Source organism: Delftia sp. WSY_10 (assembly GCF_043104705.1).
Lineage (GTDB): Bacteria > Pseudomonadota > Gammaproteobacteria > Burkholderiales > Burkholderiaceae_C > Comamonas > Comamonas tsuruhatensis.
Window position 1 is genome coordinate 54240 of the sequence record NZ_JBICKY010000029.1, and the last position, 56285, is coordinate 110524.

A 56285-nucleotide genomic window follows, 5' to 3' on the forward strand; every position below is an offset into this window, starting at 1 on the left:
TGGATTCGAGCCGGTCCAGCGCCCGCGTGATGGAGGCCGGATCCAGCCCCAGGTCACGCGCCATGCCGGCATTCGTGGCGTCGCTGCACAGCAGCAGCTTGTACAGCGGCAGCCACTGCACATAGGTCAGCTCATGCTCGGCCAACTGCGCATCGGCCTGCTGGAGGATGGAGCTGAGCACCTTGCGCATGAGGAACCCCACGCTCTCGAAGGGCGTGTAGCTGCCAGGGCTGTAGAAGTCCGAGGGCTGCAGGCCGTTGGGCAGGGGAGGCTGGGTCATGGTGTCTGCGGGTGAAATAATTGACTGCGCAATGATTGTTGCGGCAATTATTGCAGAAACACCGGTTGACCGTGTGACGCGAGGGTGCCGGGGACAAGGGAAGGGTTATCGGGGGCATGCAGTCGTTATAGCGGTGGAGACCTTGTTGCGGAGCACGGGGGACAGGCTCTCTCATTGCGGAGCGTGGCTATCGGAGCGATGCACTCCTTCCACGGGAAGACGGCAGTAGTTCTCTTTAAAGTGAAGTTTCGGGAACTCTGTCGCTGTTGGTGTGGTGATGGAGTGCAGATGCTCTGTAAGATGAGCGCGAACCAGAGCATTCGCTCAACTTCCGGCTGGCGCGGCATAGGAAAATCACAGTGCTTGATTGGATCGCGTTGATCCCGATTTATTGACTTTGTTTATTGTTTTTGGGGGATTAGTGAAAATTTCGTCGTTCGTCAAGATTTCCGTGTTTTTTCTGTGTTTTCTGACATTTATTCACTCGGTGTCTGCAGCAGTTCCTCGTAGCTTCTTTTATAGAGGATGGTTGAATAATCTGGGCGCTGCAAAAGACTATTCGACCCCTGAGGGTTACTGCGCCGACTATGCGGCAATGCGAGCCGGAGATCCACTGGATGACTACAACTTCATAAATCATAAAGTGATCGAGGTTGGTGATACGGCTGAGTGCTGGGGCTGGGTTCGTTCAAAAAGGGGGAGTGATATATATAATCAATATAATTATGTGGGAATGAGTATTATTAGATTTTGTCCTGAAAATTCCAAAAGTAATATTTATGGAACCTGCGATTGTAACTACGGAAGCATTGAGCTGAATAACCGTTGTGAAGCTGCTTCGGTTGATATGGGGCGCATGTGTCGCATCAGTGGATACAGAACCCCGTATCCTGTTATTTTGCCGATTGCTCAAAAGTACATGAACGAGGTTGATTACTTTGATGCAGGGGTGAATCCGCTATCCATCGAGAGGACCTACCTGCATCGCCGGCGGCAGAATGAATCGCTGATGGGGGCGGGATGGTCTCATTCCTACGCGGTAAGACTTGAGCATGTAAAGAATTCGCAAGGCATTTCGAAAAAGGCCCAAATTAACTTTGGTGATGGCAGCTATCTTTGGTTTGATTGGGTCAATGGGGCGTGGGTGGCAAGAAATGGATCAAGTAGTCTGACGCAGGTGGGTCATGGCTGGATTTTGAATGATTTGCAGAATGGAGATATAAGAAATTTTGATGAATCAGGAAAGCTTCTAAGGCATGAGCGGCGAAATGGCTGGTTTATTGAGTATGAGTATGATGCAGGCGATAGAATCGCCGAAGTACGCAATGGCTTTGGTAGAAGGCTCAACTTTGTTTATGGCTCACAGGGCAAGCTCCAGGATATCGACGTCGATGGCGTGCGCGAAGTTGGATTTGAGTATGATGCCATGGGTAATTTGCAGAAGGTAATTTACAAAGATGGATCAACGATAGGCTATAAATATGAGGACCTTAGATATCCTCATTTTTTGACCGGTGTTACTGACGAAAATAATAATAGATTGTCCACATTTAAATACAATGCAGATGGGCAAGTGATAGACACTGAGCGTGCGAATGGGGTGGCTAAATATCAAATTGGATATCCTTCGCAAGATTATGGGGAAACTCAGGTGATAGATCCGTTGGGGCGTCAACGTTTCTATAGGTATAAAAATGCTTTTGGTGTTCTGGAAGTCACTTCCAGTAGTGCGCCGGGTGTGAGTGGGGAACTAGATGCTGCCAGTCGTATTCAAGGCTCTTCTGGATTGCGTGAATCGGAGACTGATTTCAAGGGTGCCAAGAAAACATTTGGCTGGGATCATGGGCGACGCCTGCTGACGAGTGTGACAGAGGCGGTAGGAACGCCTCAGGAACGTACTGCCAACATGGAATGGCATCCTCAATGGAGCTTGCCTTCGAGAATAGTTGAGTCGGGGCGCCAGGCCAGCTACACCTACGACGCGAAGGGACGTCTATTGAGTTTGGCCGTCGGAGATGTGGGTGCAGCCGACAACTCTGCTCCAGGCTGGCAGTGGTCTTATGCTGCGTCTGGCCTGGTGGCCTCGGAAACCGCCCCTAACGGTGCCACCTCCAGCTTTGCCTACGATGGTTTTGGGAATCTTTCGAGCACGAAAAATGCTTTAGGGCATTTGGATCATTTTATTCATGGGGCTGGAGGTCGACTGCAATCGCATACTGCCACTACGGGGCTGGCTAGCAGTTTTGAGTATGATTTGCGCGGGCGCCTCATTCGTCTGCAACGTGATGGTGAAGTATCGCTGTATAGGTATCTTCCGTCCGGACAAATGCAAGGTTTGACCGCTTCCAATGGGCATCAGGTCAGCTATATATATGACAATGCCCAACGCTTGATTGGCTGGAATGATAATCGCGGTAACTCTGCTTCATACATCCTGGATAATATGGGAAATCGCTTGGATGAAATTGTTCGAGATGCCGGAAATCAACCAGCGTGGGTGGTGAAACGCACCATCAATAGTCTCAACCGTATTCAACGCCTCACTATCGGCGAAGTGGCGACAGAATTTGGCTATGACGCCAATGGCGACCTGATCAGCAGTGTACGGCCGGCCAACGGGTCAAGCCGTGGCACCAGCATAGGTCTTGACCCCTTGCGGCGAGTCGGCGCTATCACCAACGAAGACAACGCCAGCGCATCGCTGTCATACAACGCCCTGGACGCAGTCACATCCGCCCAGGACTTCAAAGGCGTCACCACCACCTACACCCGAGACGCCCTGGGCAACGCCAAGGCCGAAGCCACCCCCGACGCCGGCAACATCACCGCTACCTATGACGCCCTGGGCCTGATCGCGACCGCCAAGGACGCCGCAGGCCGCACCCTGACCGTGCAGCGCGACGCCCTGGGCCGTCCCACCCAGCTCCAGTACGGCAGCACCACAACCTCCACGCTGCGCTATGACCTGGCCGGCACCACCTACAACGGCCCCGGCGCCCCCAAGGCCAGCACGGGCCACCTCAGCGAAATCCAGGACCCCGGCGTCACCACCCAGTACCAGCGCGACATCCTGGGCCGGGTGCTGCGCAAGAGCCAGATCCTTGCCAATGGCGACACCAAGTCGCTGATCCACTCCTATGTACCTGCCGGGCAGGGCGGAGGCGGAGAACTGCAAAGCATCACCTACCCCAGCGGCAGGCAGGCCACCTACCTGTATGACAGCACAGGCCAGATCACGGGCCTGCAGTGGAACGGCCAGCCCCTGGTCACCGGCCTGGCCTGGAGCCCGCTGGGGCAGCCCACGGCCTGGCGATGGACGGGCTTTGCGCAGCAGCCCGGCGCCACGGCCACCCTGGCCGAGCAGCGCAGCTACAACACGGCAGGCCAACTGGCCAGCAGCCAACTGCTGAACCTGACCTGGGATGCTGCGGGCCGCATCAGCCTGATCCAGCAGCAGCACATGCTGCCGGGTACGGCCGCAGCCCAGCAGGCCAAGCTGTCCAGCGCCTTCAGCTATGACGCCGTGGGACGCCTGACGGCCAGCGCGCACAGCGCCCCTGCGGGCCTGGCACTGCCCACTGGCTGGAGCCTGGCCGACACCATCGAGCTCAGCGCCTCCGGCTATGCCTGGGATGGCAATGGCAATCGCACGGAGGTGCACTACACCAACGCCTTGGCATCGGGCACCTCCACGCTCAAGCGCAACTACCAGACTGCGGCGGGCACTAACCGCCTGCAAAGCTATGCCCAGACGCTGCAGCGCCCGGGCAGCGTGGCGCAGAACAGCAACGTGACCTTCAGCTACGACGCTGCGGGCGCCCTGGTCAAGAAGGGAGACAACCACCTGCACTACGGCGCAGATGGCCGCATCGCCAAGGCCGGCGAATACGCGGACGCTGCCGACGCAAGAGCCGTCAGCTACGTCTACAACGCCCTGGGCCAGCGCGTGTTCAAAAGCGATGCGCGCGGCGCAGGTCAACCGACCACGCTGCAGACCCTGTACGCCGAAGACGGCATAGGCAGCACCGTGCTGGGCCAGTACGCCAACCAACGCAGCGCCAACAGCGCAGCTCCGGCAGGCCAGAGCGACAGCACGGAAATCATCTACCTGCCCACGGCCAGCGGCCCCATGCCCATTGCGGCAGAAATCAACGGCCGCCTGTACGCCATCCACACGGACCACCTGAACACCCCCAGGCGGCTGACCAACCAGCAGGGACAGGTGGCCTGGCAATGGCTGATCTCGGGGTTCGGGGAAGTGCGTCCCACCACGGGCGACCGTGGCTACGGCCAGACGGTCAGCGGCCCCAGCTATGCGCAGGCGGTGAAGTTCGACCTGCGGTATCCGGGGCAGGTGTTTGATGAAGAGACGGGGCTGTCGTACAACCTGCACAGGTACTACGATGCGGCGACGGGTCGGTATATGCAGGCGGACCCGATCGGGTTGGAGGGTGGGTGGAATCGGTTTGGGTATGTGGGTGGAAATCCATTGAATTTCATTGACCCTAAGGGGCTTGAGGCTCAAATATGTACTTATCCTGGGTTTAATAACGACTGGCCTCATGTATTTACTTGTGTTAATGGTAATTGCGCTGGGTGGTATCCATCGGGGTATAGCGGGGCAAAACCAAAAGGGCCATGGGCAGCAATGATGAATAGCAATGGTGCGTATGTTGATGACAGCGATATTGTGGATAAAAGTTACTGTGGTAAAGTTGCTGGCTGTGATGAAAAATATATTGACCAATGTGTTCTGGATTGTAGGTCTGGTGGGAATAAGCCGAGTAAATATAATCTATTTAATGAAAATTGCATGAGCACTGCGCAGCAGTGTGTGCAGAAGTGCGTTGTTAATTCTTGTAAGGCGAAAATATGGAATTTTTTAAGATAATGAAATTACTGAATAAAAAATTCTATATGATTTTGTTGTTTTTTGTGGGGTTGATTTTCTCTGGTGCGATATTTATCTCTACGTACCCCTCTCCTAGAGATATTTTGGATAAAATCGAAGAATTTATTTCCAATCCGGAGCAATGTGCTTCAAGTAATTCAGATTTCTCAAAAGCCGCAAAATCTATTGCTTGGGATAGTGAAGCAATGATCATTGTCGAAGAGGTAAATGCAATGCCAAAAAAGATGGTTTATTCGATGCGTTATCGTAAAAGTGGCGTGAAAATAGCGGACTTGATGTATAGATTAGATGCAGGATGTGCAGGTATTACCTTGGTACCTGCGGCTCGAGTGGATTAGTCACACGCAGCATCTGAACATGCCCCTGCAGCAGGGTAGCCGGCTGATCTCGGGATTTGACGAAGTGCGGCCCACCACGGGCGCCCGTGGCTACGGCCGAACCGTCAGGGCCCCAGCTATGCGCAGGCGGTGAAGTTCGACCTGCGGTATCCGGGGCAGGTGTTTGATGAAGAGACGGGGCTGTCGTACAACCTGCACAGGTACTACGATGCGGCGACGGGTCGGTATATGCAGGCGGACCCGATCGGGTTGGAGGGTGGGTGGAATCGGTTTGGGTATGTGAGTGGAAATCCATTGAATTTCATTGATCCCGAAGGATTGGTATTTCTTGACCTAACGACGTTTGAAGGTGCAAAGCACAAAACCACTCTCGATCAAGCTGTGCAGGCAGGTGCGTGGACTAGGCTTGTCACCATGCCGGCAATAGCAGCTGCACTTTCACCTTCGACAGTAGGTTTGGCTGGTTCTGCCTTAACTCCCTCGTGTTCCTCTGCTGCGAACTGGTACATGCTAGGAGCTGACGCTGATGTTGCGTGGCTTAATCTCAGTCTTCGGGAGAAATTGCTTTATGAAATAGGTCAAAAAACCACGGCATCCTACGCGAAATACTCATCACTAGACCCAGTTGCTCGTGGTGCATCATTAGTTGCAGATATTGGATGGCGGCGGGCATTAACCCCTGAAATTGGAGGAATTGGTTTGAGACTTGGATCAACATTTGGTACGGGACCTACGCCTTTATTTAGATGGTTATTTCCAAGAATTATTGGTGGTGCAGGCTTGTCTTCGACGTTGACAAGTGATGGAGAGCAGTGCAGCTGCCGGAGGTGATTAGATGACGGGATTTACTATTTTCTATGGCTGTTTATATTTGTTTTTTGGAATTTGGATTTATAGAATATTTTCGCCTGCTTGGCCTTGGTGGGGTGCGAGTCTGATGGGGCTGATTTGTGTTGTTGCCTTGCATTTCTCTTTGGCTCTATTTGGGCATCTTTCGATGCTGCATCATCAATCAAAAAAGCGGAAAAAATTGGAGAAAGAAGAAAAATCATCAATTAACCCTGATTGAATCTTTCAAAAAAATCTGTAGCCTACGTCAGCTGCGATAGCCGTGGAGTACTCGAGTTGAATCTCCAACTTGGATACCGCCGCCCTTCGGGAACACGGCCGCTCCTCACCAACCAAGCCCTGTATGCCGAAGACGGCATAGGCAGCACCGTGCTGGGCCAGTACGCCAACCAGCGCAGCGCCAATAGCGCAGCGCCAGCAGGCCAGAGCGACAGCACGGAAATCATCTACCTGCCCACGGCCAGCGGCCCCATGCCTATTGCGGCAGAGATCAACGGGCGCCTGTACGCCATTCACACGGACCACCTGAACACCCCCAGGCGCGTGACCAACCAGCAGGGGCAGGTGGCCTGGCAATGGCTGATCTCAGGGTTTGGCGAAGTGCGGCCCACCACGGGCGACCGTGGCTACGGCCAGACCGTCAGCGGCCCCAGCTATGCGCAGGCGGTGAAGTTCGACCTGCGGTATCCGGGGCAGGTGTTTGATGAAGAGACGGGGCTGTCGTACAACCTGCATCGGTACTACGATGCGACGACGGGAAGATACATCCAGGCGGACCCGATCGGGCTGGAGGGTGGGTGGAATCGGTTTGGGTATGTAGCTAACAACCCGCTAAACGACGTGGACCCGCAAGGCCTGCACCCCGTGCTGGCAAGAATGCAAGGCCTGTACTACCGGTACGGTCCGGCGATCACGGAGTTCATTGCCGGGGCGTCGGGGGTCAACGGGGCGTTGGCATCGCCTGCGGCGATCAGCCCGCTGGTGGCGCAGATTCCGACGGGTGTTTCTAGGATGCTGCCGATTGCGCGGGGGATCTCTGGGGGTGTGGAGTCGGGGGCGTTTTGTGCAGCAAAAGGTGGAATACAAGAAACTGCCAAGATTGGAGACTTATTCGCAACTCATGGACAGACAATGAGTAATAGGCAGTTAGATAGATTGATTAAAGATATTCGGGTTAATGGAATATCTAATCCGTTGGTGGTGACTGCGCATGATGGGCGGTTGTATATTCTGGATGGTCATCATCGAGCGTTGGCGGCTCCTAGGGCTGGAGTTTTAGATGTTCCGATAAAAAGGGTGGATTTGCCATACGGTGCTTACAGAGGACCCGCAGATCTTGAATTCACATGGGGAGGTTATTAAAAATGGAACTAAGAAAAATCAATGAAATCATCATTTCTAGTAGAAATATTTTATTTAATAATAGGGTGAATGATACAGTTATTTCTTCATTGGAAGAGGTGTTGAGCTGCTGGCGAGAAATTGAGGTGGATAGTTCGCGTAATATATTGAAATACTGCATTGGTGAGGCTTTGCAGCAGATTAAACAATCTAAATTAACTAGTGCTGGGCGTGTGTTGAATTTAATTCATAACTTGCCTTTGTCATTGGAGGGTTTAAATAATTGGGATTTGGACTATTTTATCTCTATGGAACTGCCGAATTTTCTAGAGCATTTTGAAGAAATACATAATTCCAGAGATATCTCTCTTTATGTGTTTCAACAAATTTCCAATCAGTATTTCAACAGTGCTTTATTGAATAGATAGAATTCTTCTCTGAAAATCGATTGGATTTTAATGCTTGGCCAAGCCGCAGGAGCAGGAGCAGGAGCAGGTGCAGGTGGCTTGGCAATGGCTGATCTCAGGCTTTGGTGAAGTGCGGCCCACCACGGGCGCCTGGGGCTAAGGCCAGACGGTCAGCGGCTTCAGCTATGCGCAGACGACTAGGTTCGACCTGCGGTATCCGAGCTTTGACCGTTACAACAACTATCGTGCCTTGCCAAAAACGACCAGCACAACCGCTGCCCTCGTTTCGACTTGGGCAATGGTGTTCTTCATGATGCGGATGGCAGTGTCTTCATTGAAGCCTCCAGATCCGCAACCGATGAGGGGAAAGGCTACGGATTTGAAGCCGTGATCGTTGACAAGTTGCAGGGCCGAGTGGATGGACCTCTCAATGGAGAGTTCTGACGCCCTCCAAAGAAGATTGATGCCCGCCACGTGGATGATGCCTTTGAAAGGCAGTCTGCCGGCAGATGTCAGTACGGCATCGCCCAGAGGAATGGGGCCGGCCCGCGCAACCTCCAGGAATGGCTGCAGTCCCCCCTTGCGCTTGATTGCGCTGGACACGCCTTGGGGGATCAACAGCCACCAGGGAATGATGTTTCTATTCCATGAGTTGACGATGACTTCAACGTCCTGGTCCAGAAGGTCGCCGTTGACTATGCGGATATTCATTGAGTGAGGGGCGATGCTCGCAGGTGCGGAAACTGCACAGTATCTCGCGCCTCGCGTCACCCCAACGCTCACTTGTCTTGAGCCACCGCATGCCCTTTCTCCAGTCTGGTCACGGCCTCGCGGTAAGCCGGACTGGCACGCAGCTGCTGGTAACGCTCCAGGCCGCGCTGGTATTCGGTGGAGCGGACATCGATCTCGCGGTCCGAGACATAGGTGAGTCCGGCGCGGTGCCACATTTCCAGGTCGGCCAGCACCTGGGCGCGGCTGAGGTCGGTAGGGGCAGCAGTGGAGGAGGGCGTGGCGTCCTGGGCGAGGGCGGTGCCGGCCAGGCCCAGGCTGAGGGCGGTCAGGGCGATGAAGCGGGTGAAGTCGGAAGTGCGCATGGGGAACCTTTCAGGTGAAGCGAAGTGATGAGGGCTTCATGGTCCCGCCGCCGCCCTGGCTGGCACAGCCGTTTGCGACGCACTGCAGCATGGCGGGAGCCAATGGCTGTTGGGTTTCGTGAAATGTCAGGAGGGCAGGCGCGGCCATCCGAGGAGCGCCGCCAGCCATGGAAATGCTTTGATCAGCCTGTGTGCGGCAGATTATTTCCACTTGCTCCAATAAATCGGCATAAACATCTGTCAAATGGCTGGTGGAAGCATGAATCGGCAGCAAATTCCAGCGGCACAGGCCGACAATCGCCGCTCTCCATGTCTTCATCCATTCCACTTTCCCCCGCTGCCGTTTCGGCAGATTCCGTCTCCCGCAGTTCCGAGGCCTTTCGCGGCTTCAGGGATGCGATTCCCGTGATGCTGGGCTTCGTGCCCTTTGCCCTGGTGCTGGGCGCGCAGGCCGTGCAAAAGGGGCTGGCACCGCTGGAAGTTCCTCTCATGACCGGGATGAACTTCGGCGGCGGCTCGGAGTTCACGGCCATACGGCTGTGGACCTCGCCGCCGCATGTGCTGCTGATCGTCGCCATGTCGTTCCTGGTCAATTGCCGGCACATCCTGATGGGTGCGGCGCTGGCGCCCTATCTGCGCCATCTGCCCAGGCGCCGTGCCTTGCCTGCCCTGTTCTTCATGTGCGACGAAAGCTGGGCGTTGGCCCTGGCAGACGCCCAGCGCAGTGCCTCGCGGCGCGTGAGCCTGCCTTACTACATGGGCGTGTCGGCAGGCCTGTACATGGCCTGGGTGTCGTGCACGGCGGCCGGTGCCTTTCTGGGGCCGCGCATTGGCGACCTGGAGCAGTACGGCTTCGACATGGCGTTCACCGCCGTGTTTCTGGTGCTGCTGCGCGGCATGTGGAAGGGCGTCAGACCTTGCCGGCCCTGGCTGGTGAGCCTGCTGACGGCGGCTGTGGTCTACAAGCTGGTGCCTGGCGCCTGGTATGTGGCGGCCGGCGCTGTTTCGGGCCTGATCTGCGCGGCCTTGCTGGCGCCCAGGAGCTGAGCGATGGAAGCCACAACCGTGCTGACGCTGGTGCTCATGGCGTGCAGCACGTATTTCACGCGGGTGATCGGCTACCTGCTGCTGCGCGGGCGCACGCTGAGCCCGCGCATGCAGTACGTGATGGAAAGCCTGCCGGGCTGCGTGCTGATCTCGGTGATTGCCCCGGCGTTTGTGTCCGAGCGTCCGGCCGATCTGCTGGCCCTGGTGGTGACGCTGGTGGCGGCCAGCCGGCTGCCCATTCTGCCGACGGTGCTGATCGGCATTGCGTCGGCGGGTGCGCTGCGGCACTGGCTGGGGTGATGGCGGCCGGGGGTGGGGTGTTTTGGGCCTTCAGTTCGCCCGCCAGTGGTCGATGTAGGGGGCATGCAAGTCTCATCCTCCACCTCGGCTTCCGCCTCGGGAGCCGCTTCATCCTCCGGCGGCAATGACATCGCTGCGTTGCAGCGCAAGCTCAAGGAGCTGCAGCAGGCGCTCAAGGAAGTGGCCTCCGAGAACATCGACGCCAAGGCCAAGCAACAGAAGTCCAAGCTGCTGCAGACGCAGATCATGATGGTGCAAAACCAGATCGAGGCGCTGATGCGCGCCAGGCAGCAGGCCCAGCTCGACAAGCAGCGCGAGCAGCAGCAGGCGGCCGCCGAGGCGTCATCGCAATCCCCATCGAAGGGCGGCAAGGCGCCCGGGCTGGGCGGCGTGGTCGACGTCTACGTCTGATCCAGTGAGATGGCCCGTGTTTTCACGGGCCGTTTTTCAAGGTATTAAATGTAACTTACATGAGAATGCTGTTCGGACTTTGAGAGGGTTGGCTCTGCAACACGGATGGGGAAGGGGGCTTGCCTGCGGGGCGGTAGCCGCGAGCGTCGCAACTCCTATGGAACTTATTGATTTTTGACTCTCAAGAAACCGGCGGTTGCTACCGATAAGGCAAGCAATGTGACTGCCGGGATGCGATAGCGATGGCCTATACCGATGGCGTCACGGGGACAGAGGGATCTGCGATGAAAAAACTCGGCGATGTGCGTATCGGTACCCGGCTTACCGGTGTTTTTCTTGTTCTGCTGATCTGCCTGATGGCCGTGGGCGCCGTCGGCGCAAGGGCGCTGGGCCATGTGTTCTCGGGCACGCAGACCATGTACCAGGACCGCGTGGTTCCGCTCAAGCAGCTCAAGCAGATTGCGGACGCCTACGCCGTCAACGTCATAGATACGGTCAACAAGGCGAATGCCGGCCTGATCACGGCGCAGGAGGCAGCGGCGAGCATTTCCGGCACGCTGCCCGCGATCGACGCGGCCTGGCGCAGCTATTCGTCCACACAGCTGACCTCGCAGGAGGCCGTGCTGGCCAGCCAGGCGCAGGCGCTGTTCGCACCTGCCAACCAGAGCATCGACCGGCTGCTGCAGCGGCTCAAGACGCTGGATGGAAAAAGGGCCGGCAGCCTGGACGAGTTCGATGGCGCGCTGTATGCCAGCGTAGACCCCATCAGCGCCAAGATCGGCGAACTGGTGGAGCTGCAGCTCAAGGCATCCGAGGATGTGTATGCGGACTCCCGCCAGGTCCTGGCGCAGTCGCAGATGCTGATCTACGGCTTTGTCGCGGCCGCTGTCATCCTCGCCGTGGCGCTGGGCTATGTGGTCACGCGCTCCATCACCGTTCCCCTGAAGTCCGCCGTGGAGGTGGCCCGGCACATCGAGCAGGGCGATCTGGCTTCCGAGATCCAGGCCACGGGGCGCGACGAAGTCGGCGACCTGCTGCGCTCCATGAGTGCCATGCGCGAATCGCTGGCCAGCATCGTTGGCGATGTGCGGCGCGGGGTGGAGTCGGTGACCACGGCATCCAGCCAGATCGCCGCAGGCAACCAGGACCTGAGCAGCCGCACCGAACACCAGGCCTCCAGCCTGCAGGAGACGGCGGCCTCCATGGAGCAGCTGGCAGGCAATGTGGGCCAGAGTTCGGAGAATGCGCGGCAGGCCAGCGCCCTGGCCGTGCGTGCCAAGGAGGTGGCGGGCGTGGGCGGTGGCGCTGTCGCCAGGGTCGTGGGCACCATGGACGAAATCTCGGCCAGCAGCGGAAAGATTGCCGAGATCACGGGCGTCATCGATTCCATCGCCTTCCAGACGAATATCCTGGCGCTCAACGCAGCGGTGGAGGCCGCGCGGGCGGGCGAGCAGGGCAGGGGGTTTGCCGTGGTGGCCGGAGAAGTGCGCTCCCTGGCCCAGCGCAGCGCCGCAGCGGCGCGTGAAATCAAGGCGTTGATCACGGCCTCCACCGAGACGGTGCGAATGGGCGGCAACCAGGTCCGGGAAGCCGGCAAGGCCATGGACGCCATCGAATCCCAGGTGCGCGAGGTGGCGTCGTTGATCGAGGCCATCTCGGCAGCCAGCGTGGAGCAAAGCGGCGGCCTGGGACAGATCAGCGAGGCGGTCTCCCAGATGGACCAGGTCACGCAGCAAAACGCTGCCCTGGTGGAAGAGTCTGCCGCCGCAGCTGCCAGCCTGGAGCGACAGGCCCGCGTGCTGGCCCAGGCGGTGGCCACGTTCAGGATCAGCGAGTTCAAGGAGATCGGCATGGCGCCCGCCGGCAGGGCATTGGCCGCTGCCTGAAGCGGGCAAGGCAAGAGCGCGGACAGGGCGCTCTTGCCTTCTTTCTGATCAATTCAATGTAACTTACATAAATCAATTTTCAGATCAGAAATAAGGAAAGCCACCGTTTTCCGGCGGCGGCTTGTCAAGGGCTGGGGGTCACCCCGCGCTGTTGCGGCCTTGCCAGCGCTCGGCGGGCTTGGTGTACATGGCGGCAATCTGCGATTCAAACCGCGCCATGAGGTTGTTGCGCTTGAGCTTGAGGGTGGGCGTCATCAGCCCGTTCTCAATGGTCCAGGGCTCCAGTTCCAGGTGCACGGCACGGGGGACCGCATAGCGGGCAAAACTGGCCACCTGTTTCTCGATGCGGGCCAGCGCTTCACGCTCGGCGGCGGCGTGGTTCAGGCTCTTGGGATCTTCGGGGTCCAGGCCCAGGCGCTGGGCCATGGCCTGCCATTCACCACGCTCGATGACGGCCACGGCGGCGATGAAGGGGCGGTCTTCGCCCACGACAAAGACCTGGGTGAAGAACGGGTCGCCGGTGATGGCCAGCTCCAGGTCGGCCGGTGGAATCTTCTCGCCGGTGGAGGTGACGATGATTTCCTTGATGCGGCCCTGGATGCGCACGCGCCCATCCTCGATCACGGCCTGGTCGCCGGTGCGCAGCCAGCCGTCGTCTGTGAAGGTCTTGGCGGTGTCTTCGGGGCGTTGCCAGTAGCCTCGCATCACGCAGGGCCCGCGCACCTGCAGTTCCCGATTCTCGCCAATGCGCACTTCCACGCCCGGCAGGGCGCGGCCCACGGTGGCCGGGTGGTTGTCCTCCAGCGTGTTGGCACAGACCACGGGCGAGGTCTCGGTCATTCCGTAGCCCTGGATCAGCGGCAGGCCCAGGCCGAGAAAACAGCGCGCAATCGTGGGCGACAGCGGTGCGCCACCGCTCACGGCCACGCGCACACGCCCGCCAAACTGGGCCAGCAGCGGCTTGGCCACCAGATGGTTGAGCACGGGCCAGGGCAGCCATTGCATCCAGCCCGGCACGTCGGGCTGGGGCGCCTGCGCATCGGCAATGCCTTGTGTTTCACAAAAGCGTTGCCAGCCCCTGGCCTGGGCCAGTTCGAACAGCTGGGCCTTGAGCTGGGCACGGGCCAGCGCCTCCATGACCTTGGCGTGCACGCGCTCGTAGATGCGCGGCACGGAGACCAGCACCGTGGGACGCTGGGTCTTGAGATCCTCGGCCAGCTGGGCCACGGAGCGCGCATAGGCCACGCAGGCACCCACGGCCATCGCCAGGTAGTAGCCTGCCGTGCGCTCGAAGGTGTGCGACAGCGGCAGGAAGGACAGGAAAACATCATCGCTGCGCGGCTGCAGCCGCTGCATCACGGCCTGTACGTTGGAGACCACGTTGCGGTGCGTGAGCATCACGCCCTTGGGCTTGCCCGTGGTGCCCGAGGTGTAGACGACGGCGGCCAGGTCCTCGGCAGAGGGAGGCGGGGGCAGGGGGACTGCGCCGCCTTCAGCCAGCCATTGGGCCAGCGGTTGCACGGGGATCTGGCGCAGGGCCTCCAGTGCAGCGGCATCGCCTTCGGTGTCAGGCTCTGCGGCCCGGGAAGCCGGCTTGGCCGATGCCACGACCACCTTGCGCAGCGCGGGCAGGGCCTGGCCCGTGGCGCAGATCTTGTCCCAGGTGGATTGCTGTGCCACGAACAGCATGGACACCTGGGCATTGGCCAGGATGTAGGCAATGCTGCCTGCGTTGTCTATGGAATGCAGGGGCACCGGCACATGGCCGCAGCGCAGGCTGGCCAGGTCGATGGACATGGCATCCAGCCCGTTGGGCAAAAGAATGGCAATGCGCGAGCCCGGTGCCAGTTCCTGAGCAGCCAGGGCCTGCGCCCACCGGGCCACGCGCTCGCCGGTCTGCGCCCAGTTCAGGGACTTCCAGCTGCGCGCATCCTCGTCATAGGCCCGATAGGCCTCGCCTGCGGGCGTCTGCTGCACGCGCAGGGCCAGCATTTCCACCAGGGTGGCGGCCGTGGCCATGCTGGCATCGGCAGGCAGGCTCATGGCCAGGGAAGGGGCGCGGGCTGGATCTTGGATGCTCATGCGAAGAGGTGCGGACCGAAGTGGATGGTGCCGCTGATGATAGCTGCCGGTTACCGCAGGCCCCGGCGTCAGCTTCGGACATGTGCGGAGTTGGCGGCGAGGTTTATGCTGCACTGCAGCGTTCTCGGGCGATGCGCCTGAAGCGAACCAGGAGCCGCATGCCCGCCTACGTCGCCACTGTTGCCCAGCCAGCCAAGGTTCAGATGAACCCGAGTTCAGGACGCTGCAGCCAGACCGTTCCTGAAGTGCTGACGCATGGCCTGCGCGGCGGCCGCGCCATCGCGGCGCAGCAGGGCCTGCATGACGGTCTCGTGCTCGGCCAGCGAGTCCTCGATGCGGCCCTGCTTGAACAGCGACTTGTGGCGGTTGAGCTTCATGACCTTGCGCAGGTCGGCCACCAGCTGGTTGCGCCAGCGGTTGTCGGCGATCTGCAGCAGCTGCATGTGAAAGCTCTCGTTGAGCTCGAAGAAGCGGTCTGCATCGCGCATCTGCGCCTTGAGTTCCTCATGGGTCTGCTGCAGGGCGGCAAGTTCCTCATCGCTGCCCGATTCGGCCACGACCTGCACGGCATCGGATTCCAGCAGGCTCAGCAGGTGATAGACATCGGCAATGTCCTTGGACGACACCTCGGTCACATAGGCGCCACGGCGCACCTTCATGGTCACCAGGCCCTCGGCGGCCAGCACCTTCAGCGCCTCGCGCAGCGGGGTACGGCTGATGCCGTATTCCTCGGCAATCTTCAGTTCGTCGATCCAGTCACCAGGCGCCAGTTCGTGCGCGAAGATGCGCAGGCGCAGCTTCTCTGCCACCTGTTCGTAGAGCGCGCGGGGAGTGAGGGTGTTTGTCGACATGTGGCCCGGATTGTATCGGCAAAGATATTTTGAATGAATAATTATGAATGATGTAAACTGCGGCAGCTCTGGGGCATGCCCTCAAGGGCACCTGTCATTCACGAGCCTGAGAACATGAGACAAGACCATCCGACAGCGCAGAACGGCCAGGAATTTGCAACTGCCGGCCTGCAGAAATGGGCCCAGGCGGCCGCCAAGGCCGCTCCAGGGGGCGACATCCAGGCACTGCACTGGACCACGCCCGACGGCATCGACGTCAAGCCGCTATACACGGCGGCCGACACGGCGGATCTGCCCCATACGGATAGCCTGCCAGGCTTCGAGCCCTACATCCGCGGCCCGCAGGCCACCATGTACGCGGGCCGGCCCTGGACCATTCGCCAGTACGCGGGCTTTTCCACGGCCGAGGAGTCCAACGCCTTCTACCGCAAGGCGCTGGCCGCCGGCGGGCAGGGCGTGTCGGTGGCGTTCGACCTGGCCACGCACCGGGGCTACGACAGCGACCATCCGCGTGTGACGGGCGACGTGGGCAAGGCCGGCGTGGCCATCGATTCGGTCGAGGACATGAAGGTGCTGTTCGACCAGATCCCGCTGGACAAGATCAGCGTGTCCATGACCATGAACGGCGCCGTGCTGCCCGTGCTGGCCGGCTACGTGGTGGCGGCCGAGGAGCAGGGCGTGGCCCAGGACCAGCTGTCGGGGACCATACAGAACGACATCCTCAAGGAGTTCATGGTCCGCAACACGTATATCTACCCGCCCCAGCCGTCGATGCGCATCATCGGCGACATCATCGAGTACACGAGCAAGAACATGCCCAAGTTCAACTCGATCTCGATCTCGGGCTATCACATGCAGGAAGCGGGCGCCAACCAGGCGCTGGAACTGGCCTTCACGCTGGCCGACGGCAAGGAGTACGTCAAGACCGCAACGGCCAAGGGCATGGATGTGGACGATTTCGCGGGCCGGCTGTCCTTCTTCTGGGCCATCGGCATGAATTTCTACCTGGAAATCGCCAAGATGCGCGCGGCCCGCCTGCTGTGGTGCCGCATCATGAAGGGTTTTGGCGCCAAGAAGGCCAAGAGCCTGATGCTGCGCACGCACTGCCAGACCTCCGGCTGGTCGCTGACCGAGCAGGACCCCTACAACAACGTGGTTCGCACGACCATCGAGGCCATGGCCGCCGTCTTCGGCGGCACGCAGAGCCTGCACACCAACAGCTTTGACGAAGCCATCGCGCTGCCCACCGAGTTCTCGGCCCGCATTGCGCGCAACACGCAGCTGATCATCCAGGAAGAGACCCACATCACCAATGTGATCGACCCCTGGGCCGGCAGCTACATGATGGAGAAGCTGACCCAGGACATGGCCGACGCCGCCTGGAAGATCATCGAGGAGGTCGAGGCCATGGGCGGCATGACCGCCGCCGTGGATTCGGGCTGGGCCAAGCTCAAGATCGAGGCCGCCGCCGCCGAGAAGCAGGCGCGCATCGACTCTGGCAAGGATGTCATCGTCGGCGTCAACAAGTACAAGCTGGCCAAGGAAGACGCCATCGACATCCTCGAGGTGGACAACGTCAAGGTGCGCGACAGCCAGATCGCGCGCCTGAACCAGATCAAGGCCAGCCGCGATGCCGCCAAGGTCGAGGCCGCCCTTCAGGCCCTGACCCAGGCCGCCGAAAGCGGCGAGGGCAACCTGCTGGACCTGTCCATCCAGGCCGTGCGCCTGCGCGCCACGGTGGGCGAGGTCTCGGATGCACTGGAGAAGGTTTTCGGGCGCCACCGCGCCGATACGCAAAAGGTGACCGGCGTGTATGCAGCAGCCTACGACTCGGCCGAGGGCTGGGAAAAGCTCAAGGGCGAAATCGACGCATCGTCCGAGCAATTGGGCCGCCGCCCGCGCGTGATGATCGCCAAGCTGGGCCAGGACGGCCATGACCGCGGCGCCAAGGTGGTGGCCACGGCATTTGCCGACCTGGGCTTCGACGTGGACATGGGCCCGCTGTTCCAGACGCCCGAGGAATGCGCGCGCCAGGCCATCGAGAACGACGTGCACGCCGTGGGCGTATCCACGCTGGCGGCAGGCCACAAGACCCTGGTGCCGGCCATCATCGAGGAACTGCGCCGCCAGGGCGCGGACGACATCATCGTCTTCGTGGGCGGCGTGATTCCCGCGCAGGACTACGACTTCCTCTACAACGCCGGCGTCAAGGGCGTCTATGGCCCGGGCACACCCATCCCGGCCAGCGCCAAGGACGTGCTCGAGCAGATCCGCCAGGCCAACAGCCTCTGAGCCCGCCGCAGTGACTCCCGAGCAAATGCAAGACGGCATCCTGAACGGCAACCCTGCCGTTCAGCGCCGGGCGATGGCCAAGGCCATCACCCTTTTGGAATCCACGCGCACGGATCACCGCGCTGCGGCCGATGGGCTGCTCACGGCCCTGCTGCCGCATACGGGCGGGTCTTTCCGCCTGGGCATCAGCGGCGTGCCGGGCGTGGGCAAGAGCACCTTCATCGAGACGCTGGGCCTGTTCCTGATTGGGCGCGGCCTACGGGTGGCGGTGCTGGCCATCGACCCATCGTCCACCGTGTCTGGCGGCTCCATCCTGGGCGACAAGACGCGCATGGAGCAGTTGTCCGTTCATCCGGATGCCTACATCCGCCCCAGCCCCAGCAGCGGCACACTGGGCGGCGTGGCCGAGAAAACCCGCGAGGCCATGCTGGTCTGCGAGGCGGCTGGCTACGATGTGGTCATCGTCGAGACCGTGGGCGTGGGCCAGAGCGAGATCGCCGTGCAGGGCATGTGCGACATGTTCTGCCTGCTGCAACTGCCCAATGCGGGCGACGACCTGCAGGCCATCAAGAAGGGCGTGATGGAGCTGGCCGACCTGGTCGTCATCAACAAGGCCGACATCGATCCCCATGCCGCCACGCGCGCGCAGGCCCAGATCACCTCCAGCCTGCGCCTGCTGGGCATGCACGGCAATCCCGAGCACGCCCACCATGACGAGCGCCTGTGGCAGCCCAGGGTCATCACCATCAGCGCGCTCAAGCAAGAGGGCGTTGACGGCTTCTGGAGCGCGGTGGAGGAATTCCGCCGCCTGCAGCAGGCCAACGGCCGCCTGGCGCTGCGCCGCGAACGCCAGGCCCTGTCCTGGATGTGGGAGCGCATCGACTCCGGCCTCAAGCAGGCCTTCCGGCAGCATCCGCAGGTGCGGGCGCTGCTGCCCCAGCTGCAGGCCGACGTGGCAGCAGGGCGCATCGCGGCCAGCACGGCCGCCAGAAATCTGCTGCAGGCGCAGGCCGGCCCCGTGGCGGCGCCGCAGTGACGGCCGACAAGACAAGACCAGACAAACCTTACCGTTAGACGTTAGAGGAATCGCAGCATGCAAGACATCCTGGATCAACTGGAGACAAAGCGCGAACAGGCCCGCCTGGGTGGCGGCCAAAAGCGCATAGATGCACAGCACAAGAAGGGCAAGCTCACGGCGCGCGAGCGCATCGAGCTGCTGCTGGACGACGGCACCTTCGAGGAATGGGACATGTTCGTCGAGCACCGCTGCACCGACTTCGGCATGGAAGACAGCAAGATCCCCGGCGACGGCGTGGTCACCGGCTACGGCATGATCAACGGCCGCCTGGTCTTCGTCTTCAGCCAGGACTTCACCGTCTTCGGCGGTGCGCTGTCCGAGACCCATGCCGAGAAGATCTGCAAGGTCATGGACCAGGCCATGAAGGTCGGCGCCCCCGTGATCGGCCTCAACGACTCGGGCGGCGCCCGCATCCAGGAAGGCGTGGCCTCGCTGGGCGGCTATGCCGACGTGTTCCAGAAGAACGTGCTGGCCAGCGGCGTGGTGCCGCAGATCTCCATGATCATGGGCCCCTGCGCGGGCGGCGCCGTGTATTCGCCGGCCATGACCGACTTCATCTTCATGGTCAAGGACAGCAGCTACATGTTCGTCACCGGCCCCGAAGTGGTGAAGACCGTGACGCACGAGGAGGTCACGGCCGAGGAGCTGGGCGGCGCCATCACCCACACCACGCGCAGCGGCGTGGCCGACATGGCCTTCGACAACGACGTGGAGGCGCTGATGATGCTGCGCCGCCTCTACAACTACCTGCCGCTGAACAACCGCGAGAAGGCGCCCGTGCGCTACACCTCGGACCCCGTGGACCGCGCCGACAAGTCGCTGGACACCCTGGTGCCCGACAACGCCAACAAGCCCTACGACATGAAGGAGCTGATCCTCAAGACCGTGGACGACGGCGACTTCTTCGAGTTGCAGCCCGACTACGCCAAGAACATCCTCACGGGCTTTGCGCGCATGGACGGGCAGACCGTGGGCATCGTCGCCAACCAGCCCCTGGTGCTGGCCGGCTGCCTGGACATCAAGAGCTCCATCAAGGCCGCGCGCTTCGTGCGTTTCTGCGATGCCTTCAACATCCCCGTGGTCACCTTCGTGGACGTGCCCGGCTTCATGCCCGGCACCAGCCAGGAGTACGGCGGCATCATCAAGCACGGCGCCAAGCTGCTGTACGCCTATGCCGAGGCCACGGTGCCCAAGATCACCGTCATCACGCGCAAGGCCTACGGCGGCGCCTATGACGTGATGGCCTCCAAGCACCTGCGCGGCGACGTCAACCTGGCCTGGCCCCATGCCGAGATCGCCGTGATGGGTGCCAAGGGCGCCGTGGAGATCATCTTCCGCGAGGACAAGAACGACCCCGCCAAGCTGGCAGCGCGCGAGGCCGAGTACAAGGCCCGCTTCGCCAACCCCTTCGTGGCAGGAGCGCGCGGCTTCATCGACGATGTGATCCAGCCGCATGAGACGCGCAAGCGCATCTGCCGCTCGCTGCAGATGCTCAAGAACAAGCAGCTGGAAAATCCGTGGCGCAAGCATGGAAACATCCCTCTGTGACCAGGCCCTGATATCAAAGATCGAATCCAGAAAAAACAGGCTGCGAAGATGTTCAAGAAGATCCTGATTGCCAACCGCGGCGAGATTGCCTGCCGCGTCATCGCCACCGCCCGCAAGATGGGCATACAGACCGTGGCGGTGTACTCCGATGCGGACCGCGAGGCACGCCACGTCAAGCTGGCCGACGAGGCCGTGCACATCGGCGCCGCGCCCAGCCGCGAGTCCTACCTGCAGGCCGACCGCATCATTGCCGCGTGCAAGCAGACCGGCGCCCAGGCCGTGCACCCGGGCTACGGCTTCCTGTCCGAGAACGAGGCCTTCGCCCGGCGCGTGGAGGAAGAGGGCATCGCCTTCATCGGCCCCAAGCACGCGGCCATCGCGGCCATGGGCGACAAGATCGCCTCCAAGAAGCTGGCCGACAAGGCGGGCGTGAGCACCATCCCCGGCTACAACGATCCCATCGCCGGCCCCGAGGCCGCCGTGGAAATCGCCAAGGGCATTGGCTACCCAGTGATGATCAAGGCCAGCGCCGGCGGCGGCGGCAAGGGCCTGCGCGTGGCCTACAACGACAAGGAAGCCTTCGAGGGCTTTGCCAGCTGCCAGAACGAGGCACGCAACAGCTTTGGCGACGACCGCATCTTCATCGAGAAGTTCGTGCAGGAGCCGCGCCACATCGAGATCCAGGTGCTGGGCGACGGCCACGGCAACGTGATCTACCTGAACGAGCGCGAATGCTCCATCCAGCGCCGGCACCAGAAGGTGATCGAAGAGGCGCCGTCCCCCTTCATCAGCGACGCCACGCGCCGCGCCATGGGAGAGCAGGCCGTGGCCCTGGCCAAGGCCGTGGGCTACCAGAGCGCGGGCACGGTGGAGTTCGTGGTGGGCAAGGACCAGGATTTCTACTTCCTGGAAATGAACACCCGCCTGCAGGTGGAGCATCCGGTGACCGAGTGCATCACCGGCCTGGATCTGGTCGAGCAGATGATCCGCGTGGCCGCTGGCGAGAAGCTGGCCATCGCGCAGGAAGACGTCAAGCGCGATGGCTGGGCCATCGAGTGCCGCATCAACGCCGAGGACCCGTTCCGCAACTTCCTGCCGTCCACCGGCCGCCTGGTGCGCTTTTCGCCGCCCGAGCAGACCATGTGGCAGGCCGACACCGGCCACCTGCACGGCGTGCGCGTGGATACGGGCGTGTATGAAGGCGGCGAAATCCCGATGTTCTACGACTCGATGATCGCCAAGCTCATCGTGCACGGCAGCGACCGCAACGACGCCATCGCCAAGATGCGCGAGGCGCTCAACGCCTTCGTGATCCGGGGCATCAGCTCCAACATCCCGTTCCAGGCCGCGCTGCTGGCCCATCCCAAGTTCAAGAGCGGCGAGTTCAACACCGGATTCATTGCCGAGCATTACGCCCACGGCTTCCACGCCGAGGATGTGCCGCACGGCGACCCCGACTTCCTGGTCGCCCTGGCAGGCCACATGAACCGCCGCTACCGCGCGCGCGCCGCCACCATCAGCGGCCAGATGCGCGGTCATGAGCTCAAGGTCTCGGCCGACTACTGCGTGGTCGTGCTGGGGGCCGATGGCAAGCACCAGTACCGCGAGGTGCAGGTTTCCGACTTCGACGCGGAAAGCCGCGCCAGCACCGTCACCGTGGACGGCAAGCCCTACACCTTCCGCAGCGAGACGCCGATGCGCGCCATGTGCGTGCAGGGCAGCTGCAACGGCAAGCCTTTCACGGCGCAGGTCGAGCGCGGCACGGCCAGGAACCCGCTGGCCCTGCGCGTCATCCACAACGGCACGCAGATCGACGCCCTGGTGCTGTCGCCGCGCGGCGGCGAACTGCACCGGCTCATGCCCTACAAGGCACCGCCGGACCTGTCCAGGTTCCTGCTGTCGCCCATGCCGGGCCTGCTGGTGGACGTGGCCGTGCAGCCGGGCCAGAAGGTGCAGGCCGGCGAAAAGCTGGCCGTGATCGAGGCCATGAAGATGGAAAACATCCTGTTCGCGTCGCAGGACGGTGTGGTCAGCAAGATCAGCGCCGGCAAGGGCGACTCGCTGGCCGTGGATGATGTGATCCTGGAATTCGAGTGATGTCCGCGTGATTCCTGCGCCGCAGGCGTCGACCAGATAAAAGGCCGGGCAGCAGACCCGGCCTTTTCATTTCCACTGTCGCTTCAACTGCTTTGCCGCACCACCAGCTCATATCCCAGATCCAGGCTGTGCAATGGCAAGGCCTCGCCGCGCATCAATTGCAGCAGCATGCGCGCGCCTTCGGTTCCGATATGGCCGCGCGGCGTGCGGATGGTGGTCAGTGGCGGCACCATCTGGTCGCTGCCGGGCAGGTCGTTGAAGCCGGCGATGGCGATCTGCTGCGGCACGCGGATGCCGCGGCGCAGGGCTTCGAGCAGGGCGCCCTGGGCAATGTCATCGTTGCAGAAGAAGAGGGCATCGACGGATGGATCCAGCCGCAGGGCGGCGTCCAGCAGCTCGGCGCCCAGCGCCATCGAAGTGGGGCGGGGCCACAGCAGTTCCAGGGCCGGGTCGTGCAGGCCCGCATCCTGCAGGGCCTGGCGGTAGCCAGAGGCGCGCTGCATCACGCGGGCATCGAGCTGGCCTGCGCAAAAGGCAATGCGCTTGCGCCCGCGCTCCATCAGATGCCGCGTGATGGCGGCTCCGGCTTCGGCCTGCGAAAACCCCACGCTGGGCGTGCCCGGCTCGCCGCCCAGCTCCATCAGGTGCACGCAGGGCACCTTGCTGGCCTGCACGAGTTCGCGCGCAGCGGGACTGCGGTCAAAGCCGGTGAGCAGCAGGCCGGCAGGACGCATGGGCAGGTAGGTGCGCAGCAGTTGCTCCTCTTCGGCCCGGTCATAGTGGGTCACGCCGATCAGCGCGTGGTAGCCGGCGGCGAACAGCACCTTGTGCACAGACTCGATCAGGTCCACGAACAAGGTGTTGGACAGCATGGGCACCAGCACCAGCACCTGGGCACTTTTCTGGGAGGCCAAAGCGCGCGCGGCAGGGTCGGGCACGTAGCCCATGCGCGCGGCGGCGGCGCGGATTTTCTCGACCAGGGCGGGGTCCACGCGCCGCTCGCCGCGCAGGGCGCGTGAGACCGTCATGGGGCTGACGCCGGCCGCCTGTGCCACATCGCTGAGCGTGATGCGTCCGCTGGCCCGCGACGAACGGGCGCGGCCCGTGGCGGGCAGGGCCGGATCGCAAGGATCGGCGCAGGACGATTCTGGAGATGCAGGCGGAATCTGGCGGGCCAAGGGAATGTCCTAGGTCGGTGGCGAGAGGGTTGGAGATTATGATAGCGCTATCCCAATCATTCGAAGGCCCGCAGTCCTGCGTGTAAACCCGGACGAAGGCCTCTGAAGCACACCGAAATCCAAGGCAGACCCTGGTCTGCCAATTTTTGCAAGAACATGGATAGCGCTATCCCAACAACAACCGACGCCACCGCCGCAGGCAGCCGCCCACGGGCGCTGGTCGTCATGGGCGTTTCCGGCTGCGGCAAGTCGAGCGTGGGGCAGGCCCTGGCTGATGCCCTGGGCTGGACCCTGCACGAGGGCGATGCCCACCATGCCGAGGAAAGCATCCGCAAGATGCAGGCTGGCATCCCCCTGACCGACGACGACCGCAGCGGCTGGCTGGACCGGCTGGCACGGCTGCTGGCCCAGGCCATGCCGGGGCAGGGCGTGGTGCTGACCTGCTCGGCCCTCAAGCGCAAGTACCGTGACCGCCTGCGTGCCGCCGGCCCGGCCGGCGCCGTGGGCTTCGTTTTTCTGGACCTGGATTACGGCACGGCGCTGCAGCGCGTGCAGGAGCGCGCCGGCCACTTCTTCTCGCCCGAGCTGGTGGCCAACCAGTTCGCCACGCTGGAAAGCCCGGCAGGCGAGCGCGCCGTGCTGTCCGTGGACGCCACGCTGCCGCTGGCCGACATCGTGCACCGCGCACAGGACTGGCTGGTCCATCCGGCGCCGCAGGCCGCCCCTCTCTCCCAGAACCCATAACGCCAGGAGACAAAAACCATGCAATCCGATTCCCCCGCAGTCCGGCCCAAGCCGCGCCTGCAGCACTTTGCCGAGGTGCTGATGGTGCTGGCCCTGGCCGGCATGGTCATTGCCGTGTTCGTCAACGTGGTGCTGCGCTATGTGTTTCACACCAGCATCGTTTCCTATGAGGAAATCTCGCGCCTGCTCTTCGTCTGGCTGGTGGCCATTGGGGCCATCGTGGCCGCTTTCGAGGGCAGCCACCTGGGCTTCGACCTTGTGACATCCCGCGTGGGCCCTGGCGCGCGCAAGGTGTTGTTCTGGGTGTCGCAGGCGCTGGTCCTGGTCTGCATGGGCCTGCTGCTGTGGGGCTCATGGGCCCAGGTGCAGGCCGGGCTGAACAGCTACAGCACCGTGCTGGGCTACCCGCTGGCCCTGGGCGCTGCGGCCACCGTGGTGCTGGCCGTGGGCCTGCTGTTGGTGTCGCTGCGCGACCTGCGCCGCGGCGCGCCGGCAGAAAACCATGGCGAGACTTCGGTCGAGTAAGGAGCAGGCACCATGGTTGTGACCCTGATCTTTCTGGCCGTGCTGATCGGCGGCATGGTGATCGGCATGCCCATTGCCCAGGCGCTGGTGTTGACCGGCGTGGCGCTGATGTGGCATCTGGACTTCTTCGACTCGCAGCTGCTTGCGCAGAACCTGCAGGCCGGCTTCGACAACTTCCCGCTGCTGGCCGTGCCCTTCTTCATCCTGGCGGGTGAGCTGATGAACGCGGGTGGCCTGTCGCGCCGCATCATCGACCTGGCGCGCGCCTATGTGGGCCATATCCGTGGCGGCCTGGGCTACGTGGCCATTGGCGCCGCCGTGCTGCTGGCCTCGATGAGCGGCTCGGCCATTGCCGATACTGCCGCCCTGGCCACCATCTTGCTGCCCATGATGCGCGAGCAAAAGTACCCCGACAGCTACAGCGCGGGCCTGCTGGCCTCGGGCGGCATCATTGCGCCCATCATTCCGCCGTCCATGCCCTTCGTGATCTACGGCGTGACGACCAACACCTCGATCAGCAAGCTGTTCCTGTCGGGCGTGGTGCCGGGCCTGATCATGGGCGTCTTCCTGATCTTTGCCTGGTGGTCCATCGCCCGCAAGTTCGACCTGTCGCGCGGCGAACGCATGGCCTGGGGCCCGCGTCTGAAGGCACTGGCCAAGAGCTTCTGGGCGATGATGATGCCGGTCATCATCCTGGGCGGCCTCAAGGGCGGCGTGTTCACGCCCACCGAGGCGGCCGTGGTCGCAGCCGTCTACGCGCTGTTCGTGTCCATGGTGATCTACCGCGAGATGACATGGAGCCGTCTGTACGCCGTGTTCCTGGCCGCCGCCAAGACCACGGCCGTGGTCATGCTGCTGTGTGGCGCCGCCACGGTGACGGCCTACATGATCACCCTGGCCGACCTGCCCAACATGCTGGCCGACAGCTTCTCCGGCCTGCTGGGCAACCCCATGCTGTTCATGGCCACGATGATGCTGTTCCTGCTGGTGGTGGGCACGGCCATGGACCTGACGCCTACCATCCTGATCTTCGGCCCCGTGTGCGCGCCGCTGGCCGTCAAGGCGGGCATCGACCCCATCTACTTCGGCTTCATGTTCATCTACGTGGGCTGCATCGGCCTGATCACGCCGCCCGTGGGAACGGTGCAGAACGTGATTGCCGGCGTGGGCCGGCTGCGCATGGAGACCGTGATCAAGGGCACGAACCCGTTCCTGATGGTCTATGTGCTGCTTGCCGTGCTTTTCGTGATTTTTCCGCAAATCATCCTGGCCCCTCTGCGCTGGATGCACTGACCCCCCACTACAACCCAAGGAGATGAACATGCGTATTCCCTTTGCACTCGCCGGCCTGATGGCCGCCATCACCACGCTGGCCGCCACGGGCCAGGCCATGGCCCAGGACTTCAAGCCGCGCATCGTGCGCTTCGGCTACGGCCTGGTCGATGACTCCAACCAGGGCCGCGCGGCGCGCTTCTTTGCCAAGGAGGTCGAAAAGGCCACGGGCGGCAAGATGAAGGTGCGCGCCATCGGCAATGCCTCGCTGGGATCGGACACGCAGATGCAGCAGGCGCTGATCGGCGGTGCCCAGGAGATGATGGTCGGCTCCACCGCCACCCTGGTCGGCCTGTCGCCCGAGATGGCGGTCTGGGACACGCCGTTCCTGTTCAGCAGCACCAAGGAAGCCGACGCCGTGCTCGACGGCCCCGTGGGCGAGAAGGTCAAGGCCACGCTGGAGCCCAAGGGCATGGTGGGCCTGGTCTACTGGGAGAACGGTTTCCGCAACCTCACCAACAACAAGCGCCCCATCGCCAAGCTGGAAGACCTGGCCGACGTGAAGCTGCGCGTGATGCAGAACAACGTCTTCCTCGACAGCTTCAAGGCCCTGGGCGCCAACGCCGTGCCGCTGCCGTTCTCCGAACTGTTCACCGCGCTGGAAACCCGGGCCGTCGATGGCCAGGAAAACCCGTTCAACACCGTGCTGTCCAGCAAGTTCTACGAGGTGCAGAAGTACCTGACCATCTCCAACCACGTCTACAGCCCCTGGATCGTCACCGTCAGCAAGAAGTGGTGGGACACGCTGACACCGGCCGAGAAGAAGGTGCTGCAGGACGCCGCCGTCAAGAGCCGCGAGTTCGAGCGCAAGGACACGCGCGAGGAAGCGGCCAAGGCCCTGGCCGATATCAAGACCAAGGGCATGCAGGTCAACGAGCTGCCCGCCGCCGAGGTGGGACGCATGCGCGACAAGCTCGCCACGGTCAATGCCGGCATTGCCAAGACCGTGGGCCAGGGTACCTGGGATGAGGTACAGGCCGCCGTCAAGCAGGCGCGCGCAGTGAAGTAAGCTTCGATTCAGGGCCGGACGCACCTGGGAGGGATGCCCCGGCCGACATCCACCAAAAAGACAACGCGACACAGAGAAAACGCGCATCAGCGCATCCGCAGGACACCCCATGAGCACCATCCACCCCATCGTCGACCAGGTCACGCGCCGCATCCGCGAGCGCAGTGCCGAATCACGTGCCGCCTACCTGGAACAGGTGGACGCCATGGCCGCGCGCCCGCCCGGCGCGCAGTCCATGGGCTGTGCCAACGTGGCGCATGCCTTTGCGGGCATTCCAGGCGGCGACAGGATACGCATCGTGGAGGAGAAGGCGCCCAACGTCGCCATCGTCACCGCATACAACGACGTGCTGTCGGCCCACGCACCGCTGGCCCGCTATCCCGACATCCTCAAGGACGAGGCACGCAGGCTGGGCGCCACGGCGCAGGTCGCCGGCGGCGTACCCGCCATGTGCGACGGCGTGACCCAGGGCGCGCCCGGCATGGAGCTGAGCCTGTTCAGCCGCGATGCCATTGCCATGGGCACGGCCATCGCGCTCTCGCACGACGTATTCGACGCTGCGCTGATGCTGGGCATCTGCGACAAGATCGTGCCGGGCCTCTTGATCGGCGCCCTGCATTTCGGGCACCTGCCCACGGTCTTCGTGCCGGCCGGACCCATGACCTCGGGCCTGTCCAACGGCGACAAGGCCAAGGTGCGCGAACAGGCCGCGCAGGGCCTGGTGGGCCGCAAGGAGCTGCTGGCCGCCGAATCGGCTGCCTATCATGGCGAAGGCACCTGCACCTTCTACGGCACAGCCAACAGCAACCAGATGCTGCTGGAGGCCATGGGCCTGCACGTGCCGGGCACGGCCTTCATCAACCCGGCCGACGGCGAACGCGAACTGCTCACGCGCGAGGCCATGCGCAGCGTGCTGGCCATCACCAGGAACAAGCGCTTCGCCCCCATCGGCCGCGTGGTGGACGAGCGCTGCATCGTCAACGCCATGGTGGCCCTGCTGGCCACGGGCGGCTCCACCAACCACCTGATCCACTGGGTGGCGGTGGCGCGCGCTGCGGGCATCACCATCGACTGGAACGATTTTTCCGAGCTCTCGGGCGTGGTGCCGCTGCTGGCCCGCGTCTATCCCAACGGCAGCGCCGACGTGAACCAGTTCCAGGCCGCAGGCGGTCCGGGCTATGTGATCGGCCAGTTGCTCAAGGCCGGCCTCATGCATAGCGATGTGCTCACCGTGCGGCCCGATGGCCTGCAGGAGTTCGCGCGCATTCCGGCCGTGGACAACGGCCAGTTGGCCTGGCATGCGGCCGAAGTCTCCGGCGACCTGTCCGTGCTGCGCCCGGCCGATGCGCCCTTCAGCGCCACGGGCGGGCTCAAGCTGCTGTCCGGCAACCTGGGGCGCAGCGTGATCAAGGTCAGCGCCGTGCCCGAGGACCGCCATGTGGTCGAGGCGCCCGCACGCGTCTTCGACTCTCAGGAAGCGCTGCAGCAGGCCTTCAAGGCCGGCGAACTGGACCGCGATGTCATCTGCGTAGTGCGCTGGCAGGGGCCGCGCGCCAATGGCATGCCCGAGCTGCACAAGCTCACTCCGCCCCTGGCCGTGCTGCAGGGCAAGGGCTACAAGGTGGCCCTGGTCACGGACGGCCGCATGAGCGGCGCCTCGGGCAAGGTGCCGGCCGCCATCCATGTCTCGCCCGAGGCCTGCGTGGGCGGGCCGCTGGCGCGCCTGCGCGATGGCGACCTGGTGCGCCTGGACGCCGTGGCCGGCACCCTGGCCGTGCTGGTCGATGAATCCGAATGGCAGCAACGCCTGGTGGCCACCATGCCCCGGGCGCTGCGCCAAGCCAATGGCCGGGGTTTCGGCCGCGAACTGTTTGCCGGATTCCGGCGCCACGCGCTCAGCGCAGAAGAGGGAGCTTGCACATGGATCAACGACTGACGGCCTTGGAGCTCATGCAGGACGCGCCGGTCATCCCGGTCATCGTTCTCAACGACCTCGCGCATGCCGTTCCCATGGCCCAGGCCCTGGTCGCGGGCGGCATCCGCGTGCTGGAAGTCACGCTGCGCACGCCCCAGGGCCTGGCCAGCATCGAGGCCATTGCGCGCGCCGTGCCCGAGGCCATCGTAGGCGCCGGCACCGTGCGCAGCGCAGCCGATGCGCGCGCCTGTGCCCATGCTGGCGCGCGCTTTGCCGTGAGCCCCGGCTACACCAGCGCACTGTGCCAGGCCTGCCAGGACCTGCAGCTGCCGCTGCTGCCCGGCGTGGCCACCAGCGGCGAGATCATGGCCGCCCAGGCCGACGGCTTCAACGAGCTGAAATTCTTCCCCGCCGTGCAGGCGGGCGGCACGGCCATGCTCAAGGCCTGGCAGGGTCCGTTCGGCGATGTGCGCTTTTGCCCCACGGGCGGCGTGTCGCCGGCCAATGCCCAGGAGTTCCTGGCCCTGAAGAATGTGGTCTGCGTGGGCGGCTCCTGGCTGGTGCCCACGGATGCGCTGGAGCAGGGCGACTGGAGCCGCATCACGGCGCTGGCCCGCGAGGCCAAGGCTCTGCGCAAAGCCTGACGAAAGGGCCGGTGGGACGCAGCGGGGCGCTGCGGCACAATCGTCGCCCTCCAGCCAGACGAGAAGCCAGACGAGAAGGGCGCCGCCATGATGAAGATCGACTCCACCACCGTGCAGCTCGTGCTGGCCATTGCCGAGGAGGGCAGCATCTCGCGCGCTGCCGACCGGCTGCAGCTGGCGGTGGCGGCGGCCTCGCGGCGGCTCAGTGATCTGGAGGCCCAGCTCGGCACGCGCCTGTTCAAGCGACAGCCCCATGGCGTGCAGGCCACCGAGCCCGGCCTCAAGCTGCTGGCCCATATCCGTCAGATCGGCAACCTGGTCGATCGCCTGGAGGGCGATGCCCAGGCCCTGGGCCGCGGCCGTGACGGCCGCATCATCATCGGCGCGCCCAAGTCGGCCATCCTGCAGTTCCTGGCCGCCGACATCGCGGCCACCCAGCGCCGCTATCCCCACATCACGCTGCAGGTGATGGAAGAAAACAGCCGCATCGTCCAGCAACTGCTGCGCGACAAGGTCATCGACATCGGCATCTTCGAGAAAACCAGCGGATTCGTGGACCTGCCGCGCGCCGACTACCGGCGCGACAGCCTGGTGCTGGTCTACAGCCGCAGGCATTTCAGCTTCGGCGACCAGCCCGTGGAGCTGGACCGGCTGCTGGAGTGCCGCATCGTCAGCCTGGGCCGGGGCTCGGCCATCCTGAATGCCCTGCGCCGTGCCCATCACAGCCGGGGCAGGGTGTTCCGCAATGATTTCACGGTCAGCGGCTTCGACACCATGCTGGCCCTGGTGCGCGAAGGCCTGGGCGTGGGCCTGATGCCGACAGGCGTGCTGCGCAGCTTCCACCCCGGGCCGGAGCTGGGCTGTGCCGCGCTGGAAGGCGACTGGCACGAGCGCAGCTATGTGCTGTCCTTCATCGAAGGGCAGGCCCAGCAACAGGCGTTGCACAACGTGGTGGCGGCGCTGCTGCATCCCGCCTCCGAGGCGAACTGAGAGCGTCACGGTTTCGCATATGGCGAAACCAGGCATGCGTTCCACAGGCTTGCGGCGAATCCGGCGCGCGGCGACAGTGGCTGCACAACAACGATGTGCAGGAGACAGACATGAGACGCCGCGACTTCATCGCGGCCAGCGCCGCCGCGCTGGCCGCTCCCTGGGCAGGGGCCTCGCCCCCGGGCTCCGACCTGCCCAAGGGCCCCGCCAAGATCCTGGTGGGCTGGGCGCCCGGTGGCGGCACCGATGTGTTCGCGCGCATCGTGGGCCAGAAATTGTCCGAGGTCTGGGGCCGGCCCGTGGTCGTGGAGAACAAGCCCGGCGCCACCGGCTCGCTGGCGGCCGAGTACTTCGCCAGGACGCGCTTCACCGAAGGCATCAACCTGCTGATGGCCCATGTGAACACCCATGCCATCTCGCCGCAGATCTTCAAATCCATCACCTATGACCCGCTCAAGGACTACGCGCCCATCGCCCTCATCGGCGCCACGCCCCACATCCTGGTGACCAGCAGCAGGAACAGCCATGGCTCGGTGCAGGAGGTGGTGGAGCTGTGCCGCAAAAGCCCCGGCAAGATCAGCTTCGGCTCGTCGGGCACGGGCTCGGTACAGCACCTGGCGGCCGAAATGTTCAACATGGCGGCCGGCGTCAAGAGCATCCACGTGCCCTACAAGGGCTCCGGCCCCATGCAGACCGACCTCATCGGCGGCCAGATCGACTTCAGCTTCGACACCATGACGGCCGCCACTGCCCAGGTCCGCGCAGGAAAAATGCTGGGCATCGCCCAGACCCGCGTAAACCGTGCCAAGGGATTCCCGGCCATGCCCACCATGGACGAGCAAGGCTTCAAGGGCTTTGACGCATCGAGCTGGTACGGCGTCGTCGGCCCGCGCGACATGTCCAGGGAACTGGCCCAGCGCATCAATGCCGACATCAACCGCGTGCTGGCCATGCCCGACGTGGTCAGCCGCTTCGACGGATACGGCGTGGAGGACGGCGGCGGCTCCGTGGACAAGTTCGCGGCCTTCATGGCTGCCGAATACAAGAAGTGGGGCGACGTCGTTCGCGCCGCAAAAGTGACCGAAGAAAGCTGAGGACCCGGCATGAGCAATCCCCCATCCAACCCGCAACAACTGCCCCTGCAAGGCATACGCGTGCTTGACGTCAGCCAGGTCATGGCCGGGCCCTTTGCCTGCATGCTGCTGGCCGACCTGGGCGCCGATGTCATCAAGGTCGAGCCTCCGGGCACCGGCGACCAGACGCGCGGCGCCATGGGCTTCAAGATGAAGGGCCCGGACAGCATGGGCTTTCTGAACATGAACCGCAACAAGCGGTCGCTGACGCTGGACCTCAAGAGCGAGGAGGGGCGTGAGGCCTTCTACCAATTGGCCACGACAGCCGATGTCATCGTCGAGAACTACCGGCCCGGCGTGGTCCAGCGCCTGAAGATCGACTATGAAAGCATCCGCCGCATCAACCCGCGCATCGTCTACGCCAGCATCTCCGGCTTCGGCCAAAGCGGCCCCTGGGCCCAGCGCCCGGGCTTCGACCTCATGGCCCAGGCCATGTCTGGCGTGATGAGCGTGACGGGCTATCCAGGCGAAAAACCCGTCAAGGCAGGCGTGCCCGTGGCCGACATCGGTTGCGCGCTGTTCGCCACCTACGGCCTGCTGGCCGCCTACATCGGCGCGCAGAAGACAGGGCAGGGCCAGCACATAGACGCCTCGCTGTTCGACTCGGCCATGGCTTTCTCGATCTGGGACATGTCCGAATACTGGGGCACCGGCGTGCCGCCCGCGCCGCTGGGCACCAGCAACAAGATGAGCGCCCCCTACCAGGCCGTGAAGGCGCGCGACGGCTACTTCGTCATGGGCGCCACCAACCAGAAACTCTGGGCCAGGCTGTGCGCGCTGATCGAGCGCCCGGACCTGGTGGAACACCCGCACTACGCCACCGTGGCGCTGCGCCTCAAGCACCGGGAGGCATTGATAGAGGCACTGGAAGCGGAGTTTGCCCACCACGACAGCGCCGACTGGGTGGACCGCATGCTGGAGGCCGGAATTCCCGCCGGCCCGCTGCTCACCTATCCGCAAGCCTTCGAGGGCGAGCATGGCCGGCACCGCGGCATGTGCATGGAGATCGACCACCCCATCGAGGGCAAGGTCAAGAACATCGGCTTTCCCGTCAAGATGCTGGGCACCCCCCAGCAGGTGCGCCGCCATCCGCCCCTGCTGGGCGAGCACAACGCGGAAATCATGGCCGAACTCCGTGCCCTGAAGGCCGCCGCATGAGCACCGCCCTGCATGAATCCGTGGCGCTGACCGTTCACGCCGGGGGCGCGGCCGAGATCCTCATCGACCGCCCCGAACGCCACAACGCCATGAGCATGCCCATGTACGAGGCATTGCTCACGGCCCTGGAGCGCTGCCAGGCCGACCCGGCCATCCGCTGCGTGATGCTGCGCGGCGCGGGCGGCAAGTCCTTCATCGCCGGCACGGACATCAGCCATTTCCAAGACTTCCACCACGGCCAGCAGGGCGTTGCCTACGAAGCCTTCGTGGAGCGCGTGATCGACGCTGTGGAGCGCATCGCCGTGCCCACCATCGCCGTCATCGACGGCTGGGCCGTGGGCGGCGGCCTGGCCCTGGCCACGGCATGCGACTTTCGCATCTGCAGCACCGGCTCGCGCTTCGGTGCGCCGATTGCCAAGACGCTGTCCAACACGCTGTCATCGCGCAACATCGCCCGCCTGGTGGCCAGCCTGGGCGTGCCACGCGTCAAGCGCATGCTGCTGCTGGCGGACTACCTGTCAGCCGAGCAGGCCGAGGCCTGCGGGTTCGTGCATGCGGTGGTGCCGGCAGATCGGTTGCAGACCCAGGCACAGGCGCTGGCCGAGCAGCTCATGGCCTTGTCGGCAACCACCCAATCAGCAGTCAAGGAAAGCCTGCGGCGCATCGTGGTGGAGCAGCGGCTGGATGATGAGGATCTGGTGTCGGCGGTGTATGGGAGTGGGGAGTTTCGGGCGGGGGTGGCGGGATTCAACAGGCAATGATTTGAGCCAGCCTTGCCAGAATCTGGCGCAATCCTACAAATTGCTTGGCTAAACTCCACAGCCTGGAAAGAGGCGGTGGCTGCATTCTTGGCCTGAAAGAAAAGGCCGGTTGCTGCGCGTAGCCGCCCCTCAGATCAACGCAGCCCGAGAAATCCCATGCAAATCAAGAAATGCATTTCCGTCCTGCTGGCCAGCAGCTTCATCCTGCCGGTTCTGCCTGCGCATGCAGGGGAAGAGACGGTGCAGCTCATGTCCAATGGCCGCTACCAGACCTACAGCCTGCCCGACGACGCGCAGCAGGTCCAACTGGTCGAGACCTTGGCGGGCAACTGCAGCTACAACCAAAACTGGGGCTATGACCTGGGCCGCCGGGAGATGTGGGTCAAGGGCGGCTGCGGCGGGCGTTTCCGCATCCTGACCGGCCTGCCCCAGGGCGCGCAGGGCCAGGAAGGCGGAAGCGACAACACGGGCGCATGGATCGCCGGTGCCGCCGTGGCAGCCATTGCCGGCGCCGCCATTTTGGCGAACAAGCGCGACAAGGACCGCGAGCGTGACCGCGACGAGCAATGGAACGATGACCGCTACCCAGGCCAGCAGCCCGGCTATCCCTCGTGGGGCGGACGGGAGGTGCGGGGCCAGAACGGGCTGTGCCTGGATATATCCGGGGGGCTTCGCCCAGGCAATGGGCTCATCGTCTACCACTGCAGCGGCGGTGAGAATCAGCGTTTCACGTTGACGCGTGATGGCGAGATGCGCGTGGGCGACCTGTGCCTGGACGTGGCCGATGGCAACACCCGCAATGGTGCGCGGGTGATTGCCTGGCAATGCCGCAACCAGCCCAACCAGAAATGGGACTGGAGCCGTGGCCAGATCCGCAGCCGTTTTGCCAACAAGTGCCTGGACATCGAAGGCGGCAATGCCCGGCCGGGCCAGCCCGTGATCGTGTGGTCCTGCGCCGGCGGCCCAAACCAGCGCTGGAACTGAGGGCGCTTGTTGCACAAGCTCTTTCCCGCGCCCGGGCCAGTGTCCGGACGCAACGCCGTCTCGGGCTTCCGGCGGCTGGGGCCCTTGCAGTGGCTGGGCCTGATCACTGGCGCCGTACTGCTGGGCGATGCCGTGGTGCTGATGGCACGCGGCATGTTCAATCTGGGCGTGACGCTGCCAGCGGTGCTGGGCCTGCTGTTCATGGCCTGCAGCTTCTGGCGCGCGGCCATTGCGCGCAGGCTGCGCGCCAGTGCCTGGGTGCGGCGCGCCTGGTGGCTGGGCTGGGCGGCGCTGGCGATATGGCTGGCCAGCCTGCTGCTGTTCTGGGCACATCTGCTGTCTGCTTCTTCCCGGCTGGCCCCTGACCAGCCGGTGCAGGCCATCGTGGTGCTGGGCAGCGCCACTCGTGAGGGACAACCGTCGCTGACGCTGGCCCAGCGGCTGGACCGCGCCGCCGAACTGGCTGCAAGCCAGCCCAAGGCGCTGGTGGTCACCAGCGGCGGCGTGGACTTTGGGGAAAGCGAGAGCGAGGGCGCCGTCATGGCGCGCTATCTGCAGCAACGCCACGGCATTGCGCCAGAACGCCTGCTGATGGAGCAGCGCAGTACCAGCACGGCGCTGAACCTGGCGTGGAGCCTGCCCCTGCTGCAGGAGCGCGGCGTGGCCCCGGACGCGGCGATTGCCATCGTCACCAGCGATTTCCACACGCTGCGCGCGGGCTGGATCGCCAAGCGCAGCGGCTACGGCCAAGCCTTCACCGTGGGCGCGCCCACGCCGGCGACGATCCGCGCCAACGCCTGGCTGCGCGAGTACTTCGCGGTGATCAGCGGCTGGGTGCTGGGGGAGTTCTGAGCCCCATGGCGGCATTGCCCGCTGCGCCTTGCGTGCCCCGGTTTGCCTCCACAATGTGATTCCTCATACATCAACAGGAGCGAGACAGTGGCAAGCGAACAGCGTCCTTTCCGGGTTCTGGGCATACAGCAGGTGGCCATCGGCGGCACCGACAAGCAGCGCATGAAGCGCCTGTGGGTGGACATGCTGGGGCTGACCCAGACCGGCACCTTCCAGAGCGAGCGCGAGAACGTGGACGAAGACATCCTGGCCATGGGCCAGGGCGCGCACAAGGTCGAGGTGGACATCATGCAGCCGCTGGACATCGACAGGAAGCCCGCCGTCCACACCACGCCGCTGAACCATATCGGCCTGTGGATCGACGACCTGCCGCTGGCCGTGCAGTGGCTGACGGAGCAGGGCGTGCGCTTTGCGCCCGGCGGCATCCGCAAGGGCGCGGCCGGCTACGACATCTGTTTTCTGCACCCCAAGAGCAATGACGAGTTCCCGATTGCCGGCGAGGGCGTGCTGATCGAGCTGGTGCAGGCGCCGGCCGAGGTGATCGCCGCGCTGGGCTGAGGCGCCTCAGGCAAAAGGCTGTACGCGCCGCTGGACATGTTCCAGCAGCCACAGCTTTTTTCTGGCGCGCGTCATGGCCACGTACAGGCGGTTGCGCTCCAGAAAGGCCAGTGCGTGCGGGGCCGAGGCCGGAAAGCGGCCAGGCTCCATGAAGGGCAGGGCGACATGCTCGTATTCCTTGCCCTTGGCTTCCTCGATGGTGCTCAGATGAAAGTCGAAGCCGCGCTCGGCCCGCACGGTTCGTTCAAAGCGCGTGGCCATGGCGGCCACCTGGGCCAGCATGTCGGGCACGGCCATGCCCGCCACCGAATCCATGAAAGCCTTCACGCGCTGACGCAAGGCCGCCGTCTGGGCCTGCGACAGGGCCACGCCCGCAAAAAGGCCCCAGACATCGGCCTGCTCCAGCAGGCTGCGCGCGTCTGACTGAAGCGCCAGAGGCAGCTGCAAGAAGCTGCCAAAGGCCTGGAAGTTGCGTTGCCCGCCCTGCAGGCTGGACTGGTTGCCCAGAAATCGCCAGATGATCTGCGGGTTGTGCAGCATCTCGCCCGCCATGCGCTGGGCCAGCGTGTGGCGGCTTGACGGATCGGCCATGTCGGCACCATCCACGCTGCCCTTGCCGTAGAAAAGCGCACCTTCCACAAAGGCCGCCAGGATCTCGCTGCCCAGCACGCTGACCTCGGCCTTCCATGACAGCGCCTGCATGCCATGTGCGTAGCAAAGGCCCAGCAGCAGGGCAATCTCGCGCTGCAGGTAAAAGCGCTTGAAGCCGTAGAAGCTGGCGGACTTGCCGGCGCGGTGGATGGCCCATTCCAGCGCGCAGGCATCTTGCTCATGGCGCAGGATCACGGTCAGCGAGGGATTGCGCGCGCCGGGCGACGGGGGCTCACCCGGCGCCGCCGTTGGCGTGCCGCGTGCCAGACCGGCCTGGATCTGCAGCAGCTGGTCAATGCACTGGCTGTCATCGGTGTGCTGCAGTTGCTGCACGGTGCTGAAGCGCGTGGGCGCCGCAGTCAGGCCAACGTTGAACAGCGCATTGACCGCCTTGGCGATCTGCGGGCCAAAGCGCCGCGACTGGGTCAGCGCCAGCGTGGCCGTGGCCTGGGGCAGGAAGTCATCGAGCTGGTGGAGCTTGTCGCGGAACACGGACCAGGCCTGTGCCTCGATGTGCTGGTTGAAGTCGCCTGCGCCCAGGAAGGCGCAGCCGCTGGTTCCGACCAGGGCGCGCAGCAGTTGCAGCGAGGCCGGGTCCAGGTCATGCATCTCGTCGAACACCACCAGGTCGTAGCGCGGCAGGTCCAGCGCCTGGCCCTGCAGGGCGTCGCTGGCCAGTGCATGGCTGCAGTCGCCTTCCGCGTAGTACAGCGGGTCGCCGCAGTGGTCGATGCGGCGGCGCTCGTACTCGAAGAACAGGCCGGCCATGCGGTAGTCGAGCAAATACTCCTCGCAGAAACTCGCCAGTCCCATGCCTTCCTCGGCCAGGCGCTGGGGCAGCAACGACTTCTTGGCGCTGAGGTTGAAGTCCCAGAAGGCGTCCAGATCCAGATCGCCGGGCTGCTCGAACAAAGGGTCGGGCTGCCAGGCCAGCCGCTCGCACAGCGCGGCATGTGCCTCGCGCACACGGGCCTGCAGTGCCACGCGGTCGGCCAGAAAGCGGGCCGCAGGGTCGCGGCGGCGGATCTGCTGGGCCGCCCAGCGCTCCACCGTGGTGATCTGTACCTGGGGCGGCACTTCGCGCACCAGTTGCTTGAGCCGGTGGTGAAAGGCCGCCACGCCGGAGCGCGAATAGGCCAGCACCAGGATGCGCTGGGCCTGGCCGCTGCGGCAGGCCTGAACCACCTTGCAGGCCAGCGTGGTCGTCTTGCCCACGCCTGCCAGCGCCGCCACGATGGCCGAACGTCCCTCATGCGCCAGGATGGCTTGCTGCTCGCGCGACAGCAGCAGCGGTTGGCCGTGATCGGTGGGAAATTCCAGGGAGCGCAGGGACATCGGAGCGAATCGGGGGAAAGTGGTGGAAAGCGGGTGGAAGCACGGGCCGTGGCAATGAAAACCGCCGTGGCGACGACGGCGGGCACCCATTGTGGTCGTTTTGGAGAGGCATCTGGCAGGTATTGGGAATCAAGGCCTGCGCCCGCTTGCACATCTTTTTCGGCCTGCATCGGACAATTGAGCGATGTTGGCCCCCAATGGCTGCGTGCTTGCAGCATGAAGCATGCATGCAGAAAAACTTCTGCCAAAACGCAGCGAACATCGCTCAAAAATGAGCGAAGTTCGCTCTTTTTGCGGGCCATGAAAATGGGGCAACTATTTTTGCCAAGGAGCCGGCTTTTTCATTCCCAAGGCTTTTTTTGCTCATCAGAATGAAAAAAGCAGACCCACAGAGGAGTTTTTGATGACCGCCTGCAGCACCACCCCGACGACTTCCGCCACCTCCGCACAGCCTGCGGCCGGCAGCCCATTGCAATGGCACGCACGCCCCTCCAAAAGCGACACGCTGCCGTTTGAAGGCGCCTGGAGCGTGCAGGCCATCCAGGAACTGCTGGACAAGCCGTTCATGGAACTGATGTTCCAGGCCCAGAGCGTGCACCGCGAGCACTGGCCCGCGGGCGACATCGAGCTGGCCACGCTGCTGTCGGTCAAGACGGGCGGATGCCCGGAGAACTGCGGCTACTGCCCGCAGGCGGCGGAGTTCGATACCGGCGTCAAGGCGGAAAAGCTCATGAGCGTGGACGAAGTCACGCGGGCCGCCCAGGCCGCCAAGGACGCGGGCGCCACGCGCTTTTGCATGGGCGCGGCCTGGCGCGCGCCCAAGGACCGCGACATCGAGAAGATGAACGAGCTGATCGGCGCCGTGAAGGGCCTGGGCATGCAGACCTGCGCCACGCTGGGCATGCTCCAGCCGCACCAGGCGCAGTCGCTGCGCGAAGCGGGCCTGGACTACTACAACCACAACCTGGACACCGCGCCCGAGTACTACCAGGACGTGGTCAGCACGCGCCAGTACCAGGACCGCCTGGACACGCTCAAGGCCGTGCGCGGCGCGGGCATCAGCGTGTGCTGCGGCGGCATCATCGGCATGGGCGAGGCGCCTGTGCACCGCGCAGGCCTGATCGCCCAGCTGGCCAATCTCAACCCTCATCCCGAATCCGTGCCCATCAACAGCCTGGTGCGCGTGCCCGGCACGCCGCTGGCGGACAGCGAGCCGGTCGATCCGCTGGACTTCGTGCGCGTGATCGCGGTGGCGCGCATCACCATGCCCACGGCGCGCGTGCGCCTGTCGGCAGGCCGGCAGCAGCTGGGCGACGCCGTGCAGGCCCTGTGCTTCATGGCCGGCGCCAACTCCATCTTCTATGGCGACAAGCTGCTGGTCACCGGCAACCCCGATGTGGAAGCCGACACTACGCTGCTGCGCAAGCTGGGCTTGAGCGGCACGCGGACCTCGGTACAGGAGTGAGCTTTTTGAGAGTTTGAGCTCTTTTGAGCCATCGGCTCAGGACTGCGGTCCGCCGCTGCCTTGCGCGGCGGCGGCCGCATCATCGTCGCCGGCGTCGAGCAGCCGGGCCGCACGGTTGCTCAATGCGGAATCCGCACGGAAATAGCCCAGCACCGTATTGACGCTGCTGTGCCCCGTCAGCGCCATGGTGTCGGGCAGGGGCACGTTCTGGCGCCCGGCCTCGGTCACAAAGCCCGAGCGCAGGGAATGCGCCGAGAAATCCCCCTCCACGCCCGCCAGCGCGCAGCGCTGCTTCACGATGTCGCGCACGGCCGCTGGCGACAGGGGCTCGCCCACATGGCCGCCCTTGCGGATGCGCCGGAAGATCGGCCCTTCCTGTATGGCGGCGGCACGCAGCCAATCGGCCAGCGCCTGGGCCGCGCGCCCGGTCACGGGCTTGTGGTTCTCGGGCACATCCCGCCCGGACTGGTTGGTCTTGGAGTGGGCCAGCGTGTAGATGAATTCCTGCGGCCCCACGGCGCGCAGGTGGCGCATGTCGGCCCCGGCCACCTCCGAGCGGCGGCGCCCGCCGCTGGACCAGGCGAACAGCAGCAGGGCGCGGTCACGGCGGCCGCGCAGGCTGTCATCGCAGGTCTGCAGCAACTGCTCCAGCAGGTCGCGCGTCAGCGCATCCTTTTTGGCGGGCTGCTCGCCGCGGCGCGCATAGGCCTTGCGCGTGCGCGACATCAGCTCGCGCACCGCGCCGTCCTGGCAGGGGTTGGCCAAACCGTGTACTTGATGGGCCTTGGACAGCACCGCCATGCGGTGCACCAGCGTGTTGTGCGACAGGGGGCCTTCGCGGGCCTTGTATCCGGCCTCGACCAGGGCGCGGTCCATGTGCGCCGGCATTTCACTGGCCAGGCCCGCGCCCGTCTGCCGCTGGGCGTGGTCAATGATGAACTGCAGCACACAGGCCACATCCAGCGGCAGCTGCATCTGCCGCTCAAAACGCAGCGCATGCCAGGCGGCCCAGTAACGCATCGCACTCTGGTAGCTGTTTCTGGTGTTGGTGGATTCGCCCTCGCGCAGCAACTCGCGAACAGCCTGCTGGGCGGCAGGCTCCAGCCCCGCAGAGGGCAGGGTGCTGCCTTGCTTTGTTTCTTCCGGAGGCTGGTCTTGGGGAATCAGCGAAAAGGGGCCGTTGCGCATCCGTGGATTGTCGCCCGACGCAGCATGGCCGCCCGTCGCGGAGCCTGCGGCCGTACAAGGCCAATGCAGGCCATGCAAAGTTCAGTTTCCAGGCTTTCCCGGCTTTCCAGAGGCTGCAGCGGCCTTTTGCCTGGGCAAAGCCGTGTAATGTGCGTATCCATACTGTATGAAAATTTCATATGTAATATTTAATACATAGCACATATGATGTATTACGTGTTATTAAAATAATTCACGATAACAATCACTTATCGTTGGTAATCTGGAAAATAGTTCACGATATGCAAAAAACATCCACCCGCGGCGTGCAGGAAGCCGATGTCTGGGCCGCGGCAGACGCCTTGATCGCCCAGGGCCTACGGCCGACCATCGAGCGCGTGCGCCAGCACATTGGCCGGGGCTCGCCGAATACCGTCAGCCCCATGCTGGAGACCTGGTTTGCCACGCTGGGCCAGCGCCTGGGCGTGGCGGCAGGGCAGGGCGAGATGCTGCCGTCGTCGGTGCCCGATCCCGTTCAGCGCCTGGCGCAGCAGCTGTGGGACGCTGCCCAGGAAGAGGCCATGGAGGCCGCCCGCGCCGCCCTGCAATCCCGGGAGGAAGCGGCACAGGCCACGCAGGCCGAGCTGCAGGAGCAGCAGGAGCAAATGGCGCGGCGCGAGGCGTCCATGCAAGCGCAGAAAGAGGCCATGGACCAGGCCCTGCAAGTGGCCCAGGCCCAGTCGCAGGACTTGTCGCGCCGGCTGGACGAAATGCAGCAGCAGCTGCAGGACCGCGACGAGCGCCTGGAGGAAATGCGCGATGCGCTGGCCGAAGCCGCCCGCCAGCGCGAAGCGCTGCAGCAAAAGCATGGCGAGGAAATGCAGTCCGCCGCGCTGGAGCGCCAGCGCATGGCCGAGCAGTACGCGGGCAATGAGCGCCACATGCTCAATGAGGTGGATCGTGCGCGGCAGGAACTGGCGGCCGCGCGCAAGGCCGCCACCGAGCAGGAGCGCAAGGCAGCGACCCGCCTTGCAGAGCTGCAAAGCCGCTATGAAAAGAGCGAGGAGGAGCAGCTGAGCCTGCACTCCCAGCTGCAGACCGCCCAGAATGCGGCCGCCCTGGCGCAGGAGCGGGCAGCGGACCTGCGCAGCCTGCTGCAGGCGCAGCAGCGATTGGCCGGCGCGGCCATGACCGAGGCGGGTGCTGGACTGCCCATGGGCCGGCGCGCAAGCCTGTCTGCGGCGCGCCGCTCCATGACGCGCCTCAAGGACAGGCGGGGCTAGCAGTCAGGGCCTGCGCCCCTTGCTGGGCCCGGTCAGGACTGGAGCCGAAACCCCGCCACCACATCCGCCAGCTGCGCGGCCTGCTGCTGCAGCGACTGGGCGGCGGCCGTGGCCTCTTCGACCAGGGCCGCGTTCTGCTGGGTGGACTGGTCCATCTGGCTGACGGCCGTGCCGATCTCGGCAATGCCCGTGCTCTGTTCCTGGCTGGCATTGCTGATCTCGGTGACGATGGCGGTCACGCGCTGCACGCTTTCCACCACCCTGCCCATGGTGGCGCCTGCGTCCTGCACCAGCCGGCTGCCGGCATCGACCTGGCCCACGGAGTCATCGATCAGCGCCTTGATTTCCTTGGCGGCCGTGGCGCTGCGCTGGGCCAGCGTGCGCACTTCAGAGGCCACCACGGCAAAGCCGCGGCCCTGCTCACCGGCACGGGCTGCTTCCACAGCGGCGTTGAGCGCGAGGATATTGGTCTGGAATGCGATGGAGTCGATCACGCCAATGATGTCGGCAATGCGGTGCGAGGATTGTTCGATGCCGCCCATGGTGCGGACCACCTGGTCCACCACGGTGCCGCCATGCGTGGCGATGTCGGAGGCGCTGCTGGCCAGTTGCCGCGCCTGGCGCGCATTCTCGGCGTTGTGCTGCACGGTGGCCGTGAGCTGCTCCATGGCGGCAGCCGTTTCCTCCAGCGAGCTGGCCTGCTGCTCCGTGCGCGCCGACAGGTCCTGGTTGCCGCTGGCGATTTCGGTGGAGGCATGGCGCACGGTCTCGGACGATTCCCGGATGCGCACCAGCACCGAGGCGATCTTGTCGGTGAAGTGGTTGAACGCGCGTGCGATCTGCGTCAGTTCGTCATTGCCTTGCACCGACAGGCGGCGCGTGAGATCGCCGTCACCCGAGGCGATGTCTTCCAGCGCATCGCGCACCACGGCCAGGCGGCGTGTGACGCGGGCGATGACGGCGCCCAGCAGCGCAATCGCCAGGATCAGCGAAATGGCAACGATGGCGCCCGACACCTTGAGCAGCGAACCCAGCGCGGACAGCGCCTCGTCGCGCTGCACGGCCACCACCAGTTGCCAGTCCGTGCCGGGCACGCCCTGGCCGTAGAGCAGGAAGTCCTTGCCGCCGACGGCCGTGCGCATGCCGGTGTCCTCCTTGGGCAGGGCCTGGATGGCGTCGGCACGCAACTGGGGCGAGAGCGCGGAGACGGGCTTGAGCGTGAGTGCCGGATCGGGATGGGTGACGATGGCACCGGCCTCATCCACCAAGAAGGCAAAGCTGCCCGGCGTGGGCCGGATGGCGCCCACGGTGCGCACCACGGTGGTAAGCAGCACGTCGGTGCCGACCACGGCGACGGGATTGCCGGCCGGGCCCACGGGCTCGGCAAAGGTCACGCCCACTTCGGGTGGAGAGACAAACAGATAGGGCGCCGTCACGATGGGGCGGCCTTCCTTCAACGCCTGCCTGAACCAGGGGCGGGCCGTCACGTCGTAGTCGGCAGCCATCTCGTTGAGGAAGAACATGCGCTTGTCGGTGTAGCCGAAGTAGGCATCCGAGAAGCCGCCGCCGTCGCGCAGCGCCTGGACCACGGCACGCGGGTCCGGCGTATCGACGGCCTGGGCCAGCGTATGCGTCAGCAGGCGCTTGGTCGCCACCCATTCACCCAGCACCTGGGCCTGGGCGTTCACGAGCTGGCGGCTCTGGTCGTCGAGGGTGGACAGCACATGGCGCTGCACCGTGAGGAAGTTGGCAATGGCCAGGGCCAGCATGGCCACGGTGACGATGGCCACGCTGAGCGCGATGAGTCGCGCACGCAGGGACTGGAACATAGAAGAATTACTTATTGCAAGAAGATGCTACATACGTTAGCAAATTTTCTTGACAATACGCGTTCTTGCAGGCGGTGCCCCCTGGCCGCCGAAGCCTATGCGGGAAATTCGCTCCCCTTCAGCGCTCCCCCGCCAGCAGCCTGCCCAGCGCCTCGTAGGCGGGCAGCGAGGTCGGGTCATTGGCCGCATTGCCAGCCACCGGATGGGAGGCAAAGCGCGCAATCACCATCTGTGCCTTGGGATCGATGTAGACGGTCTGGCCATGCACGCCGCGCGCCGCGAAAGCGCCATGGGCGTTGTGCGTGACCCACCACATGTTGCGGTAGGTCCAGCCCGGCAGCAGCTTGTAGCCGGCCTTGGCAAAGGCCGCCGCATCGCCGCCCCGGCGGATATCGTCCACGGCGGCTGCGGGAACGATCTGCTGGCCGTTGAACTGGCCCCGGTTGCGCAGCATCTCGCCAAAGCGCGCCAGGTCCCGCAGGCCCAGGTTCAGTCCGCCGCCTGCAAAGGGCGTGCCCGTGGAGTCCACCGACATGTAGGCATCCTGCTCGGCGCCCAGGCGGCTCCAGATGCGCTCGGACAGCAGATCGGCCACCGATTGGCCGCTCACGCGCGCCAGCACCCAGCCCAGCGCATCGGTGTTGGCCGTGCGGTAGCCGAAGGCCTTGCCGTGCACGCCTTCGGGCTTCACGGTCTGCAGGAATTCGTAGTAGCTGCGCGGCCCGGTGTAGTCCTTGGCCTTGGGCAGCGGGTTGCCCGCTGCCGCGTGCGCCCAGACCTCGGCCTGGGGGTCCGCATAGTCTTCGCTGAAGCGTATGCCCGTGGTCATGTCCATGAGTTGGCGCACCGTGGCATTGCCGAAGGCCGAGGCCGCCAGCTCGGGCACGTACTCCGACACGCGGCGCGAGGGGTCGAGCTGCCCCTCGGCAGCCAGCATGGCCGCCAGCGTTCCGACGAAGGACTTGGTCACCGACATGGCGCCGTGCTGGCCTTCGGGTTTGAGCACGCCGAAGTAGCGCTCATAGATCACGCGGCCCTTGTGCAGCACCACGATGCCGTCGGTGTAGTTGGCCTTGAGCGAATCGCGCCAGGTCATGGGCTGGCTGGCACCCAATGGCGTGAAGCGCAACTCGTCGATGTCGTCGCGCAGCGCCTGGGCCAGCGGCGCTGCAGGCGCCAGGCCGCGCGACACATTCACGGTGGGCATGAGCTGGCGAAAGTGCGAGACGCTCCAGCGCATGGCGGGAAACTGGAAATAGGAGCCGTCGTCGAAGCGCAGCGTGCGGTCCGGCGGCGGCGGTGAGCCCACCATCCAGCCCAGCTTTGCGGGGTCGCTGGCATCGGCATCGGGATAGGAGGGGGTCTTGGCTGCGGTGACCCCTGCCGTGGCTGTGGCGAACACAAGGCTGCCAGCCAGGGCACCGGCGAAATGTTTGAGCTGCATGGCGGCAACCATACTACGGTTGCCCCGGCGCCAAGATCCGCTGCCAAAGGATGGAAGCCGGCTTCCATCCCAGGCCGTGCGCCCAGTTGGCGCAAGCACGACAAATGGCTTTCTCGTTGGACTAAGCTTCAAATAGTTTTTGAAAATCAAAGCCTGGTGAATGCCCATGAAAAGCCTGCAAGACCTGGATATCTTCGTGCGCACCGCAGACAGCGGCAGCCTCTCGGCCACGGCGCGTGCCCTGGACCTGACGCCGGCTGCGGCCAGCGCAGCGCTCAAGCGGCTGGAGGCAGAGCTGGGCGTGACCCTGTTCGTGCGCTCCACGCGCAGCCTGCGGCTCACGCAGGAGGGCGAGCTGTTTCTGGAGCACTGCCGCCCCGCGCTGGCCGGCCTGCGCCAGGTGCGCGACCAGCTGGCTGGCGGCCAGGCCGCTTTGCGCGGCACGCTGCAACTGGCCGCCCCCTCCGACCTGGGCCGCAACGTGCTCATGCCCTGGCTGGACGAGTTCCAGAGCCAGCATGCAGGCGTGGATCTGCGCCTGCACCTGTCCGACCGCGCGGCCAATGTCTACAGCGAGCCTGTGGACGCGGCTTTTCGCTATGGCAGGCCGCAGGATTCCAGCCTGGTGGCCTTGCCGCTGTCGGACACGCACCGCCGCGTGCTCTGCGCCGCGCCTTCCTATCTGCAGGAACGCGGCGCACCCGCCACCCCCCACCACCTGGCCGGCCATGACTGCCTGTGCTTCATGCTGGGCGAGGAAGTGCACGACCGCTGGAGCTTCTGGCCGGCAGGGCAGGGGACTGCCGTACCAGAGCCCGTCCATGTGCGGGTGCGCGGCCGCAATGTGGCCAATGACGGAGATGCCGTGCGGCGCTGGGCTGTGGCTGGGCGGGGGATTGCCTACAAGTCGTATTTCGACGTGGCCGAGGACCTGGCCCGGGGCCGCCTTCTTGCGCTGTGCACCGACTGGACGACCGAGTGCGTGCCGCTGTTCCTGGTCGCACCCAGTCGCAGGCAGTTCACGCCGCTGGTGCGTGCGTTGCGGGATTTTGTGGCGGTGAGGCTGGCCGAGCTGGAGGCGGCGCAGCCCTGAGACATCACGAAGCCCGCTTTCCCAGCTCCACAGGCCCGTGCACGTGGTGCTCCGCACAAACCTGCCGTGAGAGCACATGGGCCTCCACCACCTGGGCCGCATTCCCGACTGTCAGCCGCCCGTACCAGACGCCGTCCGGATAGACGATGGCCAGCGGGCCATGGTTGCAGGGGTACTGGCAGCTGGTCTGCAGCAGGCGCAGCCTGGCACGCAGTTCGCTGCTGGCCTGCACTGCCTCGCCCAGGCTTTGCCAGACGGCCACGGCGCCCAGTGCCGTGCAGCGCGGTCCCGTGCAGACCAGGGCATGGTGCTGGTGGTCCGGTACCTGGGACCAGGCCTGGGGATCGTGCTGCCATTGGTCGCCTGCGGATTCGGCCACATCCGGGGTCTGCAGGGCTTGCCTAATCTGCGGCGCCAGCAGCGCGGGCATGGCCGCAGCGCCCAGCAGATGGTCGGCAAACCGCACCTGCACGGTCTGGTCCGGCAACTGCGAGCGCCAGCGCATGGCCAGCTTGTGCAGCCAGCGCAGCAGGGCAGGCTCGTCGGGCGAGAACAGGGGCAGCACGACAATGGAGCGGGCCGGCAGGCATTGCTGCAGCGCCTCGGGCAGCGAGGGTGCAGCCTTGTCCACGAAGGATGTGACGACCTTGCAGGCCGGCTCCAGCGTCGGGCGCAAGGCCTCGGCCAATTCGATCAGGCTTTGGCGCGAGGCGGCGCCCGTGCCGCCGCGGCCCAGCACGATCACGGCATCAGGCCCGGGCGGGATGGAAGTTTCAGAGGAGTTCATCGGGAATGAAGCTGATGCGCAGCCGGCCGGTGGCGGCATGGATGTCCACCTCGGCAGCCACGCCGTAGACCTGGCCGATGGTGGCCGGCGTCAGTACCTGGGCCGGTGTGCCATGGGCAACGATGCGGCCTTGTTCCATGAGATAGAGACGGTCGCAGTAGTGGGCGGCGATGTTGAGGTCGTGCAGGGCGACGATGCTGCTGATCTGCAGCCTGCGCACCAGGCCCATCAACTCCAGCTGATGGCGTATGTCCAGGTGGTTGGTGGGCTCGTCCAGCAGCATCAGCCTTGGCTGCTGGGCCAGCGCGCGGGCCACGAGCACGCGCTGCTTTTCGCCGCCGGAAAGGCTGGAGAAGCGACGCGCCTCCAGCGCCAAGGCATTCACCTGGGCCAGCGCCTGGCGCATGCAGGCGAGGTCCTCGGCGCTGTCGCCCGCCCAGGGGGACTGGTGGGGGATGCGGCCCATCATCACCGCCTCGCGCACGGTGAAGTCAAAGCTCTGCGGCGCCTCCTGCGCCAGGACCGAGACCTGGGCCGCGAACTCGCGCGCCGTCATATCCCGGATGTCGCGCTGGTCCAGCAGCACGCAGCCCGCGTCGGGCCGCAACACGCGGTAGAGCATGCGCAGCAGGGTGGATTTGCCGCTGCCGTTGGGGCCGATGAGCCCCACGCATTCGCCGCTGTGCAGGGCGAGGCTGGCCTGGTCCACGATGCGCCGGGCGTCGGCACGCCGGGCATCGGCACTCCAGCACAGGTCCTGGGCTTGCAGCTTCATGGGCCGCGCCCTCCCTGCACCGGCTGGCGCACCAGCATCCAGACGAAGAAGGGTCCGCCGATCAGCGAGGTGATCACGCCCACGGGCAGTTCCATGGGCGCAAAGGCCGTGCGCGCGACAAGATCCACCAGCACCAGCAGCAGGGCGCCGGCCAGGGCGGCCACGGGCAGCACGCGCCGGTGGTCCGTGCCCACCAGCATGCGCGCGGCGTGCGGCACGATCAGCCCCACAAAGCCGATGGCGCCGCTGACCGCCACCATGGTGCCCGTGAGCAGCGACACCGCCAGGAACAGTGCGCGCCGCAGCCGTGCCGTGTCCACGCCCAGCGTGGCGGCGGCCTCGTCACCGGCCAGCAGGGCGTTGAGCGGGCGCGTCTGCAGCCCCAGCCAGAGCATTCCCGCAGCCAGCACGGCGGCGGGAATGCCCAGTTCCTCCCACTGCGTGCCGGCCAGGCTGCCCAGCGTCCAGGTCAGCAGGGCATTGGCCAGGTCACGCTGGCCCGATGACAGGGTGATCAGGCTGGTCACGCCCGCCAGCACATAGCCGATGGCCACGCCACCCAGGATCAGCCGCGTGGCATGGATGCGGCCCTGGGAGCGCGCCAGCAGGTAGACGGCGACGGTGGCCGCCAGCGCCCCTGCAAAGGCCCCGGCCGTGAGGGCGTACATGCCGGCCGAGGCCAGCGCACCGAAGGCCAGCACGGCCACGGCGCCCACAGACGCACCCGAGGACACGCCCAGCAGATAGGGATCGGCCAGCGGATTGCGCACCATGGCCTGCATGATGGTGCCCACCACGGCAAGCCCCGCGCCCACCAGGGCCGCCAGCAGCACGCGCGGCATGCGGATCAGCCAGACGATCTGCTGGTGCTGCGGCGTGATGCCCTCCAGCGGCGGCGGCTGCATGCCCAGCGCCTGCAGCAACCGGCTCCAGGCAATGCGCCAGACCGTGCCGGCCGGCATGTCCACGGGCCCCCAGGTGATGGCCAGCGTCATCACCAGCAACAGGGCCGCGAACAGCAGCAGGCACCAGGCGCGGGCAGCGCCCGGGCGGCTGTGCCAGCGGGTGCGTGCCTCAGTGCCCGGCATGGGCGGTCGCCGGCACGCGGTCGGGGTGCAGGGCCTGGGCCAGCGCGCGGGCCCGAGCGATGTTGCGCGGGCCGGGCGTGGCCTCGGCATAGGTCATCACGAAGAACCGCTTTTCGCGAATGGCATCGACGCCGGCCAGCTCGGGCTTGGCCAGCAGGAAGTCGATCTTTCCCTGCGCATGGGGCTGGCCGTAGTCGATGATGACGATCCACTGCGGGTTGCGCTGCACCACGTCCTCCCAGTTGCCTGCGGGCCAGTTGCTGGGAATGTCGTCGAAGATGTTGCGCCCGCCCGCTTCCTCGATCATGGCCTGCGGCATGCCGTAGCGGCCCACGGTCACGGGGATGTCCTGGCCGCTGTCGTAGACAAAGACCGAAGGCCGCTGCCGCACGCCCTGCATGCGCTCGCGCAGGTCCTTCAGGTCGCGCTCCAGCCCCTGCGCCAGTTGCTCGGCATGGGCGTCGATGCGGAAGATGCGGCCCAGGTTGCGCAGGTCGGTCAGGCCGTCTTCCAGCGCCACCTGGCTGCGCGGCCCCACGCGGATGCACGATTCGGACAGCACATATGAGGCAATGCCGTGGCGCTGCAGCACCTCGGGCGTGATCTGGCCCTGGCGAAAACCGTAGCTCCAGCCTCCGAAGACGAAATCTGCCGAGGCGCCCAGGATGGCCTCCAGGTTCATCTCGCGCTCGGCCAGCCGCGGCACGCGGGCCAGCTGGGCCTGGAAGGCCGGGTCGATCTGCTTGGCCTGCGTGATACCGCTGTAGCCCACCAGCCGGTCGCCCAGGCCCAGAAAGAGAAACATCTCGGTGATGTTCACGTCATGGGTCACGGCGCGCAGCGGTGCGCTGGCGTAGGTCACGGGGCTGCCGCAGACATTGACGGTCACGGCCGCCTGCGGTGCGGCAGCCGGTGCCGGCAGTTCGCTGGTGGTGCCGGAATCGCTGCGCGAGCAGCCGGCCAGCAGAAGGGTGGCCGCCAGGGCGCCAGCGCACAGGCCGTGGAGACCGTGGAGGCTTTTGGAGCGCGCCATGGCCATCAGAACCGGATATGGGCCGCGATCTCGAAGCGGCGGCCTTGCCCGACCAGGAACTGGCTGCCGTAGCTCGATCCCACATAGACCCTGTCGGCCAGGTTGCGGCCGATCAGGCTCAGGGTGGTGCGCGGGTCCACCTGCCAGCTCAGCGCGGCGTCGGCCACGGTGTAGGCGGGCAGGTTCACGGTATTGGCGTTGTTGCCAAAGCGGTCACCCACGTAGCGCAGGCCCAGCGAGGCTTGCCAGGCGCCCACGCGGTAGTGGCCCCAGAGGTTGGCCGTGGTCTTGGCCACGTTCTGCGGGCGGTTGCCGGCGCGGTTGCCGCCGGCCTCGATGAGCTTGTCGAACTGGGCATCCACATAGGACAGGTTGCCCTCCAGGCGCAGGGTGGGCGTGGCCTGGAAGTTGGCAGTGACCTCGGCGCCGCGCGAGGACTGGCTGCCGCCCTGGATGGAGATGGCCGGGCGGTCGGGGTCGCGCGTGATGATGTTGTCCTTCTTGATGTCGAACACGGCCAGCGTCCATTCGCCGCGCCCGCCTGCCACCTGCTGCTTGATGCCGATCTCGGCCTGGCGGCCCTTGCTCAGCTTGTAAGCCGTGTTGGCCAGGTTCAGCGACACCAGGCTGTTGACGGGATCATGGCCCGAGCTGATCTGCCCATAGACATGGGTGTCGCGGGCCAGCTCATAGGTCAGGCCCAGGCGCCAGGAGGTGGCGGCCAGCGTCTTGTTGAAATCCGTGCCGCCCACCAGGGAATGGCTGGCAAAGCTGTAGACATCGCGGCGCAGTCCGGCCATGGCCAGCCAGCGGTTGCTGATGCGCCAGGCATCCTCCAGGTACAGCGCATGCTGGGTCACGCCGGTTTCGGTCTTGGCCTTGGTGACATCGGGGCTGGCCCAGCTGCCATGCACGGGGTCCCAGGCCGAGACCGTGGACGAGCCGCCGTAGGGCGAGTTATTGGACAGCCGCAGGTTGATGCGCGCGGCCTCCCAGCCCATGGCGATCTTGTGCGAGCCCCGGTTCACGTTCAGGCCCAGGCGATTGCCGGTCTGCTGCAGGTCGTGCAGGATTTCCAGGTAGTCGGAGCGGCCCACGGTCCAGGTGGCGGGGTTGAGCGCGTAGGCCTCGATGTTGCGCCAGTGGCGGTCCGACTGCACGTGGTACAGCTCGTTGCGCACCGTCAACCAGTCATTGGCCTTCCATTGCACCTTGGCGCGCAGGCGCTCGTCGGCATAGCGCAGCACGCTGTCTTCTGCGTTGTAGTTGCGGTCGCGCAGGGACTCCACCACCTTGCCGTCCAGGCCAGGGGTGCCCCAGTAGCGGGTGGGCTTTTGCACGCTGCGGTCGGCAATCAGGTCGATCTGCAGGTCGCTCGTGGGCTCCAAGCGCAACGTGCTCATGAACTTGCCGTTGCGCGACTGGTCCAGGTCGCGCTCGCCCGCGCTGCGCGCGGTGTAGCTGTCGATGCGGTAGCTGGCATAGGCGCCCAGGGCGCCGGTCACGCCCAGGCCCACGCGCAGCGTGTCGTCCGTGCCCGCTCCCACCAGCACCTCGGCCGAGCTGGTGCGGCTGGGCTGCTTGCGGATGGCGTTGACGGTGGCGCCCATGGTGCCGCTGCCATACATCAGCGAGGCCGGGCCGCGCAGCACGTCGATGCGCTCGTAGCCCCAGCTGTCCCCGGGATAGGCCGTGGTGCCGGCGGCCACGCCCAGCACCATGCCGTCTTCGGCCACGCCCACGGAGTTCACGCCCGCAAAGCCACGGCTGCTGAAGGACAGGCCGCCGTTGCCCGGCGTGCTGCTGGAGGTCAGGCCCACGGTGCGCGTGACGGCGTCCACCAGGGCGTAGTCGCCGCGCTCCTGCATCTGCTCGGCAGAAACACCATCCACGCTGGCAGGCACTTCCTGGTTGGAGACGCCGGTATGGCTGGCCGAGCGCGCAGGCTGGGCCAGTTGCTGGCCGATGCGTTCGGCCTGGCCGGTGACCTGCACTTCGGGCAGGACAGTCTGTGCCTGCACAGGAGCGGACAGGAAGGCGCAGGCCAGAGCCAGCGGGCTCAGCCGAAGGCAAAGGGAATCGGCAGCACGGGTGCTGGGAACGCAGGAAAGGGAGGAATGCATTTCGAACATCGGTCTTCGACCGCCTGATGCGAAAGCAAGGCACTGCCGCCTCTCCAGCCAGCGTGCAAGGATAGGGTGCAGGACATTGCCATCCGCACCCCGCAGACAGTCAAGAAAGCGCCCGCTCAGCGGGCGCGAAACGCAGCAGGCCGGTCTCCGGGCTCACAAGCGGCGCAAGGACATGCCTTGCGCCCAGCGCCCCGTCTTCCCAATCCACCCGCGAAAAGCTGCATGTTGCAGACCACGCCATGAACCAGTGACAGCCTGTCATCGCCCCTCCGCAGGGTTGCGGAGACTGGCGGGACAGGCGTGGAGCGCCTTGACTTGTTTACCGTTGCGGGGGCAGCCAAGGCCTGTGCCGGCAGCGCAAAAAGCATTTGCTGGCAGTCACCTTGTTCCCGTTTCATCCCCATGGCTGGCATGTGGACACCTGTTGCACGGATGCCTTTGCAGGCGCGGCATTATAGCCAGCGGTCTGTTTGCAGAGCCTTTGGCGCCTGGGGCACGTCGTGCAAAAGCAGCTCCAGACCCAGCCACTCGCCACGGTGAACGCGGCTGACGGCATGCCGCAGGTGCACACGGTAAAAGCCCGCCGCACCGCGCACCGGGCGCGGCCCCGTGGCGATGATGGCCGCATCCCCCAGGCCCAACGGCAGCACCATGGGGCGCGATTGCATGCGCGGTCGCTGCTCGGTCATCACGAACTCGCCGCCCTCGAAATCCTGGCCCGGCCGGGACAGCAGCAGCACCAGCTGCAGCGGGAACACCGCCGCTCCTTCGCTGTATGAGCGCAGCGGGGCATGGCCCGCCTGCGCCACATGCAGCAGGTGCGACTGCGGATGCATCTGGCCGCACTGGCGGCCCAGTTGCCCGAAGGCCTCGAACGAGGCGGGCAGGGCAGGCTGCATGTCCATTTGGGCACGCCAGCGATTGGCAATGGCAAGCAGGTGCCGGTACAGTACCGGGCGCCATGTGTCGAGGGAGGGCGGCAGGCCATTGCGCATGGCCGCCTCGCCGGCCAGGGCGCGGCTTTCATCCGCATTCAGCAGCCGTGGCAGCAGGCAATGGCCCTCTGCATCGAGCTGGGTGCAAATGCGGCCCCAGTCCAGGCCGGCGAAGCGATCACTGCTGTTCAGCCCATCCATTTCGAACCCTCCATTCAACCCGCCTTGCGAAAAGTGAGATTGATGCGCCGCCCGCCCAGCAGCGGGTGAGGCTGGTCCTTGAGCGGCAACACGCCGTGGTGGCGCAGCCGATCCACGCCGCCCCAGACCACCACGTCGCCATGCTGCAACAACACCCTGGCCGTCCTGTCCGCGCGCGCAAGCCCTCCAAACAGAAATGTGGCCGGCATGCCCAGTGACACCGAGACGATGGGCGCGCCAAGGTCACGCTCGTCGCGGTCCTGGTGCAGGGACAGGCGGCTGCCGGGCAGGTACTGGTTGATCAGGCAGGCGTCGGGCGCGAAGCCCTCGAAGCCCGCAGCGGCGGCCGCTTCGCCCGCCAGCTGCGCAAACACGGCCGGCATGGCGGGCCAGGGCTGGCCGCTGACCGGGTCGATGGCGCTGTAGCGGTAGCCGCGCCTGTCGCTGGTCCAGCCCAGCGTGCCGCAGTTGGTCATGGCCACCGACATGGTGAAGCCGCCCGGCGTGACCAGATGGCGCAGCGGCGCCTGGGCCATGACGCCGTCCACCGCAGCCAGCAGTGGCGCCGCATGGGGCAGGGCATGGCCGCGCAGCACCACGGACTGGGGACCAATGGGTTCGATGCCCATGGGAGGTTCATCGGCAAAAAGATCCAGCGTGCTCATACCGGCCGTCCATCAAAGTGCGTCATATCAGAGTGCGTCATGAAAGATCAGCCCCACGGTATGGCGATGGCCGTTTCGGACGCGGCTGACGCCATGGCGCATGGCCGCGCGGCGGTAGCCTGAGCGCCGCCCCGGCACGGGCCGGTGGCGCACGGCCAGGACCAGCGCATCGCCCTGGCCCAACGCCATCACATCGGCCCGTTGCCTGTCGCCATCGGCCTGGGTGATGACGAATTCCCCGCCCGCAAAGTCCTGCCCCGGCCGAGACAGCAGCAACACCACCTGCAGCGGAAACACATGCTCTCCATAGACATCCTGGTGCAGGCAGTTGTAGTCGCCCTCGCCGTATTGGAGGATCAGCGGCGTGGGCCGCAACTGGCCGTGCGCGTGGCAGCGCGCCAGGAAGTCCTGCAGCCGGTCCGGATAGCGCACATCCAGCCCCATGCGCTGGTTCCAGCGGTTGGCCACCGGCACCAGGCGGGAATACAGCTGTTCGCGCAGCCGCTGCAGCAGAGGTGGCAAGGGGTAGTCGAAATACCGGTATTCGCCACGCCCGAAACCGTGGCGGGCCATGACGATGCGGGAGCGAAAACCGTCTTCCCTGGTGTAGAGGGCCGCCAGGTCACGGCATTGCTGCGCGTCCAGCAGGCCGGGCAGCCGGGCACAGCCGTGCTCGTCGAGTTGGTGCTCCATCTGCGTCCATTGGCAGGGCGGGGCGGATTCGCAAGCTTCGTTGTCGAAAAGACGGAGGTTGTGCATGGCGGGCGCGGTTGGCGGTATGGGCGCTGTGGGCAATTGCCGCAGTCTAGGGCGCCGCAGCAGCGCCTGCATCCCGCTTCTTGCAGTGGACAGAATGTCAACCGGTGGGAGCGCCTGCCAGCCGCGTGCTGGACAGGCTTGGGAGGGCCGGCTGGCAGCTGCAATTGAACAATCGCGGCATTCCTGCAAACGCCTCAGGCCCGCCATGTCCAGCAACGTCCATCACCTCTATCTGTTCTTCGATACGCCCCTGCAGCTGCGCCGCGTGCAACTGATCTGCCAGTACCTGGCCCGGCAGTCCTGGGAGCAGGCCGAGCGCTGGATCCATGAGCTGGACCCCGCCCTGGACCGATCCGCGCTGTGGGATGACGACTGGGCCAATGCCAGCGCCCTGGGCCATCCCCAGCATCTGGAGCTGGGCTTCGACACCCGCACCACGGCCGGCATGCCCTGGCGGCTGCTGGAGACCTTGTTCCAGCACGGCCTGCAGGCGGCGGTGCTGCATGTCTTCTACGACCAGGTGGGAGAGAGCGAGCGCTATCACTTCGATGCCGGCCAATGGGTCAGCCACCATGCCTGGCTGGCCCGCTACCCGGAGCGCCAGGTGCTGGTCGATCCCGACGCAGAGGTCTATCCGCGCCCGGGGCAGGAAGAGGGCAACGATGGCACCTCACTCAGCAATCCCGCCCAGCCCATGGCCATCAGGCAACTGCGCGAGCGTGACCAGGAACGCGATCGCCAGGCCCAGGAGTCCGTGCAGGCCCTGCTGGAGACCATGGCCAGCCTGCGCAAGAGCGGCGTGTCGCCGGTGGACGGCATCGCGGGCCTGTTCATGCTGCGGGCAGGCTTTCGCGGACTGTGCGAGGCCGTCGCCTTCACCGTCGTTGCCGCCCTGGCTTTCAGAGGCAAGGGCCTGTGGCTCTGGCTGGCCCTGGGATTGGTACTGGCGGTCGTGCTGCCGCTGTACCGCATGGCCAGTGCGCGGCGGGAGTTCGCGGGGCAGGGCGGCAGCGACCCGGCATCCTGAGACAATCCGCGCTCGGCAGA

50 protein-coding genes and 1 riboswitch (1 of these 51 only partly in view) are annotated in these 56285 nt (G+C 64.8%); of the genes, 31 read left to right on the forward strand and 19 right to left on the reverse strand.

The window, feature by feature from the left end; translation table 11 throughout:
• Positions 1-280: the 5' portion of a MarR family winged helix-turn-helix transcriptional regulator gene (locus ACF8ML_RS12920; protein WP_070080409.1), read on the reverse strand. It extends 257 nt beyond the left edge of the window; the window shows 280 of its 537 coding nt (coding positions 1-280); the start codon lies at positions 278-280; its stop codon lies off the left edge, out of view.
• Positions 281-647: 367 nt separating this feature from the next.
• Between ACF8ML_RS12920 and ACF8ML_RS12925 the strand changes: the two genes are divergently transcribed.
• From ACF8ML_RS12925 to ACF8ML_RS12950, 6 genes are all read left to right on the forward strand, one after another.
• Complete coding sequence (locus ACF8ML_RS12925) at positions 648-5171, forward strand: RHS repeat-associated core domain-containing protein (protein ID WP_392407168.1); 4524 nt, start codon at positions 648-650, stop codon at positions 5169-5171.
• A complete protein-coding gene (locus tag ACF8ML_RS12930; protein ID WP_198821434.1) occupies positions 5171-5530 on the forward strand; it encodes a hypothetical protein in 360 nt (119 codons plus the stop codon). Before ACF8ML_RS12925 ends, ACF8ML_RS12930 begins: the two co-directional genes overlap by 1 nt.
• Before the next feature lie 129 nt (positions 5531-5659).
• Positions 5660-6361 carry an RHS repeat-associated core domain-containing protein gene (locus ACF8ML_RS12935; RefSeq protein WP_392407169.1) on the forward strand — a complete coding sequence of 234 codons (702 nt, stop codon included), beginning with the start codon at positions 5660-5662 and terminating at the stop codon, positions 6359-6361.
• A 4-nt stretch (positions 6362-6365) separates the two neighbouring features.
• The gene (locus tag ACF8ML_RS12940; RefSeq protein WP_128422733.1) at positions 6366-6599 is read left to right on the forward strand and encodes a hypothetical protein; all 234 of its coding nucleotides are present in this window, start codon (positions 6366-6368) and stop codon (positions 6597-6599) included.
• Between the two features lie 56 nt (positions 6600-6655).
• On the forward strand, positions 6656-7741 hold the full coding sequence (locus ACF8ML_RS12945) for an RHS repeat-associated core domain-containing protein (protein WP_392407170.1): 1086 nt from the start codon (positions 6656-6658) through the stop codon (positions 7739-7741).
• 2 nt (positions 7742-7743) lie between these two features.
• Positions 7744-8148 carry a hypothetical protein gene (locus tag ACF8ML_RS12950; RefSeq protein WP_074932063.1) on the forward strand — a complete coding sequence of 135 codons (405 nt, stop codon included), beginning with the start codon at positions 7744-7746 and terminating at the stop codon, positions 8146-8148.
• A 219-nt stretch (positions 8149-8367) separates the two neighbouring features.
• On the opposite strand, the gene ACF8ML_RS12955 is transcribed toward ACF8ML_RS12950, so the two are convergent.
• From ACF8ML_RS12955 to ACF8ML_RS12965, 3 genes are all read right to left on the reverse strand, one after another.
• The gene (locus ACF8ML_RS12955) at positions 8368-8838 is read right to left on the reverse strand and encodes a macro domain-containing protein (RefSeq protein WP_392407171.1); all 471 of its coding nucleotides are present in this window, start codon (positions 8836-8838) and stop codon (positions 8368-8370) included.
• 68 nt (positions 8839-8906) lie between these two features.
• Positions 8907-9221: a DUF4148 domain-containing protein gene (locus ACF8ML_RS12960; protein ID WP_392407172.1), complete on the reverse strand. Its 315-nt coding sequence runs from the start codon at positions 9219-9221 to the stop codon at positions 8907-8909.
• 10 nt (positions 9222-9231) lie between these two features.
• The gene (locus tag ACF8ML_RS12965) at positions 9232-9540 is read right to left on the reverse strand and encodes a hypothetical protein (RefSeq protein WP_392407173.1); all 309 of its coding nucleotides are present in this window, start codon (positions 9538-9540) and stop codon (positions 9232-9234) included.
• On the opposite strand from ACF8ML_RS12965, the gene ACF8ML_RS12970 reads away from it, so the two are divergent.
• The 4 genes from ACF8ML_RS12970 to ACF8ML_RS12985 all read left to right on the forward strand — a co-directional run bounded on the left by ACF8ML_RS12970 (position 9531) and on the right by ACF8ML_RS12985 (position 12865).
• Complete coding sequence (locus ACF8ML_RS12970) at positions 9531-10268, forward strand: AzlC family ABC transporter permease (RefSeq protein ID WP_392407174.1); 738 nt, start codon at positions 9531-9533, stop codon at positions 10266-10268. The genes ACF8ML_RS12965 and ACF8ML_RS12970 overlap by 10 nt on opposite strands.
• 3 nt (positions 10269-10271) lie before the next feature.
• Positions 10272-10568 (forward strand): AzlD family protein, encoded by a 297-nt coding sequence (locus ACF8ML_RS12975; protein ID WP_017405618.1) that lies wholly within the window; start codon positions 10272-10274, stop codon positions 10566-10568.
• A gap of 63 nt (positions 10569-10631) precedes the next feature.
• Entirely contained in the window at positions 10632-10979 is a 348-nt protein-coding gene (locus ACF8ML_RS12980) for a FlxA-like family protein (RefSeq protein WP_209669309.1), read from the forward strand.
• A 284-nt stretch (positions 10980-11263) separates the two neighbouring features.
• The gene (locus tag ACF8ML_RS12985) at positions 11264-12865 is read left to right on the forward strand and encodes a methyl-accepting chemotaxis protein (protein ID WP_046238556.1); all 1602 of its coding nucleotides are present in this window, start codon (positions 11264-11266) and stop codon (positions 12863-12865) included.
• A 138-nt stretch (positions 12866-13003) separates the two neighbouring features.
• Here ACF8ML_RS12985 and ACF8ML_RS12990 read toward each other — a convergent pair whose 3' ends face one another.
• Both ACF8ML_RS12990 and ACF8ML_RS12995 read right to left on the reverse strand, forming a co-directional pair.
• Positions 13004-14947: an AMP-dependent synthetase/ligase gene (locus ACF8ML_RS12990; protein WP_392407175.1), complete on the reverse strand. Its 1944-nt coding sequence runs from the start codon at positions 14945-14947 to the stop codon at positions 13004-13006.
• A gap of 215 nt (positions 14948-15162) precedes the next feature.
• Positions 15163-15798: a GntR family transcriptional regulator gene (locus ACF8ML_RS12995; RefSeq protein ID WP_016446050.1), complete on the reverse strand. Its 636-nt coding sequence runs from the start codon at positions 15796-15798 to the stop codon at positions 15163-15165.
• Between the two features lie 114 nt (positions 15799-15912).
• Here ACF8ML_RS12995 and scpA point away from each other — a divergent pair, with 114 nt between their 5' ends.
• The 4 genes from scpA to ACF8ML_RS13015 are packed head-to-tail and all read left to right on the forward strand — an operon-like array spanning position 15913 to position 22813.
• Complete coding sequence (scpA, locus tag ACF8ML_RS13000; RefSeq protein ID WP_392407176.1) at positions 15913-18090, forward strand: methylmalonyl-CoA mutase; 2178 nt, start codon at positions 15913-15915, stop codon at positions 18088-18090.
• Between the two features lie 25 nt (positions 18091-18115).
• Complete coding sequence (gene meaB, locus ACF8ML_RS13005; RefSeq protein WP_046238533.1) at positions 18116-19126, forward strand: methylmalonyl Co-A mutase-associated GTPase MeaB; 1011 nt, start codon at positions 18116-18118, stop codon at positions 19124-19126.
• 57 nt (positions 19127-19183) lie between these two features.
• Positions 19184-20716: an acyl-CoA carboxylase subunit beta gene (locus tag ACF8ML_RS13010; protein WP_016446053.1), complete on the forward strand. Its 1533-nt coding sequence runs from the start codon at positions 19184-19186 to the stop codon at positions 20714-20716.
• Between the two features lie 48 nt (positions 20717-20764).
• Entirely contained in the window at positions 20765-22813 is a 2049-nt protein-coding gene (locus ACF8ML_RS13015; RefSeq protein ID WP_016446054.1) for an acetyl/propionyl/methylcrotonyl-CoA carboxylase subunit alpha, read from the forward strand.
• A gap of 83 nt (positions 22814-22896) precedes the next feature.
• On the opposite strand, the gene ACF8ML_RS13020 is transcribed toward ACF8ML_RS13015, so the two are convergent.
• Entirely contained in the window at positions 22897-23991 is a 1095-nt protein-coding gene (locus tag ACF8ML_RS13020; protein ID WP_392407178.1) for a LacI family DNA-binding transcriptional regulator, read from the reverse strand.
• Positions 23992-24147: 156 nt separating this feature from the next.
• On the opposite strand from ACF8ML_RS13020, the gene ACF8ML_RS13025 reads away from it, so the two are divergent.
• The 13 genes from ACF8ML_RS13025 (at position 24148) to ACF8ML_RS13085 (ending at position 36596) form a co-directional block, all read left to right on the forward strand.
• A complete protein-coding gene (locus ACF8ML_RS13025; protein WP_370690597.1) occupies positions 24148-24735 on the forward strand; it encodes a gluconokinase in 588 nt (195 codons plus the stop codon).
• 18 nt (positions 24736-24753) lie between these two features.
• Positions 24754-25260, forward strand: coding sequence for a TRAP transporter small permease (locus ACF8ML_RS13030; RefSeq protein ID WP_392407180.1), 507 nt, complete (start codon positions 24754-24756; stop codon positions 25258-25260).
• A gap of 12 nt (positions 25261-25272) precedes the next feature.
• Positions 25273-26553, forward strand: a complete 1281-nt coding sequence (locus ACF8ML_RS13035; RefSeq protein WP_016446058.1) for a TRAP transporter large permease — start codon at positions 25273-25275, stop codon at positions 26551-26553.
• A 28-nt stretch (positions 26554-26581) separates the two neighbouring features.
• Entirely contained in the window at positions 26582-27601 is a 1020-nt protein-coding gene (locus ACF8ML_RS13040) for a TRAP transporter substrate-binding protein (protein WP_016453430.1), read from the forward strand.
• Between the two features lie 109 nt (positions 27602-27710).
• Positions 27711-29537 carry a phosphogluconate dehydratase gene (gene edd / locus ACF8ML_RS13045; RefSeq protein ID WP_046238535.1) on the forward strand — a complete coding sequence of 609 codons (1827 nt, stop codon included), beginning with the start codon at positions 27711-27713 and terminating at the stop codon, positions 29535-29537.
• A complete protein-coding gene (locus ACF8ML_RS13050) occupies positions 29522-30160 on the forward strand; it encodes a bifunctional 4-hydroxy-2-oxoglutarate aldolase/2-dehydro-3-deoxy-phosphogluconate aldolase (RefSeq protein WP_392407181.1) in 639 nt (212 codons plus the stop codon). The genes edd and ACF8ML_RS13050 overlap by 16 nt, the downstream gene beginning before the upstream one ends.
• 87 nt (positions 30161-30247) lie before the next feature.
• Positions 30248-31150 (forward strand): LysR family transcriptional regulator, encoded by a 903-nt coding sequence (locus ACF8ML_RS13055; RefSeq protein WP_392407182.1) that lies wholly within the window; start codon positions 30248-30250, stop codon positions 31148-31150.
• Positions 31151-31260: 110 nt separating this feature from the next.
• The gene (locus ACF8ML_RS13060; RefSeq protein ID WP_392407183.1) at positions 31261-32244 is read left to right on the forward strand and encodes a Bug family tripartite tricarboxylate transporter substrate binding protein; all 984 of its coding nucleotides are present in this window, start codon (positions 31261-31263) and stop codon (positions 32242-32244) included.
• Between the two features lie 9 nt (positions 32245-32253).
• Positions 32254-33441 (forward strand): CaiB/BaiF CoA transferase family protein, encoded by a 1188-nt coding sequence (locus tag ACF8ML_RS13065; protein WP_392407184.1) that lies wholly within the window; start codon positions 32254-32256, stop codon positions 33439-33441.
• The gene (locus tag ACF8ML_RS13070) at positions 33438-34202 is read left to right on the forward strand and encodes an enoyl-CoA hydratase (RefSeq protein WP_392407185.1); all 765 of its coding nucleotides are present in this window, start codon (positions 33438-33440) and stop codon (positions 34200-34202) included. Before ACF8ML_RS13065 ends, ACF8ML_RS13070 begins: the two co-directional genes overlap by 4 nt.
• Before the next feature lie 156 nt (positions 34203-34358).
• Positions 34359-35186: a lectin gene (locus ACF8ML_RS13075; RefSeq protein ID WP_043822366.1), complete on the forward strand. Its 828-nt coding sequence runs from the start codon at positions 34359-34361 to the stop codon at positions 35184-35186.
• Positions 35187-35195: 9 nt separating this feature from the next.
• The gene (locus ACF8ML_RS13080) at positions 35196-36038 is read left to right on the forward strand and encodes a YdcF family protein (protein ID WP_392407208.1); all 843 of its coding nucleotides are present in this window, start codon (positions 35196-35198) and stop codon (positions 36036-36038) included.
• Positions 36039-36125: 87 nt separating this feature from the next.
• Positions 36126-36596 (forward strand): VOC family protein, encoded by a 471-nt coding sequence (locus tag ACF8ML_RS13085; protein WP_026062485.1) that lies wholly within the window; start codon positions 36126-36128, stop codon positions 36594-36596.
• 6 nt (positions 36597-36602) lie between these two features.
• Here the strand turns inward: ACF8ML_RS13085 and ACF8ML_RS13090 are convergent, their stop codons facing one another.
• Positions 36603-38582, reverse strand: a complete 1980-nt coding sequence (locus ACF8ML_RS13090) for a UvrD-helicase domain-containing protein (protein WP_392407186.1) — start codon at positions 38580-38582, stop codon at positions 36603-36605.
• Positions 38583-38985: 403 nt separating this feature from the next.
• On the opposite strand from ACF8ML_RS13090, the gene bioB reads away from it, so the two are divergent.
• Entirely contained in the window at positions 38986-40047 is a 1062-nt protein-coding gene (gene bioB, locus ACF8ML_RS13095) for a biotin synthase BioB (RefSeq protein ID WP_392407188.1), read from the forward strand.
• 36 nt (positions 40048-40083) lie between these two features.
• On the opposite strand, the gene ACF8ML_RS13100 is transcribed toward bioB, so the two are convergent.
• Positions 40084-41235: a site-specific integrase gene (locus ACF8ML_RS13100; RefSeq protein WP_392407189.1), complete on the reverse strand. Its 1152-nt coding sequence runs from the start codon at positions 41233-41235 to the stop codon at positions 40084-40086.
• Positions 41236-41516: 281 nt separating this feature from the next.
• Between ACF8ML_RS13100 and ACF8ML_RS13105 the strand changes: the two genes are divergently transcribed.
• Entirely contained in the window at positions 41517-42497 is a 981-nt protein-coding gene (locus tag ACF8ML_RS13105) for a DNA-binding protein (RefSeq protein WP_392407190.1), read from the forward strand.
• Between the two features lie 32 nt (positions 42498-42529).
• Here ACF8ML_RS13105 and ACF8ML_RS13110 read toward each other — a convergent pair whose 3' ends face one another.
• Complete coding sequence (locus tag ACF8ML_RS13110; protein ID WP_392407191.1) at positions 42530-44326, reverse strand: methyl-accepting chemotaxis protein; 1797 nt, start codon at positions 44324-44326, stop codon at positions 42530-42532.
• Positions 44327-44444: 118 nt separating this feature from the next.
• The gene (locus ACF8ML_RS13115) at positions 44445-45770 is read right to left on the reverse strand and encodes a serine hydrolase domain-containing protein (RefSeq protein WP_392407192.1); all 1326 of its coding nucleotides are present in this window, start codon (positions 45768-45770) and stop codon (positions 44445-44447) included.
• 166 nt (positions 45771-45936) lie between these two features.
• Between ACF8ML_RS13115 and ACF8ML_RS13120 the strand changes: the two genes are divergently transcribed.
• A complete protein-coding gene (locus ACF8ML_RS13120) occupies positions 45937-46863 on the forward strand; it encodes a LysR family transcriptional regulator (RefSeq protein ID WP_205626935.1) in 927 nt (308 codons plus the stop codon).
• A gap of 4 nt (positions 46864-46867) precedes the next feature.
• Here the strand turns inward: ACF8ML_RS13120 and ACF8ML_RS13125 are convergent, their stop codons facing one another.
• The 8 genes from ACF8ML_RS13125 to ACF8ML_RS13160 all read right to left on the reverse strand — a co-directional run bounded on the left by ACF8ML_RS13125 (position 46868) and on the right by ACF8ML_RS13160 (position 55238).
• Complete coding sequence (locus tag ACF8ML_RS13125) at positions 46868-47650, reverse strand: CbiX/SirB N-terminal domain-containing protein (protein WP_392407194.1); 783 nt, start codon at positions 47648-47650, stop codon at positions 46868-46870.
• On the reverse strand, positions 47637-48425 hold the full coding sequence (locus ACF8ML_RS13130) for an ABC transporter ATP-binding protein (RefSeq protein WP_203399379.1): 789 nt from the start codon (positions 48423-48425) through the stop codon (positions 47637-47639). Before ACF8ML_RS13130 ends, ACF8ML_RS13125 begins: the two co-directional genes overlap by 14 nt.
• Complete coding sequence (locus ACF8ML_RS13135) at positions 48422-49513, reverse strand: iron ABC transporter permease (protein ID WP_151019688.1); 1092 nt, start codon at positions 49511-49513, stop codon at positions 48422-48424. The genes ACF8ML_RS13130 and ACF8ML_RS13135 overlap by 4 nt, the downstream gene beginning before the upstream one ends.
• Positions 49500-50552 (reverse strand): ABC transporter substrate-binding protein, encoded by a 1053-nt coding sequence (locus ACF8ML_RS13140; RefSeq protein ID WP_392407195.1) that lies wholly within the window; start codon positions 50550-50552, stop codon positions 49500-49502. Before ACF8ML_RS13140 ends, ACF8ML_RS13135 begins: the two co-directional genes overlap by 14 nt.
• Complete coding sequence (locus tag ACF8ML_RS13145; protein ID WP_392407196.1) at positions 50552-52678, reverse strand: TonB-dependent receptor; 2127 nt, start codon at positions 52676-52678, stop codon at positions 50552-50554. Before ACF8ML_RS13145 ends, ACF8ML_RS13140 begins: the two co-directional genes overlap by 1 nt.
• Positions 52679-52798: 120 nt before the next feature.
• Positions 52799-53118, reverse strand: a riboswitch (cobalamin riboswitch).
• A 12-nt stretch (positions 53119-53130) separates the two neighbouring features.
• Entirely contained in the window at positions 53131-53814 is a 684-nt protein-coding gene (locus ACF8ML_RS13150; RefSeq protein ID WP_392407197.1) for a 2OG-Fe(II) oxygenase, read from the reverse strand.
• A 14-nt stretch (positions 53815-53828) separates the two neighbouring features.
• On the reverse strand, positions 53829-54479 hold the full coding sequence (gene alkB / locus ACF8ML_RS13155) for a DNA oxidative demethylase AlkB (RefSeq protein ID WP_212645833.1): 651 nt from the start codon (positions 54477-54479) through the stop codon (positions 53829-53831).
• 27 nt (positions 54480-54506) lie between these two features.
• Positions 54507-55238, reverse strand: a complete 732-nt coding sequence (locus ACF8ML_RS13160; RefSeq protein ID WP_392407198.1) for a 2OG-Fe(II) oxygenase — start codon at positions 55236-55238, stop codon at positions 54507-54509.
• Between the two features lie 205 nt (positions 55239-55443).
• Between ACF8ML_RS13160 and ACF8ML_RS13165 the strand changes: the two genes are divergently transcribed.
• Positions 55444-56265: a hypothetical protein gene (locus ACF8ML_RS13165; protein ID WP_016446083.1), complete on the forward strand. Its 822-nt coding sequence runs from the start codon at positions 55444-55446 to the stop codon at positions 56263-56265.
• Positions 56266-56285 lie beyond the last annotated feature (20 nt).

Excerpts from the sequence above, each read along its gene's own strand:
- ACF8ML_RS12930 (WP_198821434.1), top strand. The coding sequence starts at position 5,171 with ATGAAATTACTGAATAAAAAATTCTATATGATTTTGTTGTTTTTTGTG.
- ACF8ML_RS12940 (WP_128422733.1), top strand. The coding sequence starts at position 6,366 with ATGACGGGATTTACTATTTTCTATGGCTGTTTATATTTGTTTTTTGGA.
- ACF8ML_RS12950 (WP_074932063.1), top strand. The coding sequence starts at position 7,744 with ATGGAACTAAGAAAAATCAATGAAATCATCATTTCTAGTAGAAATATT.
- ACF8ML_RS12955 (WP_392407171.1), bottom strand. The coding sequence starts at position 8,838 with ATGAATATCCGCATAGTCAACGGCGACCTTCTGGACCAGGACGTTGAA.
- ACF8ML_RS12960 (WP_392407172.1), bottom strand. The coding sequence starts at position 9,221 with ATGCGCACTTCCGACTTCACCCGCTTCATCGCCCTGACCGCCCTCAGC.
- ACF8ML_RS12970 (WP_392407174.1), top strand. The coding sequence starts at position 9,531 with ATGTCTTCATCCATTCCACTTTCCCCCGCTGCCGTTTCGGCAGATTCC.
- ACF8ML_RS12965 (WP_392407173.1), bottom strand. The coding sequence starts at position 9,540 with ATGAAGACATGGAGAGCGGCGATTGTCGGCCTGTGCCGCTGGAATTTG.
- ACF8ML_RS12975 (WP_017405618.1), top strand. The coding sequence starts at position 10,272 with ATGGAAGCCACAACCGTGCTGACGCTGGTGCTCATGGCGTGCAGCACG.
- ACF8ML_RS12980 (WP_209669309.1), top strand. The coding sequence starts at position 10,632 with ATGCAAGTCTCATCCTCCACCTCGGCTTCCGCCTCGGGAGCCGCTTCA.
- ACF8ML_RS12985 (WP_046238556.1), top strand. The coding sequence starts at position 11,264 with ATGAAAAAACTCGGCGATGTGCGTATCGGTACCCGGCTTACCGGTGTT.
- ACF8ML_RS12990 (WP_392407175.1), bottom strand. The coding sequence starts at position 14,947 with ATGAGCATCCAAGATCCAGCCCGCGCCCCTTCCCTGGCCATGAGCCTG.
- ACF8ML_RS12995 (WP_016446050.1), bottom strand. The coding sequence starts at position 15,798 with ATGTCGACAAACACCCTCACTCCCCGCGCGCTCTACGAACAGGTGGCA.
- scpA (WP_392407176.1), top strand. The coding sequence starts at position 15,913 with ATGAGACAAGACCATCCGACAGCGCAGAACGGCCAGGAATTTGCAACT.
- meaB (WP_046238533.1), top strand. The coding sequence starts at position 18,116 with ATGCAAGACGGCATCCTGAACGGCAACCCTGCCGTTCAGCGCCGGGCG.
- ACF8ML_RS13010 (WP_016446053.1), top strand. The coding sequence starts at position 19,184 with ATGCAAGACATCCTGGATCAACTGGAGACAAAGCGCGAACAGGCCCGC.
- ACF8ML_RS13015 (WP_016446054.1), top strand. The coding sequence starts at position 20,765 with ATGTTCAAGAAGATCCTGATTGCCAACCGCGGCGAGATTGCCTGCCGC.
- ACF8ML_RS13025 (WP_370690597.1), top strand. The coding sequence starts at position 24,148 with ATGGATAGCGCTATCCCAACAACAACCGACGCCACCGCCGCAGGCAGC.
- ACF8ML_RS13030 (WP_392407180.1), top strand. The coding sequence starts at position 24,754 with ATGCAATCCGATTCCCCCGCAGTCCGGCCCAAGCCGCGCCTGCAGCAC.
- ACF8ML_RS13035 (WP_016446058.1), top strand. The coding sequence starts at position 25,273 with ATGGTTGTGACCCTGATCTTTCTGGCCGTGCTGATCGGCGGCATGGTG.
- ACF8ML_RS13040 (WP_016453430.1), top strand. The coding sequence starts at position 26,582 with ATGCGTATTCCCTTTGCACTCGCCGGCCTGATGGCCGCCATCACCACG.
- edd (WP_046238535.1), top strand. The coding sequence starts at position 27,711 with ATGAGCACCATCCACCCCATCGTCGACCAGGTCACGCGCCGCATCCGC.
- ACF8ML_RS13050 (WP_392407181.1), top strand. The coding sequence starts at position 29,522 with ATGGATCAACGACTGACGGCCTTGGAGCTCATGCAGGACGCGCCGGTC.
- ACF8ML_RS13055 (WP_392407182.1), top strand. The coding sequence starts at position 30,248 with ATGATGAAGATCGACTCCACCACCGTGCAGCTCGTGCTGGCCATTGCC.
- ACF8ML_RS13060 (WP_392407183.1), top strand. The coding sequence starts at position 31,261 with ATGAGACGCCGCGACTTCATCGCGGCCAGCGCCGCCGCGCTGGCCGCT.
- ACF8ML_RS13065 (WP_392407184.1), top strand. The coding sequence starts at position 32,254 with ATGAGCAATCCCCCATCCAACCCGCAACAACTGCCCCTGCAAGGCATA.
- ACF8ML_RS13070 (WP_392407185.1), top strand. The coding sequence starts at position 33,438 with ATGAGCACCGCCCTGCATGAATCCGTGGCGCTGACCGTTCACGCCGGG.
- ACF8ML_RS13075 (WP_043822366.1), top strand. The coding sequence starts at position 34,359 with ATGCAAATCAAGAAATGCATTTCCGTCCTGCTGGCCAGCAGCTTCATC.
- ACF8ML_RS13090 (WP_392407186.1), bottom strand. The coding sequence starts at position 38,582 with ATGTCCCTGCGCTCCCTGGAATTTCCCACCGATCACGGCCAACCGCTG.
- bioB (WP_392407188.1), top strand. The coding sequence starts at position 38,986 with ATGACCGCCTGCAGCACCACCCCGACGACTTCCGCCACCTCCGCACAG.
- ACF8ML_RS13100 (WP_392407189.1), bottom strand. The coding sequence starts at position 41,235 with ATGCGCAACGGCCCCTTTTCGCTGATTCCCCAAGACCAGCCTCCGGAA.
- ACF8ML_RS13105 (WP_392407190.1), top strand. The coding sequence starts at position 41,517 with ATGCAAAAAACATCCACCCGCGGCGTGCAGGAAGCCGATGTCTGGGCC.
- ACF8ML_RS13110 (WP_392407191.1), bottom strand. The coding sequence starts at position 44,326 with ATGTTCCAGTCCCTGCGTGCGCGACTCATCGCGCTCAGCGTGGCCATC.
- ACF8ML_RS13115 (WP_392407192.1), bottom strand. The coding sequence starts at position 45,770 with ATGCAGCTCAAACATTTCGCCGGTGCCCTGGCTGGCAGCCTTGTGTTC.
- ACF8ML_RS13120 (WP_205626935.1), top strand. The coding sequence starts at position 45,937 with ATGAAAAGCCTGCAAGACCTGGATATCTTCGTGCGCACCGCAGACAGC.
- ACF8ML_RS13125 (WP_392407194.1), bottom strand. The coding sequence starts at position 47,650 with ATGAACTCCTCTGAAACTTCCATCCCGCCCGGGCCTGATGCCGTGATC.
- ACF8ML_RS13130 (WP_203399379.1), bottom strand. The coding sequence starts at position 48,425 with ATGAAGCTGCAAGCCCAGGACCTGTGCTGGAGTGCCGATGCCCGGCGT.
- ACF8ML_RS13135 (WP_151019688.1), bottom strand. The coding sequence starts at position 49,513 with ATGCCGGGCACTGAGGCACGCACCCGCTGGCACAGCCGCCCGGGCGCT.
- ACF8ML_RS13140 (WP_392407195.1), bottom strand. The coding sequence starts at position 50,552 with ATGGCCATGGCGCGCTCCAAAAGCCTCCACGGTCTCCACGGCCTGTGC.
- ACF8ML_RS13145 (WP_392407196.1), bottom strand. The coding sequence starts at position 52,678 with ATGTTCGAAATGCATTCCTCCCTTTCCTGCGTTCCCAGCACCCGTGCT.
- ACF8ML_RS13150 (WP_392407197.1), bottom strand. The coding sequence starts at position 53,814 with ATGGATGGGCTGAACAGCAGTGATCGCTTCGCCGGCCTGGACTGGGGC.
- alkB (WP_212645833.1), bottom strand. The coding sequence starts at position 54,479 with ATGAGCACGCTGGATCTTTTTGCCGATGAACCTCCCATGGGCATCGAA.
- ACF8ML_RS13160 (WP_392407198.1), bottom strand. The coding sequence starts at position 55,238 with ATGCACAACCTCCGTCTTTTCGACAACGAAGCTTGCGAATCCGCCCCG.
- ACF8ML_RS13165 (WP_016446083.1), top strand. The coding sequence starts at position 55,444 with ATGTCCAGCAACGTCCATCACCTCTATCTGTTCTTCGATACGCCCCTG.